Origin of the sequence: Streptomyces sp. SudanB25_2051 (genome assembly GCF_964272635.1) — a bacterium.
GTDB lineage: Bacteria > Actinomycetota > Actinomycetes > Streptomycetales > Streptomycetaceae > Streptomyces.
Genome location: NZ_OZ186787.1, coordinates 4,083,508 through 4,139,616, shown reverse-complemented (window position 1 = coordinate 4,139,616; position 56,109 = coordinate 4,083,508). Strand labels below are relative to the sequence as shown.

Annotated in this window: 49 protein-coding genes and 2 pseudogenes (1 of these 51 only partly in view); 18 read left to right on the top strand and 33 right to left on the bottom strand. The window is 74.3% G+C overall.

The window, feature by feature from the left end:
* The 6 genes and pseudogenes from sdhA to ACSUPT_RS18690 form a co-directional block, all read left to right on the top strand.
* A pseudogene (gene sdhA / locus ACSUPT_RS18715) lies at nt 1-219 on the top strand (succinate dehydrogenase flavoprotein subunit); it begins 1,463 nt to the left of the window's first position.
* Complete coding sequence (locus ACSUPT_RS18710; protein ID WP_351963433.1) at nt 219-977, top strand: succinate dehydrogenase iron-sulfur subunit; 759 nt, start codon at nt 219-221, stop codon at nt 975-977. The pseudogene sdhA and the gene ACSUPT_RS18710 overlap by 1 nt, the downstream one beginning before the upstream one ends.
* Before the next feature lie 263 nt (nt 978-1,240).
* On the top strand, nt 1,241-1,429 hold the full coding sequence (locus ACSUPT_RS18705; RefSeq protein WP_436945032.1) for a ferredoxin: 189 nt from the start codon (nt 1,241-1,243) through the stop codon (nt 1,427-1,429).
* A 97-nt stretch (nt 1,430-1,526) separates the two neighbouring features.
* Complete coding sequence (locus tag ACSUPT_RS18700) at nt 1,527-1,931, top strand: hypothetical protein (protein ID WP_351963431.1); 405 nt, start codon at nt 1,527-1,529, stop codon at nt 1,929-1,931.
* Between the two features lie 4 nt (nt 1,932-1,935).
* A complete protein-coding gene (locus tag ACSUPT_RS18695) occupies nt 1,936-2,358 on the top strand; it encodes a thiol-disulfide oxidoreductase DCC family protein (RefSeq protein ID WP_399216969.1) in 423 nt (140 codons plus the stop codon).
* 11 nt (nt 2,359-2,369) lie between these two features.
* Nucleotides 2,370-3,158: a TetR family transcriptional regulator gene (locus ACSUPT_RS18690; RefSeq protein ID WP_361654792.1), complete on the top strand. Its 789-nt coding sequence runs from the start codon at nt 2,370-2,372 to the stop codon at nt 3,156-3,158.
* On the opposite strand, the gene ACSUPT_RS18685 is transcribed toward ACSUPT_RS18690, so the two are convergent.
* The 3 genes from ACSUPT_RS18685 to ACSUPT_RS18675 form a co-directional block, all read right to left on the bottom strand.
* Nucleotides 3,145-4,704, bottom strand: a complete 1,560-nt coding sequence (locus ACSUPT_RS18685; protein WP_436945029.1) for an ABC transporter substrate-binding protein — start codon at nt 4,702-4,704, stop codon at nt 3,145-3,147. The genes ACSUPT_RS18690 and ACSUPT_RS18685 overlap by 14 nt on opposite strands.
* A gap of 168 nt (nt 4,705-4,872) precedes the next feature.
* Nucleotides 4,873-6,396 carry a metallophosphoesterase gene (locus tag ACSUPT_RS18680; RefSeq protein WP_436945027.1) on the bottom strand — a complete coding sequence of 508 codons (1,524 nt, stop codon included), beginning with the start codon at nt 6,394-6,396 and terminating at the stop codon, nt 4,873-4,875.
* A 15-nt stretch (nt 6,397-6,411) separates the two neighbouring features.
* Nucleotides 6,412-6,663: an SCO4848 family membrane protein gene (locus ACSUPT_RS18675; RefSeq protein ID WP_351963426.1), complete on the bottom strand. Its 252-nt coding sequence runs from the start codon at nt 6,661-6,663 to the stop codon at nt 6,412-6,414.
* Between the two features lie 61 nt (nt 6,664-6,724).
* Between ACSUPT_RS18675 and ACSUPT_RS18670 the strand changes: the two genes are divergently transcribed.
* Nucleotides 6,725-7,963, top strand: coding sequence for a D-alanyl-D-alanine carboxypeptidase family protein (locus tag ACSUPT_RS18670; RefSeq protein WP_351963425.1), 1,239 nt, complete (start codon nt 6,725-6,727; stop codon nt 7,961-7,963).
* Here ACSUPT_RS18670 and ACSUPT_RS18665 read toward each other — a convergent pair.
* The 4 genes from ACSUPT_RS18665 to glyA all read right to left on the bottom strand — a co-directional run bounded on the left by ACSUPT_RS18665 (nt 7,929) and on the right by glyA (nt 12,242).
* Entirely contained in the window at nt 7,929-8,822 is an 894-nt protein-coding gene (locus ACSUPT_RS18665) for a YihY/virulence factor BrkB family protein (protein ID WP_436945024.1), read from the bottom strand. The genes ACSUPT_RS18670 and ACSUPT_RS18665 overlap by 35 nt on opposite strands.
* A 162-nt stretch (nt 8,823-8,984) precedes the next feature.
* Nucleotides 8,985-9,572: a 2'-5' RNA ligase family protein gene (locus ACSUPT_RS18660; protein ID WP_351963423.1), complete on the bottom strand. Its 588-nt coding sequence runs from the start codon at nt 9,570-9,572 to the stop codon at nt 8,985-8,987.
* Between the two features lie 169 nt (nt 9,573-9,741).
* A complete protein-coding gene (trpS, locus tag ACSUPT_RS18655; RefSeq protein WP_351963422.1) occupies nt 9,742-10,755 on the bottom strand; it encodes a tryptophan--tRNA ligase in 1,014 nt (337 codons plus the stop codon).
* A gap of 173 nt (nt 10,756-10,928) precedes the next feature.
* Nucleotides 10,929-12,242, bottom strand: coding sequence for a serine hydroxymethyltransferase (gene glyA, locus ACSUPT_RS18650; protein ID WP_365726743.1), 1,314 nt, complete (start codon nt 12,240-12,242; stop codon nt 10,929-10,931).
* Nucleotides 12,243-12,490: 248 nt separating this feature from the next.
* Between glyA and rocD the strand changes: the two genes are divergently transcribed.
* Nucleotides 12,491-13,693, top strand: coding sequence for an ornithine--oxo-acid transaminase (gene rocD / locus ACSUPT_RS18645; protein ID WP_436945021.1), 1,203 nt, complete (start codon nt 12,491-12,493; stop codon nt 13,691-13,693).
* Between the two features lie 55 nt (nt 13,694-13,748).
* Here rocD and ACSUPT_RS18640 read toward each other — a convergent pair whose 3' ends face one another.
* The 4 genes from ACSUPT_RS18640 to ACSUPT_RS18625 form a co-directional block, all read right to left on the bottom strand.
* Nucleotides 13,749-14,930 carry a glutathionylspermidine synthase family protein gene (locus ACSUPT_RS18640; protein ID WP_436945019.1) on the bottom strand — a complete coding sequence of 394 codons (1,182 nt, stop codon included), beginning with the start codon at nt 14,928-14,930 and terminating at the stop codon, nt 13,749-13,751.
* A gap of 20 nt (nt 14,931-14,950) precedes the next feature.
* Nucleotides 14,951-15,250 (bottom strand): hypothetical protein, encoded by a 300-nt coding sequence (locus ACSUPT_RS18635; protein ID WP_351963418.1) that lies wholly within the window; start codon nt 15,248-15,250, stop codon nt 14,951-14,953.
* A 177-nt stretch (nt 15,251-15,427) separates the two neighbouring features.
* Nucleotides 15,428-15,922 (bottom strand): hypothetical protein, encoded by a 495-nt coding sequence (locus tag ACSUPT_RS18630; protein ID WP_351963417.1) that lies wholly within the window; start codon nt 15,920-15,922, stop codon nt 15,428-15,430.
* Between the two features lie 325 nt (nt 15,923-16,247).
* Nucleotides 16,248-17,684 (bottom strand): PLP-dependent aminotransferase family protein, encoded by a 1,437-nt coding sequence (locus ACSUPT_RS18625; protein ID WP_436945016.1) that lies wholly within the window; start codon nt 17,682-17,684, stop codon nt 16,248-16,250.
* 47 nt (nt 17,685-17,731) lie between these two features.
* On the opposite strand from ACSUPT_RS18625, the gene ACSUPT_RS18620 reads away from it, so the two are divergent.
* The 3 genes from ACSUPT_RS18620 to ACSUPT_RS18610 are packed head-to-tail and all read left to right on the top strand — an operon-like array spanning nt 17,732 to nt 19,598.
* Nucleotides 17,732-18,289: a carboxymuconolactone decarboxylase family protein gene (locus ACSUPT_RS18620; protein ID WP_361654758.1), complete on the top strand. Its 558-nt coding sequence runs from the start codon at nt 17,732-17,734 to the stop codon at nt 18,287-18,289.
* On the top strand, nt 18,286-19,035 hold the full coding sequence (locus ACSUPT_RS18615; protein WP_436945014.1) for an isocitrate lyase/PEP mutase family protein: 750 nt from the start codon (nt 18,286-18,288) through the stop codon (nt 19,033-19,035). The genes ACSUPT_RS18620 and ACSUPT_RS18615 overlap by 4 nt, the downstream gene beginning before the upstream one ends.
* A gap of 32 nt (nt 19,036-19,067) precedes the next feature.
* Nucleotides 19,068-19,598, top strand: a complete 531-nt coding sequence (locus tag ACSUPT_RS18610; protein WP_436945012.1) for a GNAT family N-acetyltransferase — start codon at nt 19,068-19,070, stop codon at nt 19,596-19,598.
* A gap of 44 nt (nt 19,599-19,642) precedes the next feature.
* Here ACSUPT_RS18610 and ACSUPT_RS18605 read toward each other — a convergent pair whose 3' ends face one another.
* From ACSUPT_RS18605 to ACSUPT_RS18555, 11 genes and pseudogenes are all read right to left on the bottom strand, one after another.
* Entirely contained in the window at nt 19,643-20,650 is a 1,008-nt protein-coding gene (locus tag ACSUPT_RS18605) for an ABC transporter substrate-binding protein (protein ID WP_436945010.1), read from the bottom strand.
* 64 nt (nt 20,651-20,714) lie between these two features.
* On the bottom strand, nt 20,715-23,012 hold the full coding sequence (locus ACSUPT_RS18600; RefSeq protein ID WP_436945008.1) for an ABC transporter permease: 2,298 nt from the start codon (nt 23,010-23,012) through the stop codon (nt 20,715-20,717).
* The gene (locus ACSUPT_RS18595; RefSeq protein WP_436945006.1) at nt 23,009-24,106 is read right to left on the bottom strand and encodes a quaternary amine ABC transporter ATP-binding protein; all 1,098 of its coding nucleotides are present in this window, start codon (nt 24,104-24,106) and stop codon (nt 23,009-23,011) included. Before ACSUPT_RS18595 ends, ACSUPT_RS18600 begins: the two co-directional genes overlap by 4 nt.
* Nucleotides 24,103-25,659 (bottom strand): GMC family oxidoreductase, encoded by a 1,557-nt coding sequence (locus tag ACSUPT_RS18590; RefSeq protein WP_436945004.1) that lies wholly within the window; start codon nt 25,657-25,659, stop codon nt 24,103-24,105. Before ACSUPT_RS18590 ends, ACSUPT_RS18595 begins: the two co-directional genes overlap by 4 nt.
* A gap of 47 nt (nt 25,660-25,706) precedes the next feature.
* Nucleotides 25,707-27,181, bottom strand: a pseudogene (locus tag ACSUPT_RS18585) (aldehyde dehydrogenase family protein).
* Nucleotides 27,182-27,318: 137 nt separating this feature from the next.
* Entirely contained in the window at nt 27,319-27,840 is a 522-nt protein-coding gene (locus ACSUPT_RS18580) for a hypothetical protein (protein WP_361654736.1), read from the bottom strand.
* Entirely contained in the window at nt 27,837-28,094 is a 258-nt protein-coding gene (locus tag ACSUPT_RS18575) for a helix-turn-helix transcriptional regulator (protein ID WP_351963406.1), read from the bottom strand. The genes ACSUPT_RS18580 and ACSUPT_RS18575 overlap by 4 nt, the downstream gene beginning before the upstream one ends.
* Before the next feature lie 102 nt (nt 28,095-28,196).
* Nucleotides 28,197-29,186, bottom strand: coding sequence for a malate dehydrogenase (locus tag ACSUPT_RS18570; protein WP_351963405.1), 990 nt, complete (start codon nt 29,184-29,186; stop codon nt 28,197-28,199).
* Between the two features lie 218 nt (nt 29,187-29,404).
* Nucleotides 29,405-30,511: an XRE family transcriptional regulator gene (locus ACSUPT_RS18565; protein WP_361654732.1), complete on the bottom strand. Its 1,107-nt coding sequence runs from the start codon at nt 30,509-30,511 to the stop codon at nt 29,405-29,407.
* A 394-nt stretch (nt 30,512-30,905) separates the two neighbouring features.
* Nucleotides 30,906-31,835: a DUF3017 domain-containing protein gene (locus ACSUPT_RS18560; protein WP_436945001.1), complete on the bottom strand. Its 930-nt coding sequence runs from the start codon at nt 31,833-31,835 to the stop codon at nt 30,906-30,908.
* 20 nt (nt 31,836-31,855) lie between these two features.
* Entirely contained in the window at nt 31,856-32,710 is an 855-nt protein-coding gene (locus ACSUPT_RS18555; protein ID WP_351963402.1) for a bifunctional methylenetetrahydrofolate dehydrogenase/methenyltetrahydrofolate cyclohydrolase, read from the bottom strand.
* A 242-nt stretch (nt 32,711-32,952) separates the two neighbouring features.
* Here ACSUPT_RS18555 and ACSUPT_RS18550 point away from each other — a divergent pair, with 242 nt between their 5' ends.
* Entirely contained in the window at nt 32,953-33,534 is a 582-nt protein-coding gene (locus ACSUPT_RS18550; protein ID WP_351963401.1) for a hypothetical protein, read from the top strand.
* A 402-nt stretch (nt 33,535-33,936) separates the two neighbouring features.
* On the opposite strand, the gene purH is transcribed toward ACSUPT_RS18550, so the two are convergent.
* Nucleotides 33,937-35,490, bottom strand: coding sequence for a bifunctional phosphoribosylaminoimidazolecarboxamide formyltransferase/IMP cyclohydrolase (gene purH, locus ACSUPT_RS18545; RefSeq protein ID WP_351963400.1), 1,554 nt, complete (start codon nt 35,488-35,490; stop codon nt 33,937-33,939).
* On the bottom strand, nt 35,477-36,115 hold the full coding sequence (gene purN / locus ACSUPT_RS18540) for a phosphoribosylglycinamide formyltransferase (protein WP_351963399.1): 639 nt from the start codon (nt 36,113-36,115) through the stop codon (nt 35,477-35,479). The genes purH and purN overlap by 14 nt, the downstream gene beginning before the upstream one ends.
* Nucleotides 36,116-36,457: 342 nt before the next feature.
* Here purN and ACSUPT_RS18535 point away from each other — a divergent pair, with 342 nt between their 5' ends.
* Nucleotides 36,458-37,129 (top strand): hypothetical protein, encoded by a 672-nt coding sequence (locus tag ACSUPT_RS18535; RefSeq protein ID WP_361654722.1) that lies wholly within the window; start codon nt 36,458-36,460, stop codon nt 37,127-37,129.
* A gap of 306 nt (nt 37,130-37,435) precedes the next feature.
* On the opposite strand, the gene ACSUPT_RS18530 is transcribed toward ACSUPT_RS18535, so the two are convergent.
* Entirely contained in the window at nt 37,436-38,038 is a 603-nt protein-coding gene (locus ACSUPT_RS18530; RefSeq protein WP_351963397.1) for an ABATE domain-containing protein, read from the bottom strand.
* A 149-nt stretch (nt 38,039-38,187) separates the two neighbouring features.
* Here ACSUPT_RS18530 and ACSUPT_RS18525 point away from each other — a divergent pair, with 149 nt between their 5' ends.
* Nucleotides 38,188-38,958, top strand: a complete 771-nt coding sequence (locus tag ACSUPT_RS18525; protein WP_403501709.1) for an MBL fold metallo-hydrolase — start codon at nt 38,188-38,190, stop codon at nt 38,956-38,958.
* A gap of 133 nt (nt 38,959-39,091) precedes the next feature.
* Here ACSUPT_RS18525 and ACSUPT_RS18520 read toward each other — a convergent pair whose 3' ends face one another.
* Complete coding sequence (locus tag ACSUPT_RS18520) at nt 39,092-40,771, bottom strand: cell division protein PerM (RefSeq protein WP_436945000.1); 1,680 nt, start codon at nt 40,769-40,771, stop codon at nt 39,092-39,094.
* A gap of 116 nt (nt 40,772-40,887) precedes the next feature.
* On the opposite strand from ACSUPT_RS18520, the gene ACSUPT_RS18515 reads away from it, so the two are divergent.
* A complete protein-coding gene (locus tag ACSUPT_RS18515; protein WP_436944999.1) occupies nt 40,888-41,784 on the top strand; it encodes an RNA polymerase sigma factor in 897 nt (298 codons plus the stop codon).
* Between the two features lie 109 nt (nt 41,785-41,893).
* Here the strand turns inward: ACSUPT_RS18515 and sucD are convergent, their stop codons facing one another.
* From sucD to ACSUPT_RS18485, 6 genes are all read right to left on the bottom strand, one after another.
* Nucleotides 41,894-42,784 (bottom strand): succinate--CoA ligase subunit alpha, encoded by an 891-nt coding sequence (gene sucD / locus ACSUPT_RS18510; RefSeq protein WP_023586943.1) that lies wholly within the window; start codon nt 42,782-42,784, stop codon nt 41,894-41,896.
* Nucleotides 42,785-42,808: 24 nt separating this feature from the next.
* Nucleotides 42,809-43,987: an ADP-forming succinate--CoA ligase subunit beta gene (sucC, locus tag ACSUPT_RS18505; RefSeq protein WP_436944997.1), complete on the bottom strand. Its 1,179-nt coding sequence runs from the start codon at nt 43,985-43,987 to the stop codon at nt 42,809-42,811.
* A 538-nt stretch (nt 43,988-44,525) separates the two neighbouring features.
* The gene (locus ACSUPT_RS18500) at nt 44,526-45,647 is read right to left on the bottom strand and encodes a VWA domain-containing protein (RefSeq protein ID WP_361655001.1); all 1,122 of its coding nucleotides are present in this window, start codon (nt 45,645-45,647) and stop codon (nt 44,526-44,528) included.
* A 32-nt stretch (nt 45,648-45,679) separates the two neighbouring features.
* Nucleotides 45,680-48,181, bottom strand: coding sequence for a DUF5682 family protein (locus tag ACSUPT_RS18495; RefSeq protein ID WP_436944995.1), 2,502 nt, complete (start codon nt 48,179-48,181; stop codon nt 45,680-45,682).
* Nucleotides 48,178-49,326, bottom strand: a complete 1,149-nt coding sequence (locus ACSUPT_RS18490) for an ATP-binding protein (RefSeq protein ID WP_436944994.1) — start codon at nt 49,324-49,326, stop codon at nt 48,178-48,180. Before ACSUPT_RS18490 ends, ACSUPT_RS18495 begins: the two co-directional genes overlap by 4 nt.
* 175 nt (nt 49,327-49,501) lie before the next feature.
* A complete protein-coding gene (locus ACSUPT_RS18485; RefSeq protein WP_351963390.1) occupies nt 49,502-49,924 on the bottom strand; it encodes an MmpS family transport accessory protein in 423 nt (140 codons plus the stop codon).
* A gap of 124 nt (nt 49,925-50,048) precedes the next feature.
* Between ACSUPT_RS18485 and ACSUPT_RS18480 the strand changes: the two genes are divergently transcribed.
* Together ACSUPT_RS18480 and ACSUPT_RS18475 are read left to right on the top strand one after the other, a co-directional pair.
* Nucleotides 50,049-51,389: an SWIM zinc finger family protein gene (locus ACSUPT_RS18480; protein WP_436944992.1), complete on the top strand. Its 1,341-nt coding sequence runs from the start codon at nt 50,049-50,051 to the stop codon at nt 51,387-51,389.
* A gap of 27 nt (nt 51,390-51,416) precedes the next feature.
* A complete protein-coding gene (locus ACSUPT_RS18475) occupies nt 51,417-53,012 on the top strand; it encodes a DUF5691 domain-containing protein (protein WP_436946234.1) in 1,596 nt (531 codons plus the stop codon).
* A gap of 284 nt (nt 53,013-53,296) precedes the next feature.
* Here ACSUPT_RS18475 and ACSUPT_RS18470 read toward each other — a convergent pair whose 3' ends face one another.
* Nucleotides 53,297-53,710, bottom strand: coding sequence for a cobalamin B12-binding domain-containing protein (locus ACSUPT_RS18470; RefSeq protein WP_351963388.1), 414 nt, complete (start codon nt 53,708-53,710; stop codon nt 53,297-53,299).
* A gap of 773 nt (nt 53,711-54,483) precedes the next feature.
* Here ACSUPT_RS18470 and ACSUPT_RS18465 point away from each other — a divergent pair.
* Nucleotides 54,484-56,076, top strand: a complete 1,593-nt coding sequence (locus ACSUPT_RS18465) for a M23 family metallopeptidase (protein ID WP_404144283.1) — start codon at nt 54,484-54,486, stop codon at nt 56,074-56,076.
* The last annotated feature ends 33 nt before the right edge of the window (nt 56,077-56,109 follow it).

Here is a 56,109-nt window from a genome sequence, read left to right as displayed (position 1 = left end):
CTGCTGGACCTGGCCGAGGTCATGGCCGTCTCGGCGCTGGCCCGCAAGGAGTCCCGCGGCGGTCACTACCGCGAGGACTACCCCAACCGCGACGACGTCAACTTCATGCGTCACACCATGGCGTACCGCGAGGTCGGCGACGACGGCACCGAGACCGTCCGCCTCGACTACAAGCCGGTCGTCCAGACCCGCTACCAGCCGATGGAGCGTAAGTACTGATGGCTACCCCGATCCTGGAGAAGACGGGCGCCACGTCCGACGTCTCCCCCTACATCACGGTCACGTTCCGGGTCCGCCGCTTCAACCCCGAGATCTCGGACGAGGCGCAGTGGCAGGACTTCCAGATCGAGATCGACCCGAAGGAGCGCGTGCTCGACGGTCTCCACAAGATCAAGTGGGACGTCGACGGCTCGCTCACCTTCCGGCGCTCCTGCGCGCACGGCATCTGCGGCTCCGACGCCATGCGGATCAACGGCAAGAACCGGCTGGCCTGCAAGACGCTGATCAAGGACATCAACCCGGAGAAGCCGATCACGGTCGAGCCCATCAAGGGCATGACGGTCCTCAAGGACCTCGTGGTCGACATGGAGCCGTTCTTCCAGGCGTACCGGGACGTGATGCCGTTCCTGATCACGTCCGGGAACGAGCCGACGCGGGAGCGCCTGCAGTCGGCGGAGGACCGGGAGCGCTTCGACGACACGACGAAGTGCATCCTGTGCGCCGCCTGCACCTCCTCCTGCCCGGTGTTCTGGAACGACGGCCAGTACTTCGGTCCGGCCGCGATCGTGAACGCGCACCGCTTCATCTTCGACTCGCGTGACGAGGCCGGGGAGCAGCGGCTGGAGATCCTCAACGACAAGGACGGTGTGTGGCGCTGCCGCACCACGTTCAACTGCACGGACGCCTGTCCGCGTGGTATCGAGGTCACGAAGGCGATCGCGGAGGTCAAGCGGGCGCTGATCACGCGCCGCTACTGATTCCCTGACCCGGGCGTCCCGCCCGGGCCCCGACGGCCCGTCCCCGTACGACGTACGAGGACGGGCCGTCCCCGTTTCCCCCACCCCACCCGACCCCACCGCTACGGGCGGCCCCCGCCCCGGTGCGGGGCGCGGGGCCACCCCACGGGGGTGCCGGCGCCAAGGGCGGGAGGCCCCGCTCGCTCGGCGTCCCTCAGGGGCAAATGGGGGACATCGGGTGCGGGGTGGCGGAGTTGCCGGTCGTCCGCGAGAAGGCTGGAGACATGAGCATCTCCATCGACCACACCCGCTGCGTCGGCGCGGCCCAGTGCACCCTCGCCGCCCCCCGCGTCTTCACCCAGGACGACGACGGCTACAGCACCCTGCTGCCCGGGCACGACCCGGCCGACCCCATGGTCCGTGAGGCCGCCCGCGCCTGCCCGGTCCGGGCCATCACCGTACGGGAGGCCTGACGCCCCCACCCGGCACCACCCCGGCCTTGAACATGTTCAAAAGCAGGTCTAGAGTCGTCCCGACACTGCGTTTGAACGCGTTCAAGGAGGGTGGGGCATGGACCTCACGGTGCTCGGCTACGTCATCTACCTGCTGATCAGTGTGGTGCTCACCGTGTGGGTCGCCCGCACGCTGAGCCGGAACGGGCGGATCTTCCTCGCCGACGTCCTCAAGGGCGACGAGAAGCTGGCGGAAGCCGTCAACCATCTGCTGGTCGTCGGCTTCTACCTCGTCAACTTCGGCTTCATCGCGCTCTACCTGCGCCAGGACTCCGCCATCGGCACCACCCGCCACCTCTTCGAGGGGCTGTCGATGAAGATCGGCATCGTGCTGCTCGTCCTGGGCGCGATGCACCTGGGCAATGTCTTCGTCCTCAACAAGATCCGCCGCCGCGGCTCCCTGGAGCGCGAGCAGCTGCCGCCCGTCCCGCCCCGGGCGTGGACCCCGCCCGCCGGGGCGTGACCGGGTGACCGCCCTCGACGGCCGCGGCGGGCCGGTGACACGGCTGACGGTCCTGTACGACGCGGGGTGCGCGCTCTGCACGCACCTGCGCGACTGGCTGGCCCGCCAGGCGCAGCTCGTCCCGCTCGACCTCGTACCGGCCGGGTCCGGGGAGGCGCGGCGGCGCTTCCCCGCCCTGGACCACGCGGCCACCCTGGAGGAGATCACCGTCGTCGGCGACGGCGGCCAGGTCTACCGCGCCGAGGACGCCTGGATCGTCTGCCTCTGGGCGCTGGCGGAGCACCGCCCCCGGGCGCACTGGCTGGCGAGCCCCGCCGGGCGGCCGCTGGCCCGGATGACCGTGCTGGCCGCCGCCCGGTGGCGGGCCGCCTCCACCGGCGCGGGCTGCCACGACGGGCGGTGCGGCACGGCGCCGCCGCCCGGTTAGGCTCGGGTGCTGTGAAGGACCGGAAGCCGGCCGCCAAGGCGCCCAAGAGCGAGCAGACGCGCACCCTCATCCTGGAGACCGCGCTCAGGCTCTTCGAGGAGCGCGGCTACGACAAGACGACCATGCGCGCCATCGCCCAGGAGGCGGGCGTCTCCGTGGGCAACGCCTACTACTACTTCGCCTCCAAGGAACACCTCGTCCAGGGCTTCTACGACCGGATCGCCGCCGAGCACGAGGCGGCGGTCCAGCCGGTCCTGGCCGGCGACGCCGACCTCGCGGCGCGCATCCGGGGCACCCTGCTGACCTGGCTGGACGTGGCGGAGCCGTACCACCGGTTCGCGGCGCAGTTCTTCAAGAACGCTGCCGACCCGGAGAGCCCGCTCAGCCCCTTCTCGCCCGAGTCGGCCGACGCGCGCCGGGCGGCGATCTCCATCCACGAGCGGGTGCTGCGCGGCTCCGACACGAAGACCGCGCCCGAACTGGCCGGCCAGCTCCCGGAGATGCTGTGGCTGATGCAGATGGGGCTGGTGCTGTTCTGGGTGTACGACCGGAGCGAGGGTGCCGAGCGCAGCCGCCGGCTCGTGGAGCGGACGGCCCCGCTCGTCGCGCGGGGCATCGCGCTCTCCCGCTTCCGGGTGCTGCGCCCGCTGGTGCGTCAGGCGCAGGACGTCATCACGGAGTTCCTGCCGGGCGCCGGGGAGGCGCTGGAGAAGGACGCGGTCGCGGATGGCGCGACCCGGGCGCCCGGCGGGGACGAACCGTCGAAGGGGCCTTCGCGGGGGGCGGCTACAGCCAGCTGAGCTGCCAGAGCCGCCAGATGCCCGTGCCGTCGGACAGGTACTGGGAGCCCGTGACGTCGGGGCTGCTCAGCACGTAGTCCTTCTTCTGCCACAGCGGTACGAGCGGGACGTCCCGCGCCACCTCGGCCTGGATCGCCTTGAAGTCGTCCACGGCCCCGGCCCGGTCGTCGTACTGCTGGGTGGCGGCGATCAGCCGGTCGATCGTCTTGCTGGCGTAGGCGTTCTGCAGGGCGTTGTCCCGGCCGACGAGGGGCTGGGTGAAGCTGTCGGAGTCGGGGAAGTCCGGCAGCCAGCCGAGCCCGTACGCGTCGTACCGGCCCTCCGCGTATCCCTTCTGGAAGTCCTTCCACTCCGCGGCGACGATCTTCACCCGGAACAGTCCGGTCGCCTCCAGCTGGCGGCGCAGCTCGACCGCCTCCGCCGCCGAGGTCTCGCCCGCGCGGTGCCCGTAGGTGAAGCTGACGGGCGTGTCGACGTCCGCGTCCCGCAGCAGTTTCCGCGCGTTGTCGACGGCCTCCTCGCCGTCGGGGTAGTTGTCGAAGAACGGCGTGCTGTGCCCGACGAAGCCGCGCGGGATCAGCGAGTACAGCGGCTCCACCGTCGAGTGGTGCGGGCCGCTCGCGATCCGGTTGCGGTCCACCAGGGACGCCACGGCCTGCCGCACCGCGCGCTCCGCCATGGGCGAGCCCTTGCGGACGTTGAAGACGATGCTGCGGATCTCCGCCGATGTGGCCTCCGTCATCTGCACGCCCTCCTTGCCGGGGTCGTACGTGGAGATCATCTGCGGCGGCAGCTGGCGGTGGGTCACGTGGACGTCGCCGTTGCGCCAGGCGTTCGCGAGCTGCTCGGCCTCGGCGTAGTAGCGCACCTCGACCGGTGTGGCGGGCCGTGACATGGCCCCCTTGTAGTGTGGGTTGGGCTTCAGCAGCGCGCGGACGCCCGGCTGGTACTCGTCGAGCACATAGGGCCCCGAGCCGTCGGCGGTGGTGCCGTCGCGGAGCTTGTCCTCCGGGTAGCGGGTGCTGTCCACGATGGCGCCCGCGCCCGTGGCGAGCTTCAGCGGGAACGTGGCGTCACGGGCGCTCAGCCGGAAGACGACCTTGCGGTCCTGCGCGGTGACGCTCTCCAGTGTGGGGAACAGCGCCGCCGGGCCGATGTCGGCCGCGATGCCGAGCATCCGGTCGAACGAGTACTTCACGTCGTGCGCGGTCATCTCGCGCCCGTTGGCGAAGACCAGGCCGTCGCGGAGGGTGCACTCGTACGTGGTGAGCGAGGTGCCGGTGAAGCCGCAGGCGTCGGCCGCGTCGGGCACCGGGGTCGTCGAGCCCGGCTTGAAGGTCAGCAGCGACTGGTAGACGTTGCTGTACACGGCCCAGGAACCCGCGTCGTACGCGCCGGCCGGGTCGAGTGTGGTGACTTCGTCGGTCGTGCCGACGGAGATGGGCCGATCGTTCCCCTTGTCTGTCGAGAGCAGCAGCCAGGCCCCTACCCCGGCCGCCACCAGGGCAGCACACATGATGATGATCCGTACACGGACCGATCGCATAGCCGTGATTCCTTTCACGCCCTCCCCTGTGCGATGGCGCAAACTCAATCACAGACTGTTCACGTCTGGAAGGGTAAACCTTCACTTCTCAAGCACATTGCCCCCACCGCCTGAGGAACAGGGGTGGGGGCAAGGGGTTTCCCTGAAAGGCCCCGGCTGGGGCCCTGGTCAGGCGTCGCGCGAGGCCAGGTGCACGACCGTGAAGTCGGAGGGGGCGCCGACCCGCACCGGCGGGCCCCAGGCGCCCGCGCCCCGGGACACGTACAGCTGCGTGTCCCCGTACCGCTCCAGGCCCTCGACGGTCGGGTTGGCCAGCTCCGCGAGGAAGTTTCCCGGCCACATCTGGCCACCGTGGGTGTGGCCGGACAGCTGGAGGTCCACCCCGTGCCGCACCGCGTCGTGGATCATCACCGGCTGGTGCGCGAGGAGCACGGCGGTGCGGGACCGGTCGCGGTCGCCGAGGGCGCGTACGAAGTCGGGGCCGTCGCCGTAGTTGGCGCCGGCCACGTCGTTGACGCCCGCCAGGTCGAACCCGGCGGCGATCTCGACGCGCTCGTTGCGCAGCGGGCGCATGCCCAGGTCGCGGACCTCGTCCACCCACTGCTCGGCGCCGGAGAAGTACTCGTGGTTGCCGGTCACGAAGAAGCTGCCGTGGCGGGCACTGAGGCGGGCCAGCGGCTCGGCGGCCGGGCCCAGGTTCTCCACCGAGCCGTCCACGAGGTCGCCGACGACGGCGATCAGGTCGGGCTGGGTGGCGTTGACGGCGTCCACGATGCGCTGGGCGTGGGCGCGGCCGAGGGTGGGGCCGAGGTGGATGTCGCTCACGACGGCGATGCGGTAGCCGTGGGCGGAGCGGGGCAGCTTGGCGAGGGGGACCGTGACGCGCTTGGTGGTGGGGCCGCGCAGGACGGTGTGGGCGCCGTTGGCCACCGTGCCGGTCGCCACGGCGACCGCGGTGCCCGCGAGCACCCGCGCCACGAATTGCCGCCGCCCCATTCCCGGGGCGTCCGCCTCCGGGGCGTCCTGCCGGTCGGACCCCTCGTCCCGCGGCTCGGCGGCCGGGACGTCCTGCGGGCCGGGCGGCTGATCCGGCGCCTCGGCCGCCGGGGCCTCCTCGGGCGCGGCCGTCGCCAGGGCCGTACCGGCAGGGGCGGCAGGGGCGGCAGGGGCGGCAGGGGCGGCAGGGGCGGCAGGGGGGCACCCTACGGGTCCGCCGTGCCCCACATCCCCCGGTCGGCCCGGGGCGGCGCCCTGGACGGAGTCCTCGGCGGAACGCACGCCCACAGCGGATGCGGCGCCGACGGCGTGCGCGGGCCCGGCCGCGACCTCCGCGGGGCGCGGGCCCTCCGCGGGCCGCGGGCCCGTGGTGACGCGTGGAGCGCGGGGGCGGGGCCAGCGGGTGAGGAGGGGGCGGAGCAGCTCCGTGGCCAGCAGGGTGAGGACCAGGTAGAGGAGCAGGGCCAGCCAGAGGAAGCCCGGCCACGACACCACCTGCTGCAGGCGGAAGGGGGCGTCCGCGCGCCCGGCCGTCATCGCGGCCACCGAGAACAGGGGCAGCACCACCAGCGCCACCGTGCCCGCGCGGCGGGGCAGGCCGCCGGGGCGGGTGACGTCGCGGACCAGGCGGCGCCACACGTACCAGTGCGCGGCCCCCAGCAGGGCCAGGATCAGGGGGATGACCAGCAGTACCACGAGCTCGGCGCCCTTCTACTTCTCGTCGTCGGCGCGCCGCAGCGCCCTCAGTCCGCGCAACCCGATCACGCCAATGGCCGTCCCCAGGAGAAAGGACGTGATGGCCAGCAGAAGATGAACCCAGAAGTATCCGGTGGGGTCACCCGCGTCATCGAAGGCGAGGCCGCTCGCGTCGTTCCACAGGTTCTTGACGAAGGTGATCCAGATGAACCAGCTCCAGACTCCGAACGCCAGCAGGAACCAGGAGATGGAACGGCTCAGTTTCATGGATCCAGTATCGGGTGCACCGGTGTCGGCCCCCGCGCCGGGTGCCGGTACTTTCTCGAACGTGCATGCTCTCAAGAAGGCCGCCGTCGCCGCGGCCACCGCCGTGCTGCTCCCCCTCGTCGCCGTCGGCCCCGCGCTCGCCGCGCCGTCGCCGAACCCCTCGCCGTCGCCGAAGCCGCCCGCGCGCATGTCGACGGTCGGCGGGGCGCGGCTCGGGCTGCCGGGCACACAGGTGGACCTCGCGGGCGGGGCTCCGGTGCTGCCGAAGGAGCTGAGCGGCCGGTCCTGGATCGTCGCGGACGCGGAGAGCGGCGATGTGCTGGCCGCGCACAACGCGCACTGGCGGCTCGCCCCGGCGTCGACGCTGAAGATGCTGTTCGCGGACACGCTGCTGCCGAAGTTCCCCAAGACGCAGAGGCACCTGGTCAGCACCGGTGAGCTGGGCCGTCTGGGCGAGGGCTCCAGCCTCGTGGGCATAAAGGAGAAGCAGTACTACACCGTCCACGACCTGTGGCTCGGGGTGTTCCTGCGCTCCGGCAACGACGCCGTCCACGCGCTGGCGGAGATGAACGGCGGCGTGGAGAAGACGGTGGGCGAGATGAACGCCCGGGCCGACGAGCTGCAGGCGCTGGACACGGAGGTCGTGTCCCCGGACGGGTACGACGCGCCGGGCCAGGTGTCGTCGGCGTACGACCTGACGCTGATCGCCCGCAGCGGTATGCAGAACGCGGACTTCCGGGAGTACTGCTCCACCGTGCGGACGCAGTTCCCCGGGGAGGAGAAGCCGGGCAAGAAGCGTCCGACCTTCGAGATCCAGAACACCAACCGGCTGCTGACCGGCGCCGACGGCGTCGCGCCGTACAAGGGCATCGCCGGCGTCAAGAACGGCACGACCACCCACGCCGGCTCCACCTTCACGGGCGTCGCCGAGCGGAACGGGCGGGTGCTGCTGGTGACCGTGATGAACCCGTCGTCGAAGGAGCCGTACGCCGTCTACAAGGAGGCCGCGCGGCTGCTGGACTGGGGGTTCGCGGCGGCGGGCAAGGTGCGGCCGGTGGGCGAGCTGGTGCCGCCGAAGTCCGCGAAGACCGGTACGGCGCCGAGCACCGCCCCGAGCCGGCCGGGCGAGCAGCGGCCGAACGTCACGGGCGAGGCGGCGGAGGCGGCCGTCACGGGGACCGCGAAGGCCGGTTCCGGCGGCGCGGGCACGGCCCTCGGCCTCGTGGGCGGTCTGGCGGTGGTGCTGGCGGCGGCCGCGTTCCTGATCAATCGGCGGTGGCCGGCGAAGAAGGGCCAGTAGCGCCTTCGCGGCGGCCGCCCGTCGCGGTCCAGGCGGCGCAGAACAGCAGCAGTCTGGCGGTGAAGCTGATCCACAGCAGCAGGGCGACGGGCACGCCGAACGCCCCGTACATCGATTTGCCGGCCACGCCCCGCATATAGCCGCCGAGCAGCAGCTTCAGCAGTTCGAAGCCGACCGCGCCGATCAGGGCGGCGGTGATCAGGTCGCGGCGCGGCGGCTCCACGCCGGGCAGCAGCGTCAGCAGGTACAGCAGGAGCAGGAAGTCGGCGAGCACGGCGACGGCGAGCGCGGCGGTCTGGAGCAGCACGCCGCCGGCGCCGCCCTCGGGGACACCGATCCGTTCCGCGGTCCAGCCGACGGCGACGGCACCGAGCGCGGACCCGGCGAGCGAGACGAGCGCGGTGCCGCCGAGGCCCAGCAGGAGCAGGGCGTCCTTGCCCTTCCTGACGACCGGGTTGCCGTCGTCGGTGTCGTCCAGCCGCCACACGGCGCGCAGGCAGTCGCGCAGCGAGCCGACCCAGCCGATGCCGGTGAAGAGCAGGACGGCGCCCGCGACGAGGCCGACCGTGCCCGCGTTGGCGACCAGCGAGCCCAGGTCGAGCTGGTCGGAGATGCCCGGCACCTGCTCGCTGATCTTGTCCTGGGCGGCGCGCAGCTGCGCGTCGTCCAGGAGGGAGGCGCCGACGGCGGCGGCCAGGGTGATCAGCGGGAAGAGGGACAGGAAGCTGATGAAGGTGATCGCGGCGGCGAGCCGCGTCCAGTGGGCGCGGTCCAGCGTCTCGTAGGCGTGCCAGGCGTGGGTGCGCATCAGCCGGGCGGCCCACGGGCCGATGACGGGGATCTTGGTCAGCCAGTCCATGCCGGTACGCCTACCACCGGAAGCCCCGCGCACCGCCCCCGGCTCGCCCGGCGGACGCGCCGGGCACGGTGCGGACCGGGCACGGCGGATGCGGTGCGGGCCGACACGGACCCGGCACGGCGGTGGCGGGCCCGGATAGGCGACGGGGCGGGGCGGGCTGTCCTACGAGGCGGGGGTGGGGCTGTCGAGCGGTGAGCCCTGCGCGGGCACCGTCCGGGACGAGCCGCAGCCGCCGAACTCGTACGTGTGGAGCTTGCGCCACACGAGGTCGGCGCCCTGCTCGTACAGGGCGAAGGAGCACACCGTCCACGCCGCCTCGAAGGAGGCCAGCTCCTCGAAGGCCCGGTCCATGGCCTCGTCGGCGATGCCGTGGGCGACCGTGACGTGCGGGTGGTACGGGAACTGCAGCTCGCGCACCAGCGGCCCGGACGCGTCGCGGATGTGCTGCTGGAGGCGGGCGCACTCCTCGCCGCCCTCCACGACCCGCACGTAGACGACCGGGGAGAGCGGCCGGAAGGTGCCCGTGCCGCTCAGCCGCATCGGGAAGGCGCGCCCGGCCGCGGCGACCGACGCCAGGTGGGCCCGGATCTCCGGCAGCCGCCCGGCGTCGACCTCCGTCGGCGGGAGGAGCGTGACGTGCGTGGGGATGCCGTGGGCCGCGGCGTCGCCGAAGCCCGCGCGCCGCTGCTGGAGCAGGCTGCCGTAGGGCTCCGGGACCGCGATCGAAACGCCGAGCGTTACGGTCCCCACGTCGTTCTCCTCATCCTTCGATCGTGCCGTGCGGGCGCGCCGGGGGGCGCGGTCCGCGAGTCGCTCGCCAGTGTGGCGCTTCGACCGGTCCCGTGGCCAGAGCCGCTCGGCTTCGGTGCCTCCGCGCTCCGGCCCCGGTGCCTCCGTGCGCCGTCCGTGCGGGTGGGGCTCAGTGCTTGGCGGGCAGGAAGCCCACCCTGTCGTAGGTCTGGGCGAGGGTCTCGGCGGCGACGGCGCGGGCCTTCTCGGCGCCCTTGGCCAGGATCGAGTCCAGCGTCTCCGGGTCGTCCAGATATTCCTGGGTGCGCGCGCGGAACGGCGTGACGAAGTCCACCACGACCTCGGCGAGGTCGGTCTTCAGGGCGCCGTACATCTTGCCCTCGTAGCCCGTGACCAGCTCGTCGACCGGGGTGCCGGTGAGCGTCGACATGATCGTGAGGAGGTTGCTGACGCCGGGCTTGTGCTCCGGGTCGAAGCGGATCACCGTGTCGGTGTCGGTGACGGCGCTCTTGACCTTCTTCGCGGTGACCTTGGGGTCGTCCAGGAGGTTGATCAGGCCCTTGGGCGTGGCGGCGGACTTCGACATCTTCGCCGTCGGGTCCTGGAGGTCGTAGATCTTCGCCGTCTCCTTGAGGATGTACGGCGCGGGCATGGTGAAGGTGTCGCCGAAGCGGGTGTTGAACCGGTCCGCGATGTCGCGGGTCAGCTCGATGTGCTGGCGCTGGTCCTCGCCGACCGGGACCTGGTCGGCCTGGTAGAGCAGGATGTCCGCGACCTGGAGGATCGGGTACGTGAAGAGGCCGACCGTGGCGCGGTCGGCGCCCTGCTTGGCGGACTTGTCCTTGAACTGCGTCATCCGGGACGCCTCGCCGAAGCCGGTCAGGCAGTTCATCACCCAGGCGAGCTGGGCGTGCTCCGGGACGTGGCTCTGGACGAAGAGGGTGCACCGCTCCGGGTCGAGTCCGGCCGCGAGCAGCTGGGCGACCGCCAGGCGGGTGTTGGCGCGAAGCTCGGCCGGGTCCTGCGGCACGGTGATCGCGTGCAGGTCGACGACCATGTAGAAGGCGTCGTGCGACTCCTGCAGCGCGACCCACTGGCGGACCGCGCCGAGGTAGTTGCCGAGGTGGAAGGAGCCTGCGGTGGGCTGGATTCCGGAGAGCACACGAGGGTCAGCAGAGGCCATGTCCCTCATTCTCTCAGGTCCGGCGGGCAGCTCGGCACTGCTGTGGACAACCGGCCGGATGCGGCCGGGGCCTGACGCCGGGCGGGTCCCGGCGCCAGGCGGTGCGGCTGCCCGACGGGCCCGGCGCCAGGCGGTGCCGGTGTCCGCCGGGCCCCGCGCGGGCGGGTCCGGCGTCAGACGGGGATGCCGGGGGCGGGGTGGAGGGCCATGAGGTCGGCGACCTCGGCGCGGATCGCCGCGAGGGCGTCCTCGTCGCCCCGGTGCGCGGCGGTGACGCCCCGGTCGATCCAGTCCGCGACGGCGGCCATGTGCTCCGTACCCAGGCCGCGGGAGGTGAGGGACGGGGTGCCGATGCGGATGCCGGACGGGTCGAACGGCTTCCTCGGGTCGTACGGCACGGTGTTGTAGTTCACGACGACGCCCGCCCGGTCGAGGGCCTTCGCGGCGGTCTTGCCGGGGACGTCCTTGGTGGTGAGGTCGATGAGGACCAGGTGGTTGTCGGTGCCGCCGGAGACCAGGTCGAAGCCGCGGTCGAGGAGGGCGGCGGCCAGCGCGCGGGCGTTGGCGACGACCTGGTGGGCGTAGTCGCGGAAGGCCGGCTGGGCCGCCTCGTGGAGGGCGACGGCGATGGCGGCGGTGGTCTGGTTGTGCGGGCCCCCCTGGAGGCCGGGGAAGACGGCCTTGTCGAGCGCCCTGGCGTGCTCCTCGCGGCACATCAGCATCGCGCCGCGCGGGCCGCGCAGCGTCTTGTGGGTGGTGGTGGACACCACGTCGACGTGCGGCACCGGCGAGGGGTGGGCGCCGCCCGCGACCAGGCCCGCGATGTGGGCGATGTCCGCGACGAGGACCGCGCCAGCCTCGCGGGCGATCTCCGCGAACGCCGCGAAGTCGATCGTGCGGGGCAGCGCCGTGCCGCCGCAGAAGATGACCTTCGGGCGCTCCTTGAGGGCGAGGTCGCGGACCTCGTCGAAGTCGATGAGCCCGGTGTCGCGGCGTACGCCGTACTGGACGCCCCGGAACCAGCTGCCGGTCGCGGAGACGCCCCAGCCGTGGGTGAGGTGGCCGCCCATCGGCAGCGCCATGCCCATGACGGTGTCGCCGGGCTCGGCGAACGCCAGGTACACGGCGAGGTTGGCGGGCGAGCCGGAGTACGGCTGGACGTTGGCGTGGTCGACGCCGAACACGGCCTTGGCGCGGTCCGTGGCGAGCCGCTCGACCTGGTCGATGACCTGCTGGCCCTCGTAGTAGCGGCGGCCGGCGTAGCCCTCGCTGTACTTGTTCTGCAGGACGGTGCCGGAGGCTTCCAGGACGGCGGCGGAGACGTAGTTCTCGCTCGGGATGAGGCGGAGGGTCTCGGCCTGGAGGCGCTCCTCGGCGGTGACCAGGCGGGCCAGCTCCGGGTCGGCGGCGGCGAGCGCGGGGTGCGTGGCGTGCGTGGGGGCCTGGGGCGCGGGGCCGGTGGCGGCGGGCGTGAGGGGTGTCGTCATGGCGTTCCTCCGGGGTGGACAGCTCGTCTTGTCTCCCCGGGGGCCCAGGCGGGCGGCGCCCCGTGCGGTCTGCCGCGCACGGCTCCCCCGGGGTCGCTTCCCCGTACGCCAGTCGCCGCGCGTACCGTCCACCCTAACCGCCGCCGCGGGCCGGACGTTTCCCCGTCCGTATCGCGAGCGACGTTTCCCCGTGAGCATCACGAGCGACGATAGAGACGACCGGCCGTACGAAGACGAACGGAGACCCCGTGTCGACAACGCAGGACGCGATCGCTGCCGCCGAGGCGCACAGCGCGCACAACTACCACCCGCTGCCCGTCGTCGTGGCGACGGCGGAGGGCGCCTGGATGACCGATGTCGAGGGGCGCCGCTACCTCGACATGCTCGCCGGATACTCGGCGCTCAACTTCGGGCACGGCAACCGCCGTCTGATCGACGCGGCCAAGGCGCAGCTGGAGCGGGTGACGCTGACGTCGCGCGCCTTCCACCACGACCGGTTCGCGGACTTCTGCGCGCAGCTCGCGGAGTTCTGCGGCATGGAGATGGTGCTGCCGATGAACACCGGCGCGGAGGCGGTCGAGACGGCCGTGAAGACGGCCCGCAAGTGGGGCTACCGGATCAAGGGCGTCCCGGACGGCACGGCGAAGATCGTGGTGGCGGCGGACAACTTCCACGGCCGTACGACGACGATCGTCAGCTTCTCCACGGACCCGGAGGCCCGCGACGGGTACGGCCCGTACACGCCGGGCTTCGAGATCGTCCCGTACGGCGACCTGGCGGCGCTCGACGCGGCGGTCACCGACGACACGGTGGCCGTGCTGCTGGAGCCGATCCAGGGCGAGGCGGGCGTGCTGGTGCCGCCGCCGGGCTATCTGGAGGGCGTGCGGCGGCTGACGCGCGAGCGGGACGTGCTGTTCATCGCGGACGAGATCCAGTCGGGCCTGGGCCGTACCGGGAAGACCTTCGCCTGCGAGCACGAGGGCGTCGTGCCGGACATGTACGTGCTCGGCAAGGCGCTGGGCGGCGGGGTCGTGCCGGTGTCGGCGGTCGTGTCGAGCGCGGCCGTGCTGGGGGTGCACCGGCCGGGCGAGCACGGTTCGACGTTCGGGGGCAACCCGCTGGCGTGCGCGGTGGCGCTGGAGGTGCTGGCGATGCTGCGGACCGGCGAGTACCAGGAGCGGGCGGCGGAGCTGGGCGACCATCTGCACCGGGAGCTGGGGCTGCTGGTGGGGGGCGCGGTGCGCGAGGTGCGCGGGCGCGGGCTGTGGGCCGGGGTGGACGTCGACCCGTCGAAGGGCTCGGGCCGCCAGGTGTCGGAGCGGCTGATGGAGCGGGGCGTGCTGGTGAAGGACACCCACGGCTCGACGATCCGGCTCGCCCCGCCGCTGATGATCTCCAAGGAGGACCTGGACTGGGGCCTGGAGCGGCTGCGGGAGGTCCTGGCGGACTGAGCCGGGCCGTGCGCGCCGTGCCGTACCGGGGCCTGCCGGTACGGCACGGCGCGGCTCACCGGATGACGTGCGGCAGGAAGCGGGCGTATCCGTCGGTCACCAGGCCGGACGACTCGCGGATCCCGAGCCCGGCCGCCTCGTCCTCCACGACCCACGCGCCGAGCACGACGCGGTTGCCGTCGAAGTCGGGCAGCGGGGCGAGGGCCTGGTAGCAGCTGGGCTCGTCCCGTACGACGGGTGCGGCGCCCCGCTCGTGGACGGTGACCCCGGCGCCCTCGCGGCCCAGCAGCGGCTTGACGACGTACCCGCCGTCGGCGGCCAGTTCGCGCGGGCCGTCGAGGTAGGCGGGCAGCAGGTTGGGGTGGCCGGGGTACAGCTCCCACAGGACGGCGAGGAGCGCCTTGTTGGACAGGAGCATCTTCCACGCCGGTTCGATCCAGCAGGTGGTGCCGGTGCCGCCGCCGTTGTCGAGGGTGTCGAGGACGTACGGGCCGAACGGGTCGGTGACCAGCCACTCCCACGGGTACAGCTTGAAGCAGCTGCGGATGAAGCGGAGCCGGTCGTCGACGAAGCGGCCCGAGAGGCGGTCCCAGCCGATCTGCTCCACCGACAGCGCCTCGGTCTCGATCCCGGCCTGCTCGGCGGTCTCGCGCAGATACGCGACCGTCATCAGGTCCTCGCCGATCTCGTCGCCGTCGGAGTGGACGAAGTGCAGCGGGCCGGGCGGCAGGAGGCGCGCCTGGCGCCGCCAGGCGTCGACCAGGCGCTCGTGGAGCGAGTTCCACTGGTCGGCGCCGGGGAACCGCTCCTCCATCCAGAACCACTGCGGGCTCGCGGCCTCGACCAGCGAGGTCGGCGTGTCCGCGTTGTACTCCAGCAGTTTGGCGGGGCCCCGGCCGTCGTAGCGCAGGTCGAACCGGCCGTACACGGACGGCAGTTCGGCGCGGCGCCGCCAGGACTCGGCGACCAGCGCGGCGAGCCGCCGGTCGGTGATGCCGAGATCGGCGAAACGTTCCCGCTCCACGATGTGCGCGGCGGCCTCCAGGCACATGCCGTGCAGTTCCTCGACGACCTCCTCCAGGGTCTCGACCTCGGGGAGGGTGAAGGAGTAGTAGGCGCTCTCGTCCCAGTAGGGGCGCAGGGTGCCGTCGGGGTGGCGGGTCAGCGGATAGACGCAGCCCTGCTCCTCGACGATGCGCTGCCAGTCGGGGCGGGGTTCGATGGTGTGGCGTTCCATGGCTGCGTACGGCTTCCGGCTCAGCCGCCGCCGCTGCCGGAGCAGCCGAAGCCGCCGCGCTGCACGGCGGACTTGTCGAAGCTGCCGCCCTCGACGCGGCCGTTGCTGGACGAGCCGCCGTAGTAGTACGACCCGCCGCCTCCGCTGCCGCTGCTTCCGCTGCCGCGGTTGTCGTCGCGGCACTTGTAGTCGGGCAGGACCTCGCGGGTGATCGGGTCGACGCACCGCCGGTCGGGCTCGGAGCTGCCGCAGGAGGTGAGGGTCAGCGCGAGGGCGCCCATCCCTCCCAGGACGACGTGGCTCGATCGCAGTCTGCGCATGTGGTTCTCCCCCGTTGACGCGTGGAACGCGCACACCTTAGCCCTGCCGTCGGGCGCCCGGAACGCGGGGGCGCGGGGGCGCTTGCCGACCGGCGCCCGCCGATCCGCGCGCCGCCGCCGGCGCGCGGGGCGCCGGCGGCGGCACCGGGCGGCGTGCGCGGCCCGGTGCCGGGCGGGTCAGAGCGCGTACTTCACCACCCACGTGATGGCGTTCCGGTCCGTCGTGAGCTTGCCGCACTTGGCCACCTTGTCGCCGACCGACTGGAGGTAGCCGCAGGCCGGGTTCTGGATGGTCGTCCGCGCGCCGTCCCGCAGGGCGGGGATGCGCCATCCCGCGGTGCCCTTCCCGTCCTTGCAGGACCGGAGGGAGACGAGGCCGCCCTTGGGGTTGGCGGCCATGCACACCGCGCCGGGCAGCGTGCCGATGCTGCGGCTGGCGTACTTGCCGGGCGCGTGGGTCTTCCACTGGAACGCCATCGAGGCACGGCAGTCGCCGAGGGTGAGGTTCCTGTTGAAGCCGTTGCCCTTGAGGCAGGTGCCGGTCGCCTTGTTGACGAGGTAGAAGGACCCCGTCCCCTTCGCCTGTGCGGTCGACACGGGTCCGGCGACGGTCATTCCGAGCGCGAGCACGGAGGTCACGGCGGTGGCGGCGGCCTTGGTCCTGAGATTCATGGAGCGAACATCCCCCTGGGAGAAAAAGCCGGAGGGGAGCGGGCTGGTCAGACGCGCTCCCGGAACGACCTCATGTATAGCGGCCAAGTGGCGTGTTTCTCACGGGAGTTGAGCTAAAACTGAGACTTCGGTCAATCGCTCATACGCCGGGGCCGGCACGACGTTGCAGGCTTCGTCGAAGACGACGTCCTGATCTCCGGTCGCCGCCGCTTCACGCACAGCGGGATGCGCGGCCAGGGAGTCCGGGCAGGCGGCCGCCCGCTCGTACCCCTTCGCCCGGCGGGGCCGGCCTGCCCGCCGGGGCCCCCGCGGTCGTCCCGGCTGGTCACGGCAGTACGCGGCACAGTGCTTCCAGCGCGCCCGGCCAGGCGCTGTCGGTGGGGGTGGCGTAGCCGACGACGAGGGCGTCGCGGCCGGGCGGGGTGTCCGGGTGGCGGAAGGCGTCCAGGCCCTGCAGCGCGAGGCCCTGGAGGGCGGCGGCGCGCAGGACGGCCCGCTCGCTGCCGGGCGGCAGTTCCAGCACGGCGTGCAGTCCGGCGGCGATGCCGGTGACGCGGATGTGGGGCGAGCGTTCGGCGAGCGCGGCCACGAGCTGGTCGCGGCGGCGCCGGTAGCGGAGCCGTACACCGCGCACGTGCCGGTCGTACGCGCCCGAGGTGAGGAACTCGGCCAGGGTGAGCTGCTCCAGGCTGCTCGACGCCCATTCGATGTCGCCCTTCGCGGCCAGCACCTCCTCCATCAGGTGCCGGGGCGGGACCATCCAGCCGAGGCGCAGCCCGGGCGCGAGGGACTTGCTGGCGGTCCCGAGGTAGACCACCCGTTCGGGGTCGAGGCTCTGCAGGGCGCCGACGGGCTGCCGGTCGTACCGGAACTCGCCGTCGTAGTCGTCCTCCAGGACCAGCCCGCCGGTGCTCCGCGCCCAGTCGATCAGGGCGGTGCGCCGCCCGGGGGCGAGGGCGCCGCCGAGCGGGAACTGGTGGGCCGGCGTGATGAGCACGGCGCCTGGGCGGGGCCCGCCGTCCCCGGTCAGGGCGTCGACGCGGGTGCCGTCCGCGTCGAGCGGCAGCGCGGGGGTGCGCAGCCCGGCGGCGTGGAGGGCGGCCCAGTGCACGTCGAGGCCGTACGACTCGACGGCGACGTCCCGGACGCGGCGGCCCCGCAGGACGGCGGCGAGCAGCAGCAGCCCCTGGGCGAAGCCGGAGCAGACGACGATCCGGTCCGGCTCCGCGCGCACGCCCCGCGAGCGGGCCAGGTACTCGGCGAGGGCGGCGCGCAGCTCGGGCCTGCCGCGCGGGTCGGCGTACCCGAACGCCTCGTGCGGGGCGTTCGTCAGGGCGCGGCGGGCCGCCTTCAGCCATTCGGCGCGCGGGAAGGACGCGAGGTCCGGTGTGCCGGGGTGCAGGGTGTGCAGGGGCTTGCCGGTGCGGGAGCGGGTGCGCTGCCACGGCAGCTGGGGCGGGGACGCCGGGCGTCGGGCGGGCGCGGCGGCGGCGCGCGGGGCGACGCGGGTGCCGGAGCCCTGCCGGGCGGTGAGCCAGCCCTCGGCGACGAGCTCGGCGTAGGCGTCGGCGACGGTGTTGCGGGCGACGCCCAGGTCGGCGGCGAGCGTACGGGACGACGGCAGGCGGGTGCCGGGGGCGAGACGGCCGGTCCTGACCGCGTCGCGCAGGGCGTCCATCAGCCCGGCGCGCAGGGCGGGGCCCCGGATCTCCAGGTGCAGGTCGGCGCCGAACGCGGCGGAAATGGCCCGTGATTCCGTCATGGAAGTGGACCATACCGGGGCGCCAACGCGGGCGTACGGTCGAGGACATGACGACGAACACGCAGCAGACGCAGACCACTGAGGACAGCCACGCGGACGCCGCCCCCGCGACCGGCTCGTACGCCCCCGAGCACCCGGCCCGCCTCAACCCGGCGGCGCTCGTCCCGGATGTGTACAAAGCGATGGTCCGGCTGGACGCCGCCGCGAACCAGGGCCTCGACCCGGTGCTGGTCGAGCTGGTGAAGATCCGCTGCTCGCAGGTCAACCACTGCGCCTTCTGCCTCGACATGCACACCAAGGACGCGCTGGCGGCCGGGGAGAGCGTCGAGCGGATCGTGCAGCTCAGCGCCTGGCGGGAGTCGCGGCACTTCTACACGGAGAAGGAGGCCGCGGCGCTCGAACTGGCCGAGGCCGTCACGGTCCTGACCGACGGCTTCGTCCCGGACGAGGTGTACGAGCGGGCGGCGAAGCACTTCGACGAGGCTGAGCTGGCCCGGCTCATCTCCTCGATCATCGTGATCAACGCGTGGAACCGGTTCGCCGTGACGTGCCGCTCGGTGCCGGGCCACTACACGCCGGGGCAGTTCAAGGGCCACACCGCGTGACGGCAGAGCGCGCGGCGGACCCCGCCGAGGCGTTCCGGGCGCTGCACCACGGCCGGGCTCCGCAGGACCCGCTGGTCCTGCCCGGCCCGTGGGACGCGGCGAGCGCCCGGGTCTTCGCCGAGGCGGGGTTCCCCGCGCTGGCGACGCCGTCCGCGGGGGTGGCGGCGTCGCTCGGGTACGAGGACGGGCACACCCCGGCGGACGAGATGTTCGCCGCGGTGGCCCGGATCGTCCGGGCCGTGGACGTGCCCGTCTCGGCCGACCTGGAGGGCGGCTACGGGCTGGCGCCGAAGGAGCTGGCCGCGCGGGTGCTGGACACGGGCGTGGCCGGGGTGAACCTGGAGGACAGCCACGGGCACGAACTGAAGGACCCGGAGGCGCACGCCGAGTGGCTGGCGGAGTTCCGGTCGGCGGTGGGCGGCGCGGTGTTCCTGAACGCGCGCGTGGACACCTACGCACGGGGTGTCCCGGACCCCGAGGAGACGGTGCGGCGGGCCCGGCTGTACGTGGCGGCCGGGGCGGACGGGCTGTACCCGCTGCTGGCGCCGCCGGAGCTGCTGCCGGTCCTGCGCGCCGAGACGGGCGTGCCGCTCAACGTGCTCGCCTCGCCGGACGGCCCCCCGCCGGCCGAGCTGGGCCGGCGGGGCGCCTCCCGGATCACGTACGGGCCCCACCTCCAGCGCCGGGCGGTCCAGTCCCTGCGGGACCTCGCGCGGGAGCTGCGGGACGGGCCGCAAATCGGTTGAGGCGGCGCGCGCCGGTGGGATAGCAAGGCCGGGTGATGCGCGGAGAGAAGGTCGGGCTGCGGGCCCGGCACAGCGAGGACATCCCGGTCTTCCAGGCGGAGTTGTACAACGACGTGGTGACCCGGACCCGTGTCGACTCGCGGCCCTGGGTGCCCGTGCCGCAGGGCACGGAGAAGACGCCGAACGCGGCCGGCGCGCAGGTGGAGAGCGCGACGCCGTTCTCCGTGGTCGAGCTGGAGACGGGCGAACTGGCGGGCGAGGCCGGGCTGTGGGGCATCGACACCCACAACCGCCTCGCCCACCTGGGCATCTCACTGCGCCCGGCGTTCCGGGGCCGGGGCCTGGCCACGGACGTGGTGCGGGTGCTGTGCGCGTACGGGTTCGCCGTGCGCGGGCTGCGGCGGCTCCAGATCGAGACGCTCGCCGACAACGCCCCGATGATCGCCACCGCCCGGCGCGCCGGCTTCACCCTGGAGGGCACCCTGCGTAGCTCGGCGTGGGTGTACGGCGGTTTCGCCGACGAGGTGGTCCTCGGGCTGCTGGCGGAGGAGTGGCGGGAGTAGCCCCCGCGCGCGGCGGCCCGGCGGTGTGCCGGGCCGCCGGGCGGTCACTTGGGGAGCCAGGTCTTCCAGGTGGCCTCGTTGGCCTTGACCCACTTCTCGGCCGCGGCCTTCGGGGACATCTTCCGGTCGGCGATCATCAGGGCGACCTCGTTCTGCTGCTCGGTCGTCCACGTGAAGTTCTTCAGGAACTCGGCCGCCTCACCGCCGTTCTTCGCGAAGTCCGCGTTGAGGTACTTCTGCAGCGGTGTGTTCGGGTAGCCGCAGGCGACCTTCTCCGGGTCGGCGTCGCAGCCCTCCTTGTGCGGGGGCAGCTTCACCTCGACCAGGTCGACCTGCGCGTTCAGCCACTGCGGGGTCCACCAGTAGGTGAGGAACGGCTTCTTCTCCTCGGCGTACTTCTTGATCGCGGTGATCTGCGCCGCCTCGGAACCCGCGTACTTGGTCTTCAGGTTCAGCTTCAGGTTCTTGATGATCGCGTCGTCGTGGGTGACGTAGTCGGGCGAGCCCTCCAGGATCTGGCCCTTGCCGCCGCTCTCGGCGGTCGCGAAGTGCTTGGCGTACTTGTCGAGGTTCTTCCAGTCCGTCACGTCCGGGTGGGCGTCGGCGAAGTACTTGGGCACGTACCAGCCGATGTGCCCGGTCACGCCGAGGTCCCCGCCCCTGACGACGGTCTTCTTCTCCTCGACGTAGTTCTTCTCCTCCTTGGGGTGGCCCCAGTCCTCCAGGATCGCGTCCACGTCGCCCTTGGACAGCGCGTCCCAGGCGAGGACCTCGCCCAGCTGCTGCGTCCTGACCTTGTAGCCGAGCTCGTTCTCCAGGAGGTACGCGGCGACGGCCGTGTTGGCCTGGGCGCCGACCCAGGAGGGGACGGTCAGCGTGACGGTCTTGCCGTCGGAGCCCGCCTGCTGGGACTTGCCGGTCTCGGCGGCCCCGCACGCGCTGAGCGTGAGCACCCCGAGCGCGGCGGCGACCGCGGTGGCGGTACGGACCGCGTGGGCGGTGCGGGTGGTGCGGGCGGGGCTGGTGGGGCGGGTGGTACTGGCACTGGGCATGGAGGTGTTCCTTCGGAGGGTGTTCCTTGGGCGGGACGGACGGGAGGGGCGGGAAGGCGGGAGGTCAGCGCGTGGGCTGCTTGCGGGCCGTGGGCTGGGTGACGCGGTCGAGGACCAGGCCGAGGCAGACGATCGCCAGTCCGGCGGTCATCCCGAGGCCCATCTCGCCGCGCGACAGTCCCTTCACCACGTCGTAGCCGAGCGCGCCGCCGCCGACGAGGCCGCCCACGACGACCACGGCGAGGACCAGGACGACGCCCTGGTTGACGGCGAGCTTCAGCGCCGGGCGGGCCAGCGGCAGCTGCACCTGGAAGAGCTGCTGCCGGGTGGAGGCGCCCATGGAGCGGGCCGCCTCGAGCGCCGCCGGGTCGACCTCCCGTACGCCCTGGGTGGTGATGCGGATGACGGCCGGCAGCGCGTACACGACCGCCGCGATGATCGCCGCGGCGCGGCTGACGCCGAACAGGGCGACCACCGGGATCAGGTACACGAACTGCGGCATCGTCTGGAGCGTGTCCAGGACCGGCCGCAGCCAGCGCTCCACGAGGCGGACGCGGGCGCACGCCACACCGGTGAGGACGCCCACGACGAGCGTGACGGCGAGCGCGGCGACGACCTGCGACAGGGTGTCGAGGGACTTCGTCCACACGCCGAGCACCCCGGTCGCGGCGAGCGCGGCCGTCGCCGTCAGCGCGGTCAGCCACGTGCCGACCAGCCGCGCCAGCACGGCGACGAGCAGCAGCATCGCCCACCAGGGCAGCCACTGGAGGCCGTCGCGCAGCGGGTTGAGCAGCCCCAGCGTGAACGCGTCCGACCAGACCTGGGTGCCGCCGACGAGCGGCACGCCCGTGGACAGGTGGTCGACGACCCAGTCCTGCGCCCGGTTGACGGGGGTGGAGATGTCGTACGTCCAGCCGCGCGGCCAGGCGGTGCCCAGCGCGAGCCCCGCGAGCGTGGCCGCCAGGGTGCCGCCGAGGGCGAGCCCCCAGGCGGACCGGCCGTGCAGCACGCCGCGGCGCGGCGCGGCGGCCTCGCCCAGCCGGTCGCCGGCGGCGGCGGTCGTGCGGTCCAGCCACACGGCGATCAGCACGATCGGGATGCCCGCGGCGAGGGCCTTGCCCACGTCGACGGTGGAGAGCGCCGAGTAGACCTCCTCGCCCAGGCCGCCCGCGCCGACGAGCGCGGCGATGACCACCATGGACAGCGCCATCATGATCGTCTGGTTGAGGCCGAGGAGCATCTGGCGGCGGGCCAGCGGGAGGCGCGCGGTCCACAGCCGCTGGCGGCCGTTGGCGCCGAGCGACACGGCGGCCTCCAGCACGCCGGGGTCGGCGGAGCGCAGGCCGAGCGCGGTGAGCCGGGCCATGGGCGGGGCCGCGTAGATGACCGTGCAGAACAGCGCGGCGGGCGTGCCGGTGCCGAAGACCAGCACGAACGGCAGCAGGTACGCGAAAGCGGGCAGCACCTGCATGGTGTCCAGGACCGGCCGGAGCACGCGGTCCACCCGGTCCGAGAGGCCCGCGGCCAGGCCGATGAGCACGCCGAGCAGCGCGGCGACGGCCACGGCGACGACCATCAGGGCGAGGGTGAGCAGCGTGGCGTCCCACATGCCGAGCAGCCCGCACGCGGCGAACGCGCCGAACGCCACGGCCGCGACCCGCGCCCCGCGCCGGTCGAACCCGGCCGCGCGCCAGGCCAGCAGCACCCCGGCGGCGAGTACGCCCGCCCAGCCCATGGCGGCGAGCCCCTGGTAGACGGCGTCCACGGCGTCGGTGGCGGTGTTGGACAGGTGGAGCAGGAAGTACAGGAAGAGGGGGTGGGTGTCCCGGTTGTCGAGCACCCAGCGGTTGGCGTCGTCCAGCGGCCCGGAGATGTCCACGGTCAACCCGGCGGGCCACCCGCCGCCCCCGAGGAGCAGGGCGCCCGCGACCGCGAGCACGGCGACCAGCAGGACCGCGCCGGCTCCCCGGAGCTTCCGCGCCGTTCGCCGGGCGCGACCGGGGCCGGGCGTACCGGTACCGTCGCCCGTTCCTCCCGCGCCGGAGGCCGTGGCGGCCGCGGTGCCGGTGCCGGCCGCGGTCGCCGCGTCGGGGCGGGTCGCCGTGCCGGTGGCGGGCGTCGCGCCGGTGGCGGGCGTCGCTCCGGAGGCCGTGGCGCCCTGCGCGGGGTCGCCGCCCGTGGCCGCAGCACCGGAGGCCGGGGACGGCGGGGTCGGGGACGGCGTGTGGTCGACGGTCGTGGGGGGCCCGTCGTTCACCGCCGTCCCGTGCTGGGCGGGGGCGCCGGGCTGCCGGGGTATGGCGCGGGTCGCGGGGGGCCGCTTCTCACCCGGGTCCTGTTTGCGGGCGGTCGTGGGACTCATGCCGCCGCCTTTCCGGCCGGGGCCGCGACCCCCGCGACGACCCCCAGCAGGGTCTGCGGGTCCACGACGCCCAGGCAGCGGCCGTTCTCGACGACGCGCACCGGGGCGCCGCCGCCGTGCGCGGCCGCCGTGATGGCCTCGGAGACGGTCGCGCCGGGCGGCACCGCGGGCCCGTGCTGGGCGTCGTCGGCGCGGGCCGGGCGCATCGCGGTCCGGACGGTCACGACCTGCTCGCGCGGCACGTCCCGGACGAAGTCCCGTACGTAGTCGTCGGCGGGCGCGCCGACGATCTCCTCGGGCGTGCCCAGCTGGACGATCCGCCCGTCGCGCATCAGGGCGATCCGGTCGCCGACGCGCAGCGCCTCGCCGAGGTCGTGGGTGATGAACACCATCGTGCGGCCCTCCTCGCGGTGGAGCCGTACGACCTCCTCCTGCATGTCGCGGCGGATCAGCGGGTCGAGCGCGCTGAACGGCTCGTCGAACAGCAGCACCTCGGGGTCGACGGCGAGCGCGCGGGCGAGCCCCACACGCTGCTGCTGGCCGCCGGAGAGCTGGCCCGGCTTGCGGTGCTCCAGCCCGGCGAGGCCGACCTTGGCGACGAACCGCGCCGCGCGCTCCCGCCGTTCGGCGCGGCCGACGCCCTGGATCTCCAGGCCGTAGGCGACGTTGTCGAGGACGGAGCGGTGCGGGAGCAGCCCGAAGTGCTGGAAGACCATGGCGGCGCGGCGGCGGCGCAGTTCGCGCAGGCTGCGGCCGTCCATGGCGAGCACGTCGTCGCCGTCGATCTCCAGGGTGCCGGAGGTCGGTTCGATGAGCCGGGTCAGGCAGCGCACGAGGGTGGACTTGCCGGAGCCGGACAGGCCCATGACGACGAAGGACTCGCCCTTGCGGACGTCGAAGGACACGTCCCGTACGGCGGCGGTGCAGCCGGTGCGGGCGCGCAGCTCGGCCTGGCTCAGACCGGCCAGGGCGGGGTCGCCGGGGACGCGGTCGGCCTTGGGTCCGAAGACCTTCCACAGGTCGCGGACGGCGAACACGGGCGTACCGGTGCCGGCGGCCGTCTCCACGGCGGTGGCGGTGGCGGTGGCGTTCATCGGGTCTCACCTCGCAGCAGGTCGGCGGCCTTCTCCCCGACCATGAGCACCGCCACCATCGGGTTGACGGCGGTCATGGTCGGGAAGACCGACGCGTCGGCGACGCGCAGCCCTTCGACGCCGCGCACCCGCAGTCGCGGGTCCACCACGGCCATGTCGTCGTCGGCGGCGCCCATCCGGCAGGTGCCGGCGGGGTGGTAGACGGTGTGGGCGGCCTTGCGGGCGTACTCGGACAGCTCCTCGTCACCGGTGATCTCCGGTCCGGGGCACACCTCGCGCTTCAGCCAGCCGGCGAGCGGCTCGGTGCGGGCGATCTCGCGGGCCAGGCGGATGCCGTCCACGAGGGTGCGCGCGTCGTAGTCGTCCTCGTCGGTGAAGTACCGGAAGTCCAGGGCGGGTTTCACCCGGGGGTCGGCGCTGGTCAGGTAGAGGCGGCCGCGGCTGCGCGGCTTGGGGATGTTCGGGGTCATCGACACGCCGTGCGCGGGCTTCTCGTAGCCGAGGCGCTCGGGGTTGTCGGTGAAGGGGATCTGGTAGAAGTGGAACATCAGGTCCGGGCCGGGCGCTTCGGGGTCGCGGCGGACGAACAGCCCGGCGTCGCTGTCCATCGCGGAGTTGTCGGGGATGGGCCCGTGGGTCTCCCAGACGATCACGGACTCGGGGTGGTCGAGCAGGTTCTCGCCGACGCCCGGCAGGTCGTGGGTGACGGGGATGCCGAGCGCCTCCAGGTCCCGCTTCGGGCCGATGCCGGAGTGCATGAGCAGCCGGGGCGTGTCGACGGCGCCCGCGCACAGGACCACCTCGCGGCGGGCGGTCAGCAGCGTCTCGGTGCCGTCCTTGGCGCGGACGTGGACGCCGCGCGCCCGGCCGCCTTCGAGCTCCAGGCGGTACGCCCAGGTCTCCAGCAGGATGCGGAGGTTCGGACGCTCGTCCATCACGGGGTGGAGGTAGGCGACGGAGGCGGAGGAGCGCTTGTTGTCCTCCGGGTGGTAGGCGAGGTCGAAGAAGCCGACGCCCTCGTGGAACGGCTTGCGGTTGAAGCCCTCCACGCGCGGGACGCCGAGCGCCTGCTGCGCGGCGTCCACGAAGTCGCGGGCGATCGGGTTCCGGTCCTTCTCGTCGACCGGGACGATGTTGTTCAGGAGCCGGTCGTAGTACGGGTCCATGGCGGCGGCGTGCCAGCCGTCGGCGCCCGCGTCGGACCACTCGTCCCAGTCGGACGGGAGCGGCTTGAACGAGATGAGCGTGTTGTGCGAGGAGCAGCCGCCCAGTACGCGGGCGCGGCTGTGCCGGATGTGGCTGTTGCCGCGTGGCTGCTCGACGGTGGGGTAGTCGTAGTCCAGGTCGCCGCCGAGGAGGCCCAGCCAGCGGCGCAGGGTGAGGACGTCGGGCCGGTCGCGGTCGTCGGGGCCGCCCTCGACGACGGCGACGGTGACGGCCGGGTCGGCGCTCAGGCGGTGGGCGATGACGGACCCCGCGGTGCCGCCGCCGACGATGACGTAGTCGTACTCGGCCGTGGTCTGTTCGATGGTGTGTTCAGGGGTGCTGTTCATGTGTGGGTGTGCTTCCTGCGTCCCGTGCGGTCGTGGGTGTCTGCTGCTCAGCCCTTGAACCAGCGCACGGGGCGCGGGCGAGGTTCTGGTAGACGTGCTTGCTCTCGCGGTACTCGGCGAGTCCCGCGGGGCCGAGTTCGCGGCCGATGCCGCTCTTGCCGAAGCCGCCCCACTCGGCCTGGGGGAGGTAGGGGTGGAAGTCGTTGATCCAGACGGTGCCGTGGCGCAGCCGTGCGGCGACCCGGCGGGCGCGGCCCGCGTCGGCGGACCAGACGCCTCCGGCGAGGCCGTACTCGGTGTCGTTGGCGAGGGCGACGGCCTCGTCCTCCGTGCGGAACGTCTCGACGGTGAGGACCGGCCCGAAGACCTCCTCGCGGACGATCCGCATGCCGCGGTGGCAGCGGTCGAGGACGGTCGGCCGGTAGAACCAGCCGTCCTGGAGGTGGGGTTCGGCGGGGCGTCCGCCGCCGGCGCGCAGCACGGCGCCCTCGGCGAGCGCGGAGGCGACGAAGTCCTCGGTACGGGCGAGCTGGGCGGCCGAGACGAGGGGGCCGCACTCGACGCCGGGGTCGGTGCCGCGGCCGATGCGGATGCGGTCGGCGCGGCGCGCCAACTCCGCGACGAAACGTTCCCTCAGGGACTCCTCGACGATGAGCCGGGAGCCGGCCGAGCAGACCTGGCCGCTGTGGATGAACGCGGCGTTCAGGGCCTGGTCGACGGCGGTGTCGAAGCCCTCGGCGGTGGTGCAGGCGTCGGCGAAGACGACGTTCGGGTTCTTGCCGCCGAGTTCGAGGGCGACCTTCTTGACCGAGTCGGCGGCGGCGCGCATCACCTTCGTGCCGCTGGCGAGGCCGCCGGTGAAGGACACCAGGTCCACGTCGGGGTGTTCGGCCATCCGGGCGCCGACCGGGTCGCCGGGGCCGGTGACGAGGTTGGCGGCGCCGGCGGGCAGGCCCGCCTCGTCCAGCAGCCGCATCAGGGCGATGGTCGTCAGCGGGGTGATCTCGCTCGGCTTGACGACGACGGTGTTGCCCGCGGCGAGCGCGGGCGCGATCTTCCAGCTGGCCTGGAGCAGCGGGTAGTTCCACGGCGTGATGAGCGCGCACACGCCGACCGGCTCGTGGACGACGACGCTGTGCACGTCGGGTGACCCGGCGTCGACCACGCGGCCGGTCTCGTTGACGACGAGGTCCGCGAAGTAGCGGAAGGCGTCGGTGACGCAGTCCACGTCGACGCGGCCCTCTTCGAGGGTCTTGCCCGCGTCGAGGCTCTCCAGCAGGCCCAGTTCCTCGCGGTCGCGCTGGAGGAGGTCCGCCACGCGCCGCAGCAGCGCGGCCCGTTCCGCGACCGGGGTGGACGGCCACGGCCCGCGGCCTTCGCCGAATGCCCGGTGTGCTGCGGCGATCGCGGCGTCGGCGTCCCGCGCCCCGCCTTCCGCGACGACCGCGAGGATCGTCGCGTCGGCGGGGTCGAGGACCTCCCGGGTGGCTCCGGAAGCGGCCGTCCGCCACTCCCCCGCCACATAGATGCTGTTCTCCTGGTGCTCCGACACTTCGCGTTTTGCCTTCCGTACCCGGTGCGGTCAGGACCGTCCGTGACCGGCGACCGGGGCCCCTGCCCGAGAGACCGGAAAGCATGCGCCAAAGTGGCGGGCGTCACTCACGCGAGGTCGTCGGCGTCCCCCCGCACGTCGTCGTCGGCGCGCAGTCCGGCGACCCACAGCGGGGTCAGCCAGTGCGTGACGAGCGCGGCGAACAGCGCGGCGAAGAGGGTGCGGCCGTCCGCCCGCACCTCCGTCGCCCACAGCAGCGCGCCGAACCCGGCCGTGCCGGCCAGGAGCAGCGCCGTGGTGATCCGGTGGGCGATGGCGCGGACCCGGTCGCGCTCGGCGCGCTGCCGCTCGTCGAGCATCCGGGCGCGCAGTTCGAGCAGGCCGCGCGTGGCACCGTTGATGGCGCCCGTCGCGACCACCCACGGCAGCAGCAGGCCGAGCATCGCGAACAGCGCCCACCGCGCGTCCCCGACGACCAGGGCCAGCCACGCGGCGGCCGCGCCGGCGGTCAGCACGACGTGCGCGGCGACCAGCGCCCGCCTGCGGCCCGCCGTGGCGAACAGCGGCGCGGCCTCGCGCCGGTTCATGATCGCGTACATCCGCCGGTCGAAGCGTGTCGCGGTCCTCATGCGGTGGTCCTCCCGTTTTCCCCGTAGATCTCCTGTGTGAGCGGCTGGAACGGCTCCAGGGAGAACAGCGCCTCCACGGGGAGCCGGAAGTGGGCGGCCAGCTTCAGGGCCAGGTCGAGGCTGGGGTTGTACTGCCCGCGCTCGATGTAGCCGATGGTCTGGTAGTGGACGCCCACCGCCTCTGCCAGTGCCTGCCGGGACACCTTCCGTTCGGCCCTCACGACGGCCAGCCTGTTGTGCACCTGCTCGCTCATGTATAAGAAGTACTACATCTGATCTTAGGTGTGCAACAGAAAGCCCCCGGCGGCGCGAGGCCGTCCGGGGGCAGTCCGGTACTACGGGGTGGAGCGGGTGGTTCAGATGAGGCCGAGGCCGCGCACCGCGTCGCGCTCCTCCGCCAGCTCCTGCACCGAGGCGTCGATGCGGGTGCGGGAGAACTCGTTGATGTCCAGGCCCTGGACGATCTCGTACGTGCCGTCCTTGCAGGTGACCGGGAAGGAGGAGATGAGGCCCTCCGGGACGCCGTACGAGCCGTCGGACGGGATGCCCATGGAGGTCCAGTCGCCCTCGGCGGTGCCGTTGACCCAGGTGTGGACGTGGTCGATGGCGGCGTTGGCGGCGGACGCGGCGGAGGACGCGCCGCGGGCCTCGATGATGGCCGCGCCGCGCTTGGCGACGGTCGGGATGAACTCCTCGGCCAGCCACTGCTCGTCGTTGACGACCTCGGCGGCGTTCTTCCCGCCGATGGTGGCGTGGAAGATGTCCGGGTACTGCGTGGCGGAGTGGTTGCCCCAGATCGTCAGCCGCTTGATGTCGGAGACGGCGGCGCCGGTCTTCGCGGCGAGCTGCGAGATCGCGCGGTTGTGGTCGAGGCGGGTCATCGCGGTGAAGCGCTCGGCCGGCACGTCCGGCGCGGCGGCCTGGGCGATGAGGGCGTTGGTGTTGGCCGGGTTGCCGACGACGAGGACCTTGATGTCGTCCGCGGCGTTGTCGTTGATGGCCTTGCCCTGCGGCTTGAAGATGCCGCCGTTGGCCTCCAGCAGGTCACCGCGCTCCATGCCCTTGGTGCGGGGGCGGGCGCCGACGAGGAGGGCGATGTTCGCGCCGTCGAAGGCGACGTTCGGGTCGTCGGTGATGTCGATGCCGCGCAGCAGCGGGAAGGCGCAGTCGTCGAGCTCCATGGCGGTGCCCTCGGCGGCCTTCAGGCCCTGCGGGATCTCCAGGAGGCGCAGCTTGACCGGCACGTCGGCGCCGAGCAGGTGACCGGAGGCGATGCGGAAGAGCAGCGCGTAGCCGATCTGGCCGGCCGCGCCGGTGACGGTGACATTCACGGGAGTGCGGGTCATGTGCGATCTCCGTAAGACAGCTGGCGGTGGGGGTCCCTGCCCCGGGTGGCGGACGTCTTCCGCGCCGAGGATGCCCGGTGTCGCCGCGCACTCTCTCGACGTGGAGATATCCAGCGGTCAGGCTATCCGACCCGGTACCCCTTGAACCCCCGCCCCCTTGTGGTCCAGCTCACCCGGTCGGGGGACGCCCGGGCGGTCCGCGCCGGGCCTCCGCACGGTCAGGGGGCCTCCGTACAGCCCGTGGCGCCGCTGCGCAGCGTGGCGCAGGCGCTCGCGTCGGTACCCGCCGGGACGACGACCATCGGGGTGTACGCGTCGCCGTCCGCGTCGGCCGTGGCGCTGCGGGTGGCGCCGCCGGCCGCGGTGACCTGGACGGTGTCACCGGGCGCCGCGCGGCTGACGCGGGCCCAGGAGGCCCGGCAGGCGCGGCTGTAGCGCACCTCCACGAGGGCGGTGTCGACGATGGTGGACGCGACCGTGGAGGCGTGGGCGCCGCCGCAGCCCATGGTGTGCGGGTCCTGCCCGTCGCAGGCGCCCCGGTAGCAGCCCACACCGACGGGCAGGCTGGGCGTGGCGCCGTCGGCCGGGGCCGCGGGTTTCGCGTCGGCGGGGCGGGCGGCGGGCCGCGGTCCGCGCGGGTCGCCGAGCCCGGACAGGAGCATGACCGCCCCGAACACGAGGAGGGTGCCCAGCGCCCCGGCGAAGAACATCAGCACGGTCCGGCCATGGCGCTCGCCGTCGCCGCGGGTGGCCGCGCCTCGCGGGACCGCGGGGCGGGGGGCCGCGGGCCGGGCGGCTGCGGGCCGGTCAGGACGCGGGCGATGCCGGTGGGCTGACGGGGCGTACGGGGCGCCGCCGGCGGGCTCACCGGGGCGCGCGTACGGCGTGCCGGCGCCGGGCCCGCCCCCGGACCCGCCTCGGGTGGCGCCCCCGGAGGCGCTCGCGGCAGCACCCGGGGAGGCGCCGGCGGACGGCGCGGGCCGCGCGGGCGCGTCGAGGGCGGCACGGGCCTGGGCGAGGCGGATGTCCTCCAGGGTCTGGTCGCGGCGCTGCTCGGCGCGGCTCCAGGCGCGTTCGGCCAGCTCCCACAGGGTGACCAGGTGCACCGGGTCCGTACCGGTCGCCTCGGCCAGGGCCAGGACGGCGTCCTTGGGCGCGAGCAGCCGCCCGTTCAGATACCGCTCCCAGGACGTCCTGCCGTACCCGGTGCGGTCCGCGAGCGCGCCGAGTCCCAGCCCGCCGCGGTCCACCAGCCTGCGCAGCGTGCCGGCGAACTCCCGTACCTCCGGGTCCAGTTCCTCCGGCAGCGCCTTCCAGCGAGGCATCGCTCAGCGCCCCCCTCTTGTCATCGGGCCTCCGGACCCCCCGGCCGCCCGGCACGCCCGTGCGAACGCGCGCGCCCAGGATGGCAGTTCCGGCAGCCGGTTTCCCAGTTGTGCCCCAGCGCTCACACAGTTCCGGAATGGTCACTTCCGTGCCACAGGCCCCGGACATACCTTGATCGGAGTTTGGCGGGTGCATGACGCTGTTCCTGCGTGCGGCGCCCGTCCTGTACTCGGGGGAGGGGATGGGCGCCGCCGTCCAGCGCGCCCGCTCGTCGCGGGGGCGGCCCCGCGACGCGCGGTCGCGCGCCGGGCCGTTCCGTAGCGGGCGCTCCGCACCGGGCCGTCCGGCACCGGACGGTTCCGCGCCGGGCCCTGCCCCGCCGGGCGGCTCCGGCTACCGGACGGTGAAACGGACCAGGTCCTTCAGGAACGGGATCTCCAGCCACGGGTTCGGCTGGGTCATCAGGGCGAACAGCACGATGCCGCCGCCCAGCACCCCGTACGTGATCATGTCGGTGAACCGGGACCGTACGGCGAGCATCCCGACGGACGGCAGCACACGCCGTATCCCGGCGCCTGTCAGCAGCGCGGCGCCGATCAGCAGCGCCCCGATCCTCGGCGCGTGCGGGAACGGGTCGATCCCGATGATCACCAGTCCGAGCGCGGTGAGCCCCAGGACGGTGAGCAGCGGCCACTGGCGGGCGGGCGCGGGCGCGTCGCCGGGCGCGGCCCTGCCGCCTCCCTCGGGCCGTACGGTGCCCTCGGTCACGGCGGGCGGGCGCCGGGAGCCCCCCGGTGCCTGGCCGTCGCCCTGCGCGGCACCGGCGTCCTGTACGGCGTCCGCGTCACCGGCGGTACGCGAGGCGGCGCGGGCCCGCACCGGCGGGGCCTCCGCGCCGTCCGGGCCCTCGTCCTCGTCGTCCTCGTCCCCGTGCGCGGCCGCCCTGCCGCCCGGGTGCCCGGACACGGCGACCGCCCCGGCCACGGCGGCGCCGGCCGCCGCGAGCGCCCCGGCGCCGGCGCCCGGCCCCACGACCGTCTCCGCCCCGACAGCGGCGTCCTCGTCACCGGCGGCGCCGGCGTCCGTACGGCTGCCCTCACCGTCCTCCCGCGAGGCGCCGCCCGTCCCCGCGCCGGCACCGCCGTCGGCGCCCGTGTCGGAACCGCCGTCGGCGCCCGCGTCGGGGCCGTCGGCCGGGTCGGCGCCGGAACCGGCTCCGCCGGCGGGCGCCGGACCGGCCGCGGGGGCCGCCTGCCCGCCGGGCGCGGCCGGGGTCGTACCCGGCTGGGCGGAGTCCGCCGTCGCGGGTCCGTCGTTCGGCATGGAGTGGGCCTCTTTCGGGGTCAGAGCGCCGCGCGCTCGGCGGCCTCGACGACGTTGACCAGCAGCTGCGCGCGCGTCATCGGGCCGACGCCGCCCGGGTTGGGGGCGACCCAGCCGGCCACCTCGCGCACGCCCGGGTGCACATCGCCCATGATCTTGCCGCTCTCGTCGCGGCTCACGCCCACGTCCAGCACCGCCGCGCCCGGCTTGATGTCCTCGGGCTTGATCAGGTGCGGCACGCCGGCGGCGGCGACCACGATGTCGGCCTGGCGCAGGTGCGCGGACAGGTCCCGCGTACCGGTGTGGCACTGGGTCACCGTCGCGTTCTCGGAGCGCCGCGTCAGCAGCAGCGGCATCGGGCGCCCGATCGTCACGCCGCGCCCCACGACCACCACGTGCGCCCCGGCGATCTCCACGCCGTGGCGGCGCAGCAGCGTCACGATGCCCGCGGGCGTGCAGGGCAGCGGCGCGGGCTCGCCGAGCACCAGCCGGCCCAGGTTCATCGGGTGCAGGCCGTCCGCGTCCTTGGCCGGGTCCATCAGCTCCAGCACCCGGTTGGTGTCCACGCCCTTCGGCAGCGGGAGCTGGACGATGTACCCGGTGCACGCCGGGTCCTCGTTCAGCTCGCGGACGACCGCCTCGATCTCCTCCTGCGTCGCCGTCGCGGGCAGCTCCCGCTGGATCGACGCGATGCCCACCTGGGCGCAGTCGCGGTGCTTGCCGGCCACGTACTTCTGGCTGCCGACGTCATCGCCGACCAGCAGTGTCCCGAGCCCCGGCGTGATGCCCCTGGCCTTCAGGTCCGCCACGCGGGCGGTCAGATCGGACTTGATCGCTGCGGCCGTGGCCTTGCCGTCGAGAATCTGGGCGCTCATGTGCCCATACTCGCGGATGACCCCCGCCCTCTTCCAATTCCGGGCGCCGGGGGCACGCGGGAGAGGTTGCGTCTGCACAACGTTCCCACATACCGACTGGACAAAAAGCGCATGGTAATACGACCATGACGGCGCAATGCCGCGGGCAGTGCCGGGGGGACGTATGCGGCGCGTACTTAGGGTGCAGGCAGTTCCTCCGCGCGGGCCGCGCGTCCCCGCACATCCCACGGAGGAACACCGCCATGAGTTTCGGCGACCCGAACAACCCTTACGGCCAGCAGCCGGCGCAGCCCGGCTACGGCCAGCCCGCCCAGCCCGGTTACGGCCAGCCCGCGCAGCCCGGTTACGGCTACCCGCAGGCCCCGGCGTACGACGGCGGTTACCCGGCCGCGCCGATGAAGATGCCCGGTCTGATCACGACCGCGCGCGTCCTGCTCTTCATCGTCTCGGGTCTGCAGATCCTCGCCGGTGTCGTCCTGGCGATCGCCATCGCCGCCGCCAAGGACGTCGCGGACTCCTACGGCGCCAGCGGCGACAGCACGAACGCCCTCGCGGGCCTGGGCTTCATCGTCGTGTTCATCGTGCTGGCGTTCGCCGCGTGGGCCCTCGTGCTCGGCGTGAAGTTCGGCAAGGGCGGCAACGGCGTGCGCATCACGACGATCGTCTACGCTGCGCTGTTCATCCTGCTCAGCCTGACCAACTTCGCGTCCGGCGAGGCCACTTCGGCCGTCGGCGGTGTCATCGGTCTCGCCATCGGCGGCATCATCCTCGCGTCGATGGTGAACAGCAGCGCCACGGCGTGGTTCAACCGTCCGCGCCACTGACAGCGCGCTTCACCCGAAGGCCGTGACCCCCGCCCGGGGTCACGGCCTTCGCCGTACCCCGGCACCAGCGCCGCCGCGGTCGCCCTTCGCGGGCACCGGACGCACGAGAGCCCCCGAAGGCCCCTGACGGCCCGGACGGCCCCGGACCGCACGCGCAGCACCGGGCCCGCCGGAGCGCCGCCCCTGGACGCCCGGGAGCGGTCCCTGGACGCCCGGAGCGCGGCCCCCGGACGCCCCGAGCGCGGCCCCTGGACGGCTCCACGAGCCTCCGTACAAGCAGCCCCCGGCCCGTGGCCCGGACACGCGCCCCGGCCGGGAGACCCCCGCCCCGCTGCCCGGACGCCACGAGGGCCGCCCGGCAGGTCGCCGGACGGCCCTCGTGCGCGTATCCGCGCCGCGCGCTCAGTGGAAGAAGTGGCGCGTGCCCGTGAAGTACATGGTCACGCCCGCCTTCTTCGCGGCCTCGACCACCAGCTCGTCGCGGACGGAACCGCCGGGCTGGACGACCGCCTTGACACCGGCGGCCGTCAGGATCTCCAGGCCGTCGGGGAACGGGAAGAACGCGTCGGACGCGGCGTAGGAGCCGCGCGCCCGCTCCTCGCCGGCGCGCTCGACGGCGAGCTTCGCGGAGTCGACGCGGTTGACCTGGCCCATGCCGACGCCCACGCTGGCGCCGTCCTTGGCGAGGAGGATCGCGTTGGACTTGACGGCGCGGCAGGCGCGCCAGGCGAAGGCCAGCTCGGCCAGTTCGGCCTCCGGCAGGGCGTCACCCGTGGCGAGCGTCCACGTCGACGGGTCGTCGCCCTCGGCCTGGAGGCGGTCGGTGACCTGGAGCAGCGCACCGCCGTCGATGGGCTTGACCTCGACCGGCGCGGCCGGCGCACCGGGGCAGCGCAGGACGCGGATGTTCTTCTTGCGGGCGAGGATCTCGACCGCGCCGTCCTCGTAGTCGGGGGCGACGATGACCTCGGTGAAGATCTCCGCGACCTGCTCGGCCATGGCGACGGACACCGGGCGGTTCACGGCGATGACGCCGCCGAACGCGGAGAGCGGGTCGCAGGCGTGGGCCTTGCGGTGCGCCTCGGCCACGTCGGCGCCGACGGCGATGCCGCACGGGTTGGCGTGCTTGATGATCGCGACGCACGGGTCGGCGTGGTCGTACGCGGCGCGGCGGGCGGCGTCGGTGTCCGTGTAGTTGTTGAAGGACATCTCCTTGCCGTGCAGCTGCTCCGCCTCGGCGAGGCCGCCCTTGCCGTCGACGTAGAGCGCGGCGCCCTGGTGCGGGTTCTCGCCGTAGCGCAGGACGTCGCGGCGGGCGTAGGTGGCGCCGGTGAAGTCGGGGAACGCCGAGTCGTCGGCCGGGGCGTACGAGGACGCGAACCAGGAGGCGACGGCCACGTCGTACGCGGCGGTGTGCTGGAACGCCTCGGCGGCGAGCCGCTTGCGGGCCGCCAGGTCGAAGCCGCCCGCGGCGACGGCGGCGAGGACGTCGCCGTACCGGGCCGGGGAGGTGACGACCGCCACGGACGGGTGGTTCTTGGCGGCGGCGCGGACCATGGACGGGCCGCCGATGTCGATCTGCTCGACGCACTCGTCGGGGGCCGCGCCGGACGCGACGGTCGCCTCGAACGGGTACAGGTTCACGACGACCAGGTCGAACGGCTCCACGCCCAGCTCGGCGAGCTGCTCGCGGTGGGCGTCCAGGCGCAGGTCGGCGAGGATGCCGGCGTGGACGCGCGGGTGCAGGGTCTTGACGCGGCCGTCCAGGCACTCGGGGAAGCCGGTCAGCTCCTCGACCTTGGTGACCGGGACGCCCGCGGCGGCGATCTTCGCGGCCGTGGACCCCGTGGAGACCAGCTCGACGCCCGCCTCGTGCAGGCCGCGGGCCAGGTCCTCCAGCCCCGTCTTGTCGTAGACACTGATCAACGCGCGACGGATGGGCTTATTCACCGACATGAACCTTTCGTCCCTCAATGCGGTAGCCGTGCCGGGCGAGACGCCCCACGACCTCGACGAGCAGCGTGCGCTCGACTTCCTTGATGCGCTCGTGGAGAGCGTCTTCGTCGTCCGTGTCCCGCACCTCGACCACGCCCTGGGCGATGATCGGGCCGGTGTCGACGCCGTCGTCGACGAAGTGGACGGTGCATCCGGTGACCTTCGCGCCGTACGCGAGCGCGTCCCGCACTCCGTGGGCACCGGGAAAACTGGGCAGCAGGGCGGGGTGGGTGTTGACCGTGCGCCCGCCGAAGCGCGCCAGGAACTCCTTCCCGACGATCTTCATGAAGCCGGCCGAGACGACGAGGTCCGGCTCGTACGCGGCGGTGGCCTCGGCGAGCGCGCGGTCCCACTCGTCACGCGTCGCGTAGTCCTTCACCCGGCGCACGAACGTCGGCACCCCGGCCCGCTCGGCCCGCTCCAGACCCGCGATGCCGGTGCGGTCGGCGCCGACGGCGACGATCCGGACGAGGGAGCCGTACCCCTCGGGGTCGGCGGCGATGGCGTCGAGCAGCGCCTGGAGGTTCGTTCCGGAGCCGGAGACCAGGACGACGACGCGGGTGGCGGCGGGGGCGGCGGGGGCCACGGGGGGACTCTTTTCGCGTGAGCGGTACGACGTGCGGGGTTGCTGTGCGGGCTTCGATGTGCGGCTTTGTAGGGTCGTACGAACGCGTCGTGTGCTCCGATACGGGGAACTCTACGAACGCGCCGACCGTCAGCAACGATACCGGCACACCGCACCTCCCCCACGGGACGGGGGCCGGGGCGGGCGGTAGCGTCTGGTGCAGAACCGTTCCCCGTGACGCGCGGCGGCGCGGACGACCGGCAGGGCGCGCAGCCTTCGACGGCCGGCCGGAAGGCGCCGACGCCTGGCAGCAGACAGGCGGGGGACGGACGGATCACGACAACAGGGGAAGACGTTCACCACATGCCGGACCGAGGCCGCCAGCCCACCGACGACAGCAACCCCTTCGCGCCCCCGCCGGAGGGGAGCCCCGACCAGCCCTGGCAGCCGCGCCGCCCCGCGGAGAGTGCCGACGGCCCGGGGAGCTCCGGCACGTCCGACGACGACGGCGACGAGGGCGGCCGCGAGGGGCGGGACGGGCGCTGGGGCGGCCGCTGGAGCCCGCGGCAGCCGGGCCGCTCCTCGGACGGCTTCGGCGGCGAACCGTCCCGGCAGGGGCGCCCGCAGCAGGAGGGCCCGCAGCTGCGCTGGGACCCGACGGACCCCTCGCAGCGGCGTGCGCGGTACGCCCTGCTGTCGGGCATGTGGGGCTTCTTCTTCGCGGTGTTCGACTTCCCGGAGCTGGCGCTGCTGCTGGGCGCGCTCGCGCTGTACTGGGGCATCAGCTCCCTGCGGGCGCGCGGCCGGGGCGAGGCCGCGGCGGCGGCCGCGGTGAAGTCCCAGACGACGGCGGCGGTCAGCGGCCTGATCACGGGCACGCTGGCGCTGGCCATCGTGGCGACGATGTTCACCTTCCAGCTGGTGTACCGCGACTTCTACACCTGCGCGCAGGACGCGCTGACGAAGGACGGCCAGGTGGCGTGCAATCAGCAGCTGCCCGAGCCGCTGCGGGAGCTGATCGGCGTCAAGCCGTAGCCCCTCGCCCGTCCCGGCGCGCCCCCGAGCCGCCCGTCCCGACCCGCCCGCGCGGCGTCGGGCCGGGCGGTTCGTCGTTGTGCGCGGGTACGCCGGGGCGCTGACGCGCGCTCGCAGGTCCAGCGCTCACAGGTCCGGGGCCCGGTGCTCGTGGGTCCGGGGCCCGGCGCTCGTAGGTCCAGGTTCCGGCGCTCGCGCGGCACGCCCCGGTGCTCGCAGCCGGGTCCGGTGCTCGTGGGTCCGGGGCCCGGCGCTCGCGCGGCACGCCCCGGCCCGAGCCGTACGCCCGCGCGGCCGGCCGGCGGCTCAGCCGGTCGCGCGCGTGCGGCGGGCGTAGGCGCGGGCGGCGCGGGCGCGGTCGCCGCAGCGGGTGGTGCACCAGGTGCGGCGTCCGTTGCGCAGCAGGTACCGGTCGCACGGCGGCGACCCGCACGCCATGAGCCGCCCCGCGTCCTCGCCGGTCAGCAGGTCGGCGGCGTCGGCGGCCAGCACGGCGAGGGCGTGCTCCACGATCCGGGTGACGGGGTGCGCGGTCTCGCGGTGGAGCCCGCGCTCGGGGTCCCAGCGCAGCAGCGAGGGGGCGGGCACCCGCATGAGGGCCTCGTTGACCGCGGCGAGCGCCGGCGCGGGTGCGGGGGCCTCGGCCACGCGCGCCGCGAACAGGGCGCGCACGTGCTCCCGCAGCGCCCGGAGCTGAGCGGCGCACTCCTCCCGGAGCCCGGCGCCCGCGGGGGCCAGGCCGCGCTCGAACAGCCACTGGTCGGCGCCGGCCGGCTCCCCGACGAGGTCGACGCGCCGCCCTCCGGGGAGGTTGAAGGCGCTGTTGGCCAGGTCGAGGGCGGGGTACCGCTCCGCGCCCGGAGCGGGCGGCGGGGGCCCGGCCGACAGGATCTCTTTCACGCCTCTCATGGTACGGGCCGTTTCTTTCCGTGAGAGCAGGTACTACGATCTCACGGACAAGACGCTTCTCATCCGTGAGGTTTCCCATGGCGACCGACAGCACGCCCAGCCCCGCACCGCACACGTCCAGCACCGGGCACATATCCACCGCGGGGCGGATACCGTCCCAGCCGACCCCGCCGGAGCGGGTGCCGATCAGGGTCCTGGGCGGCCCGACGGCGCTCATCGAGTACGGCGGACTGCGCCTCCTGACCGACCCGACGTTCGACGAGCCGGGCGAGTACCCGGTCATGGGGGTCGCGGTCCTCCAGAAGACCGCGCCGCCCCGCGCGACCGCCGCCGAGCTGGGGCGGATCGACGCCGTGCTGCTGTCCCACGACGAGCACCCGGACAACCTGGACCGCTCCGGACGCGAGTTCACCGAGGCCGCGCCGCTCGTCCTGACCACCACCGGCGGCGCCACCCGCCTGGGCGGCGGCGCGCGCGGGCTGGCCCCGTGGCAGTCGGTGGAGCTGCCCCGCCCGGACGGCGGCACGGTCACGGTCACGGCCACGCCCGCGCTCCACGGCCCCGAGGGGGCCGAGGAGATCATGGGCCAGGTGATCGGCTTCGTCCTGACCGGCGCCGGCCTGCCGACGGTGTACGTGAGCGGCGACAACGCGTCCCTGGACGTGGTCCGCGAGGTGGCCGACCGGTTCGGCCCCCTGGACACGGCGGTGCTGTTCCTCGGGGCGGCCCGCTCGGTCTTCTGGGACGGGGCCCTGATCACCCTCGACAGCGCGATGGCCGTGGAGGCCGCCCGGATTCTCGGCGCCCGCAGGGTGGTCCCGGCCCACATGGACAGCTGGACCCACTTCACCGAGGGCCACGAGGAGGTGGCGACGGCCTTCCGCGCGGCGGGCCTCGGCCACCGGCTGCACATGGCCTGAGGCGCTGACGACCGATCGCGCTGGCGGCGCGGGCGGTCCGTCCGCGCCGAGCCGTGGACGGCAGGGGCGCCGCGCCCCGTGCGGGTGGCGCGGACGACAGGGCCCCCGCGCCCCGTACGGGCGTCGCCGCTCCTCAGTCCGGCTCGCCCGCTTCGGGGGCGGTGAGCGGGTCCTGCTCCACGTCGTACGGCGCCTCCGGCTCCGGGGGCTCCGTCGGCGGGGGCTGGGGCGCCGGGTCCTCCGGTGCCTGAGGGTCCTCCGGCGCGGAGCCGTCGGGGTCGGGCCACGAGAGGCCGAGCCAGACGGCGGGGCTCCAGGCGGGAACGCGCGGGCGGCCGGGCGGCGCCGGGGTCCCGCCGTCGGACGCCGCCGCGCGCACCCGCCCCGCGGCCCTCGCGTCCTTCGACGGCTTGCGGTGGCGGGCCCCGCGCGCGGGCTTCGGGGTCTCCGGGCCCACCGGGGCCTCCCGAGCGGCCCGCGCCGCGTCGTCCACCCGCGCGGCCCGCTCCCGGCTGCGCCAGAGCCGCAGCGTCAGCGCCACCGGCACCGCCACCACCGCGGTCCACGCCAGCGCCGCCGCGCCCGCCTGCCACCACACCGGCCCGAACTCCGCCAGCCGCCCCGCCCCCAGCGGCCCCGACGCCGCCGCCGCGAGCGCCGCCGTCACCGCGCCGCACACCACCGCCGCCAGGGCCGCCGCCCCGGCCGTACGCCCCGCGCTCCACGTCTCGTCCCGGCGGGCCAGCGGCGGCGCGGCCTCCTCCGCCGTACGCCACCCCGCCACCGCGCCAGCCGCCACCGGCACCACCGCCGCCGCCCACGTCACCCAGCCGCCCCGTACGCCCTCCGGCACCGCGGCCAGCAGCGGGAAGTCCGGCACCGCGGGCGCCCCCACCACGCCCAGCGGCGTCACCACCACGCCCACTCCGAGCGCGAACCCGGGCCCCAGGCCGTACGCCGCGCCCCACACCGCCGCGTTCGGCAGCAGCGCCAGGGCCAGCACCAGCACCGCCACCCGCCCGGCCCAGTCCACCGAGAGCCCGGTCAGCGACGTGTAGGCCGCGTCCCAGTGCCACACCAGCGACCCGGCCACCAGCAGCGCCCCGCCCCCGAGCAGCATCAGCACCGCCCCGCCCGCGGCGCGCGCCGCCGCCAGGGACCGGGACCGCGCGGGGGCCCGCCGCACCCAGGCGGGCAGCCACTCCGGGAGCGGCCCGAGCGGACGCCCGTACGCGCTCCACGCCCCGCCCGCCGCCGCCAGCACCACGACCAGCGGCACATGCCCGGCCGCGCTCGGCGGATGCGCCTCAAGCGGCCCGCCCAGCGCGTACAGGGCGGCGGCCCCGGCGACCGCCAGGTACCCGGCCGACACCGCGCACACCGCCCCGACGGGTGCCGGCCTCGGCCGTGTACCGCCCGGCTCCAGCACATCGCGGGCCGCCCGGTACGCCAGCCACACCGGCAGCGCCGCCGTCAGCAGCGGCACCACACCGACCGGCGCCGGCGGCCCGCCACCCAGCGTCTCGGGGCGTACGAGCTCCACCCCGTGCGCCAGCAGCCACAGGCCCGCCGCGACGTGCAGCGCGCCGGCGGGGCCGCTGTCGGGGTAGGGCGAGGCGATCCACGCGGCGATCACGAGGACGGTGAACGCGCACAGGCCCAGCCCCGCCGCGGTCGCGCCGCGCACGAACGCGACCGCCGCCGCGGCGGCGGGACGGCCGCCGTACACGACGGGCGGCGACTCGGCGAGGGGCTGTGCCGTCTCGGATGCGGGCGTGGCGAGGGGTGCGGAATCGGACACGGAAGCGGTCACGGAATCATGCTGCCAACGACACGCGCTGTAGTCGCGCAACAGGCAGATGCCCGCTGTGTCGCTCAATATACGTTTATGTACTTTTCCGCTACGGACGGTGTTCGCGGAGGCTCGCGATGACGCAGGGCACGATCGACGGCGGGACGCCCGGGACGGCCACACTGGACCCGCCGCCCGGTGACCCGGCGCCCGGACCGGGAACGGTGGCCGTGCCGACGACGCCCGTCGAGGCGTTCGACGCGCTGTACACCTACGCCGCGCCCGCGCTCGTACGGCAGGCGTACGCCCTGTGCGGGCGGCGGCACCTGGCGCGGGAGGCCGTCGAGTACGCCTTCCACCAGGCGTGGGACCGATGGCCGGAAGTCGCCGTCGACCGGGACCCGGCCGGCTGGGTGCGGGCCGTCGCGCACGACTACGCCCTCTCGCCCTGGCACCGGCTGCGCCGCGCTCACCGGTACCCCGACCCGCCGTCCGGCCCCGGCCCCGTACGGGCGGTGCGCGACGCGATGCTGGAGCTGCCGCCCTCGTACCGCCGCACGCTGCTGCTGTACGACGGGCTGGGCGTCGGCCTGCCGGAGGTGGCCGCCGAGACGGAGGCCAGCAGCCCGGCCGCCGCGCACCGGCTGGTCCACGCGCGGGACGCGGTCGCCGAGCGGGTCCCGGCCCTCGCCGACCCGGACGTGCTACGGCTGCGGCTGGGCGAGCTGCTGGAGCAGGGCGCGGCCACGGTCCTGGCCACCCCGAAGGCGGTACGGGCCGGTGGCGAGCGGCGCGTCTGGCTGTGGACGCGCGGTACGGCGGCGCTGTCGGCGCTCATCGTCGCGGCGACGGCCTTCACGCTCGCGACGGCGCCCACCCGGTACGAGCCGCCGCTGGCGCCCGGCGAGGCGGTGGCGGGCGTCCCGGTCCTCAGCGGCCCGGAGCACCGCACCCCGGAGGACGGATGGCTCCGCGCCCATCTGGACCGCCAGCCGGTGACCGGTCCGCACCGCCTGCTCCCGTCCCCGCACTGACCGCGCGCGCCTGGCCGCCCGCGCCCGAGCAGCCTGCGGATCGCGCCTCGCCGGGCATGAAGAAGCCCGCCTCCCGGCTCGGGCCGGGGGCGGGCTGCTTCAGGGACCGTTACGCCTGGGCGTTCAGGATCTCGCGGGCGAGCTTCGCCGTCTCAGTCGGCGTCTTGCCGACCTTGACGCCGGCGGCCTCGAGGGCCTCCTTCTTCGCCTGCGCCGTACCGGACGAGCCGGACACGATGGCGCCGGCGTGGCCCATGGTCTTGCCCTCCGGCGCGGTGAAGCCGGCGACGTAGCCGACGACCGGCTTCGTCACGTTCGCCTTGATGAAGTCGGCCGCGCGCTCCTCCGCGTCGCCGCCGATCTCACCGATCATGACGATCAGCTCGGTCTCCGGGTCGGCCTCGAAGGCCGCCAGGGCGTCGATGTGGGTGGTGCCGATGACCGGGTCGCCACCGATGCCGACGCAGGACGAGAAGCCGATGTCGCGCAGCTCGTACATCATCTGGTAGGTCAGCGTGCCGGACTTCGACACGAGACCGATCTTGCCCGGCTTGGTGATGTCGCCGGGGATGATGCCCGCGTTGGACTGGCCCGGCGTGATCAGGCCGGGGCAGTTGGGGCCGATGATGCGGGTCTTGTTGCCCTTCGACTTCGCGTACGCCCAGAAGGCGGCGGAGTCGTGGACGGCGATGCCCTCGGTGATGACGACCGCGAGGGGGATCTCCGCGTCGATGGCCTCGACGACGGCGGCCTTGGCGAAGGCCGGCGGGACGAAGAGGACGGAGACGTCGGCGCCCGTCTTCTCCATCGCCTCGGCGACCGAGCCGAAGACCGGGACCTCGGTGCCGTCGAAGTCGACGGTCGTGCCGGCCTTGCGGGGGTTCACGCCACCGACGATGTTGGTGCCGTCACCGAGCATGAGCTTGGTGTGCTTCATGCCCGTGGCGCCGGTCATGCCCTGGACGATGACCTTGCTGTCCTTGGTGAGGAAGATAGCCATGGTGTGTCTGTGACCTCGTCCCTTTTACTTCGCAGCCGCGAGCTCGGCGGCCTTGTCGGCCGCGCCGTCCATGGTGTCCACGCGCTGCACCAGCGGGTGGTTGGCGTCCGACAGGATCTTGCGACCCAGCTCCGCGTTGTTGCCGTCGAGGCGCACGACCAGCGGCTTGGTGACTTCCTCGCCCTTGGACTTGAGGAGCTCCAGGGCCTGGACGATGCCGTTGGCGACCTCGTCGCAGGCGGTGATGCCGCCGAAGACGTTGACGAACACGGACTTGACGTCCGGGTCGCCGAGGATGATCTCCAGGCCGTTCGCCATGACCTCGGCGGAGGCGCCGCCGCCGATGTCCAGGAAGTTGGCCGGCTTGACGCCGCCGTGCGCCTCACCGGCGTACGCGACGACGTCCAGGGTGGACATGACCAGGCCCGCGCCGTTGCCGATGATGCCGACCTCGCCGTCGAGCTTGACGTAGTTGAGGCCCTTCGCCTTGGCGGCGGCCTCGAGCGGGTTGGCGGCGGCCTTGTCCTCCAGCGCCTCGTGCCCGGGCTGGCGGAAGTCGGCGTTGGCGTCCAGGGAGACCTTGCCGTCGAGGGCGAGGATGTCACCGGAGGCGACCTTGGCGAGCGGGTTGACCTCGACGAGGAGGGCGTCCTCGGCGACGAAGGTCTTCCACAGGGTCACGAGGACCTCGGCGACCTTCTCGGCGACCTCGGCCGGGAACTTCGCCTGGGCGACGATCTCGCGGGCCTTCTCGATCGTCACGCCCTCGTTGGCGTCGACCGGGACCTTCGCGAGGGCCTCGGGCTTGGTGGCCGCGACCTCCTCGATGTCCATGCCGCCCTCGACGGACGCCATGGCCAGGAAGGTGCGGTTCGCACGGTCGAGGAGGTACGAGACGTAGTACTCCTCGACGATCTCCGGCGCCGTCTCGGCGATCATGACCTTGTGGACCGTGTGGCCCTTGATGTCCATGCCGAGGATCTGCTGGGCCTTCTCGACCGCGTCCTGCGGGTCCGAGGCCAGCTTGACGCCACCGGCCTTGCCGCGGCCGCCGACCTTGACCTGCGCCTTGACGACCGACTTGCCGCCCAGCCGCTCCGTCGCCTCGCGCGCCGCCTCAGGCGTGTCGATGACTTCACCGGCCAGCACCGGTACACCGTGCTTGGCGAAGAGGTCCCTCGCCTGGTACTCGAACAGGTCCACGCGCGTCCGTCCCTTTTCTGGTGATCGCGGTTCGTTGTCATGCGTGGGCGTGCCGCGCGCCCGTCATGCGGGCGGAGGGCAACGTGACTGCTCTGTCACAAGGGAGGCGTACACGGTGTCCGTGGACGCGGCATGTCCGTCTCGCAGGTTATCCCCGGAGCGGGTGCCACCCTAAATCGCAGATCACACCCGAACGGTGATACCTGTCACAGACGGCGACCTCCCGGGGGCCGCCCCCACCGCCTGTGAGACCGCCCGTGCCTGCGGATTTCGTCGCAGACCAGGCGCAGTTCGCCCGGCGGGCGGTACGGCGCGCCGCCCCGGCGGGGCCCGCACGGGCGCCCGCCGCGGCCGGCCTCGCGCGACGGGGGTCACACGCGGCTGCCCGTTCCCCGGCGCGGGGTCCGGTGCTGCCGGGCGCGCCGGACGTGCCGGGGCCGCCCGGCTGGACCGGGGCCGGGACCGCCCGGCTGGACCGGGGCCGGGACCGCCCGGCTGGACCGGTGCCGGGACCCGTGGAGTCCGCCGGGCGTGCCCGTCAGACCAGGTCCGGCACCGGTATCGGGCGCTTCTCCAGGGCCGCCGCCATCACCTCGGGGAACAGGTCCGGGGTGCAGGCGAACGCCGGGGCGCCGAGCGCGGCCAGCGCGGCCGCGTGCTCCCGGTCGTAGGCGGGCGCGCCCTCGTCGGACAGCGCGAGCAGCGCCACGAACTGCACCCCGGCCGCCTTCATCGCCGCCACCCGCTTCAGCATCCCGTCGCGGATGCCGCCCTCGTACAGGTCGCTGATCAGCACCACCACCGTGTCGGCGGGCCGGGTGATCTGCGACTGGCAGTAGGCGAGCGCCCGGTTGATGTCCGTGCCGCCGCCGAGCTGGGTGCCGAACAGCACGTCGACCGGGTCGTCGAGCTGGTCGGTCAGGTCCACGACGGCGGTGTCGAAGACGACGAGCCGCGTCGCGATGGACCGCATCGACGCCAGCACCGCCCCGAACACCGACGCGTACACGACGGACGCCGCCATCGAACCGGACTGGTCGATGCAGAGCACGACCTCCTTCTTCACCGCCTGCGAGGCGCGCCCGTAGCCGATCAGCCGCTCGGGGACGACGGTGCCGTACTCGGGGAGGTAGTTCTTCAGGTTGGCGCGGATCGTGCGGTCCCAGTCGATGTCCCGGTGGCGGGGCCGGCTGACGCGGGCGCTGCGGTCCAGCGCGCCGGTGAGGGTGGCGCGGGTGCGGGTGGCGAGGCGCTTCTCCAGGTCCTCCACGACCTTGCGGACGACGGCCCGCGCGGTCTCCTTGGTGGTCTCGGGCATGGCCTTGTTGAGGGAGAGCAGCGTGCCGACCAGGTGGACGTCCGCCTCGACGGCCTCCAGCATCTCCGGCTCCATCAGCAGCGCGGACAGGCCGAGCCGGTCGATGGCGTCGCGCTGCATCACCTGCACGACGGAGCTGGGGAAGTACGTGCGGATGTCGCCGAGCCAGCGCGCCACGGACGGCGCCGAACCGCCGAGCCCCGCCGAGCGGTCGCGCCGCCCCCGCCGGTCGGCGTCGCCGCCGGCCGCCCCGTACAGCGCGCCGAGCGCGTCGTCCATGGCGGCGTCGGTGCCGGTGAGCGCGCAGCCCGTACCGTCCGCCGCTCCCCCGCCGAGCACCATGCGCCAGCGCCGCAGCCGCTCCTCGTCCCCGGTCACCGCCCCACCCCCACCAGTGTGTCGTCGTCGGTCTGCCGGTGGCCCAGCAGCAGTTCCAGCACGGGCAGCACCCCGTCGGCGCGGGCCTCGTCGAGGCCGGGGCCGAAGCCGGGCGCGCCCGCCTCGGTGAGCACGGCGCCGCCGCCCTGTGCGGGGCCGCGCCGGACGAGTTCGCCGAGCGTGCGCCGCACCCCCGGCTCGTACGCGGAGAAGGTGCGGCGCAGCAGCGGCAGCACGTCCGTGAACGCCTCGTCGGGCACGGCGGTGAGCCACGCGTCGACCAGGGCGAGGAGCCGCTCGTCGTGGACGAGGAGCATGCCGCCGGAGCCGTCCCCGCCGGGGCCGCCCGCCCCGACGAACCCCTCGATCCAGGCGGCGGCGTCGGCGGGCGGTGTGCCGGGTGACAGGGCGAGGCCCATCAGCCGGGCCGCCTCGTCCTCGGGCAGCCGCCCGTCGTCCAGGAGGAGGCGGGCGGCGCGGCCGCGCAGCACGCCGGGGATCGTGTCCCGGCGGGCGAGCCGCTCCAGGACGGCCGTCCAGCGGGCGGTGATCTCGTCGGTGCCGACGCCCGCCGCGCCGGTGGCCGTGGTGGCCGGGGCGGCGTCCGTGTCCGTTGTCGCGTGCCCGGCCGCCGTCGCGTGGTCGGCCGCCGTCGCGTGCCCGGCTGCCGTCGCGTGGTCGGCGGCAGCCGTCTGCCCGGTCGTGGTCGCGGTCCGGGGCGGGAGGAGCCGTATCGCCGTGTGCACGGTGTCGACGTGGCCGCGCATCTCGGCGGCGCCGTCCGCGTCGAGACCGGCGCAGGCGGCCGGGAGGCCGACGCAGATGCGCAGGGCCAGCCCGGCGGCGACCTCCGCGAGGGCGGCCGTGTCCGTGCCGCGCACGTCCCCGTAGCGCAGGGCGCGGGCGAGGGCGGGCAGGGCGCGGGCCAGGCGGCTCACGTCGGTGTCGAGCGCGGCCCGGTCGGCGAGGGCCTTCATGACGAGCGGCAGCGCGTCGGGCAGGTCGGCGAGGAGGCACCGCTCGGCGAGGGCGGTGATCTCGGTGAGGGCCGTGGCGGCGACGGCCTCCGACTCGGCCCTGGCGGTGGCCGCGGACAGGACCGTGGTGCCCCAGACGCCGGCCTCCGCGACCCGCACGTGCAGCTCGGGCTCCCACCGCAGCCGCCAGCTCTCCCGGAACGTGCCCGTGCCGCGGGCCCGCTCGGGCGTGCCCCACTCGACGCCGAGGAGGCGCAGCCGGTGCAGGAGGCGGCTGCGGGCGGCGTCGGTGTCCTTGCGCAGGTCCAGGTCGAGCTCCCGCTCGGCGGCCTCGGGCTTGAGGCGCAGGGTGCGCTGGAGGCGGTTCAGGTCGCGCTGGAGCGGTACGGCGGGCGCCCCGTCGGGGACCTCGCCCAGGACGTCGCCGACGACGAGCCGGTCCCGGATGAGGGCGAGCGGCACGTCGGAGCCGTCGCACATCACGGCCCGTACGGCGTCGGTCGTCTCCGTGAGGCCGGCCAGCGGGCGGCCGCGCATGGCGGCGAGCGTCCCGGCGAGCCGTACGGCCTCGATGACATGGGCGGACGACACGGGGTGGTCCTCGTCGCGGAGGAGCCCCGCGACCTTCGTCAGCCACCTCTCGACCGGCCGGTCCGGGGCGGCGAACAGGTGCCCGTACCACCCGGGCGACGCGATCCCGGCGCCGTATCCGGAGCGGTGGGCGAGCCTGCGGTGGGTCCAGGGCACCCAGGTCGTCTCCGTCCTGACCTTGGGCAGGCCCTTGAGGAGGGCCCGGTCGGCGGTGGCGGTGTGCTTCCCGGCGAGGGCCGGGACGTGCCAGGCGCCGCAGACGACGGCGACGGCGTCGCCGTGCTCCTTGCGGGCGGCGCGCAGCTGGAGCCGCATGTACGCCTCGCGGACGGGGTCGCGGGCGTGGCCGCCGTGCCCGTACGCCTCCCGGAGCGCCGCCATGGCCTCCGCGACGGCGGCGAACGGGGCGAGCGGGTCGCCCGTGCCGGCCGCGCGGTGCTCGACGACGTCCTCCCACCAGCGCTCGGGGTCGTCGTACCCGGCGGTCTCGGCCAGTACCGCCAGGGGGTCCAGGCGCAGGCCCCGGCTGTGGGCTGCGGCCGACGGCTCGCCGGAGTCGTCGCCGTCGGTGTCGTCCTCCTCCTCGTCGCTCCACGTGGGGTCGCCCATCATGGCGAAGGAGTGCGCGGCGGGCAGGTCGCAGAAGCGGACGGCGGCCCCGTGGTCGAGCGCCCAGCGGAGGGCGACCCACTCGGGCGAGAAGACGGCGAACGGCCAGAACGCGGCCCGGGCGGGGTCGTCCACGGCGTGCGCCAGCAGGGCGACCGGCGGGCTCATCCGCTCGTCGGCGGCGAGCGGCAGCAGCGCGTCCGCCTCGGGCGGGCCCTCGATCAGCACGGCCCGGGGGCGGGCCGCGTCGAGGGCGGCGCGCACGGCACGGGCGGAGCCGGGCCCGTGGTGGCGCACCCCGAGCAGCAGCGGACCGGTCACGCCGACACCTCCCGGCAGGCGCGGTAGAAGTCCTTCCAGCCGTCCCGCTCGCGGACGACGGTCTCCAGGTACTCCTGCCAGACGACCCGGTCGGCGCCCGGGTCGCGGACGACGGCGCCGAGGATGCCGGCGGCCACGTCGGCCGGGCGGAGCACGCCGTCACCGAAGTGGGCGGCGAGAGCGAGCCCGTTGGTGACGACGGAGATGGCCTCGGCGGTGGAGAGGGTCCCGGACGGGGTCTTGAGCTTGGTGCGGCCGTCGGTGGTGACGCCGTCGCGCAGCTCGCGGAAGACGGTGACCACGCGGCGGATCTCGTCGATGCCGTCGGGCGCGCCCGGCAGGTCGAGGGAGCGGCCGATCTGCTCGACGCGGCGGGAGACGATGTCGACCTCCGCCTCCGGCGTCTCGGGCAGGGGCAGCACGACCGTGTTGAAGCGGCGGCGCAGGGCGCTGGACAGGTCGTTGACGCCGCGGTCGCGGTCGTTGGCGGTGGCGATCAGGTTGAACCCGCGGACGGCCTGGACCTCCTGGCCCAGCTCCGGGATGGGCAGGGTCTTCTCGGACAGGATGGTGATGAGCGTGTCCTGCACGTCGGCGGGGATGCGGGTGAGCTCCTCGACGCGGGCGGTCATGCCCTCGGCCATGGCGCGCATGACGGGGCTCGGCACCAGCGCGTCGCGGCTGGGCCCGTGGGCGAGGAGGCGCGCGTAGTTCCACCCGTACCGGATGGCCTCCTCGGGGGTGCCGGCCGTGCCCTGGACGAGGAGGGTGGAGTCGCCGCTGACGGCCGCCGCGAGGTGCTCGGACACCCAGGTCTTGGCCGTGCCGGGGACGCCGAGGAGGAGCAGGGCGCGGTCGGTGGCGAGGGTGGTGACGGCGACCTCGACGATGCGGCGCGGGCCGACGTACTTCGGTGTGATCACCGTGCCGTCGGGGAGCGTGCCGCCGAGCAGATAGGTGGCCACGGCCCACGGCGAGAGCCGCCAGCGCTCGGGCCGCGGCCGGTCGTCGGCCGCGGCCAGCGCCTTCAGCTCGTGGGCGAAGGCGTCCTCGGCGTGTGGCCGCAGGGCCTGGGCGGCCGGCCCTGCGCCGGTGCCCGCACCGGCTTCGGCGCGGTCCTTCTCGGTGGTTGCGGGCGCGGTCATGGGGTCCCCCTCCAGATCGTTCGAATCGTTCGACCGGGTCTGGGAACAACCGTGCACCACGCCACTGACAATCGACCGTTTCCGCAGGCCGGACGGCCAACGGGCCCGGTCCGACGGCGCCGTGACGCGCCGTCGGCCCACGGGCGCCCGGTGGTTCACCGGGCGCCGCGCCGGGTCACTTCGTGGCGACCGGGGAGATCGCGACGCAGCTCAGGGTCGCGCTCGCGCCCTTGCCGGACGCCTCCTTCAGGACCTTGCCCTCGTGGGTGATCTTGCAGGTGGCCTGGGCCCCGGCCTGGAGGGCCACCGGCGTGACGAGCGGCGCCTCGACGCCCTTCAGCGTCACCGTCTTGCTCCACGGCAGGGTGGGCTTCTCGACGGTCTCCAGCTTCGGGTTCATCGCGTCGCCGCCGCCGCCGTTGTAGGTGATCGAGTCGACCTGGGCGCCGGTGACCTCGTACGTCACCTCGTACGTCTCGTTGACGGCGCTGTCGACCTGCTTGGCGGCCTCGTCGGCGGCCTGCGAGCACGCGCCCAGGCCGAAGGCGAGGCCCGCGGCGGTCAGGACGGCGACGACGGACCGGCTCGTGCGGTTCATGTGCTCCCCCGGTGATTCGAGTGATGGTGGGACAACCGTACGAGTGCCGGCCGACGCGTCCCAGGGCGGGGCCCTCCACCGCGGGCCCGGCCGATTGTCAGTGGCGGGTCCTACGGTCGGAGGCATGACTGAGCAGGGGGTGCGCTGGACGGCGGAACAGGTGCTGGCTCTGGCTCCTGACGCCGCCTCGCGCAAGGCGGGAAGCAGGCTGGGCACGGCCGGGCCGTGGTCCGCGACGGGCTGCAGCGGCACGGGCGCGGTGTGGGGACTGTGCAAGGGCAGCGGCAGCAAGCCGTATCAGACGGTCGTGGACATCGCGGGCCCGGCGTACCAGTGCAGTTGCCCGAGCCGGAAGTTCCCGTGCAAGCACGCGCTGGGGCTGCTGCTGCTCTGGGCGGCGGACGCGGCCGCCGTGCCGGCGGGGGCGGATGTCCCGGACTGGGCGGAGAAGTGGCTGGAGGGCCGGGGCGCCCGCGCCGATGCGGCGCGGAAGCGGAAGGACGCGGGCGGGCCGGCCGACGAGGAGGCCGCGCGGCGCCGGGCGGAGGCCAGGGCGGCGCGGGTCACGGCGGGCGCGGAGGAGCTGGAGCAGCGCCTCGCGGACCTGGTGCGGGGCGGGATGGCCGCCGCGGAGCACGCCGGCTACGGCCTGTGGGAGGAGACCGCGCGCCGCATGGTCGACGCGCAGGCGCCGGGCCTCGCGGGACGGGTGCGGGAGCTGGGGGCGATACCCGGCTCGGGGCCCGGCTGGCCGGTGCGGCTGCTGGAGGAGAGCGCGCTGACGCATCTGCTGGACCGGGCGTGGCTGGGCGTGGACCGGCTGCCCGGTCCGCTGGCCGCGACGGTGCGCGGCCGGGTCGGGCTGCCCGTGCCCGAGCGGGGCCCGGCGGTGCGGGACCGCTGGCTCGTCCTCGCCCAGTACGACACGTCCGACGGCAAGCTGACGACCCGCCGCGTCTGGCTGCACGGGCGGGAGTCGGGGCGTACGGCGCTGCTGCTGTCGTTCGGGGCCGCCGGACGGGCACCGGAACTGGCCTTGGCCGTGGGCGTGGTCATCGACGCCGAGCTCGTACGGCACCCGGGGGCGAGGCAGTTGCGGGCCGAGCTGGTCGAGCGGTTCGCCGCGCCCGTGCCGGGGGACGGGCCGCCGCCGGGCGGCAGCGTCGGCGAGGCCCTGGAGGCGTACGGGCTGGCGCTGCGCGACGACCCGTGGCTGGACTCCTGGCCGGTGACGCTGCGGGACGTGGTGCCCGTACCGGCGGCGGAGGGCTGGCAGCTGGCGGACGCGGACGGCGGCGCGGCGCTGCCGGTGACCGGCTCGGCGACGCCCAGGCCGGGGCTGTGGCGGCTGGCGGCGGTGTCGGGCGGGGCACCGGTGACGGTCTTCGGCGAGTGCGGGCACCGGGGCTTCAGTCCGCTGGCCGCCTGGTCCCCGGACGCGCCGGGCACGGTCCCGCTCACCTGACGGCTTGGAGGAGACGACATGACCACGATGACCTGGGCCTGGGAAGACCTCGTCACCTCGGCCCTCCTGGGCACGGACCGCCGCCCCCTGCCCGCCCGGACGCCCGAGGGCGGGGGCGCTGTGGACGCGCCGGCCGCGCTGCTGGACGCGGCGGCCGTGGAGACCGTGCGGCGGCGGGCCGGGCTCGTACCGGCCGCCGCGGCGCCCCTGCCGCGGCCCGCGCCGGACGACGGCCGGGCGCCGCTGCCCGACGCGGCGGCGCGGCGCCTCACGCAGCTGCTCGCCGACCGCCCGTCGGCGGGCTCCGGCGGCCGCCGGGGCTCGGCTCCGGACCTGACGGAGCTGCTGCCGCAGTGGCTGGCCGCCGCCAACGCGTACGGCTACCGGGCGCCCGCCGCGGCGCTTCCCGCCCTGCTCGACGCGGCGCGGGCCCGTACGGATCTGCGGCCGCAGGCCCTGGCGTTCGGCGGGCCGCGCGCCCTGTGGCTGGCGGCGTTCAACCCGGAGTGGAGGTTCGCCCTGCGCGGCGCGTCCGGCGGGACGGCGCTGCCGGCGCCCGACGACGCCGAAGGGGTGAGGCGGCTGTGGGAGGAGGGCCTGTTCGCGGAGCGGGTCGCGCTGCTGGAGGCCGTGCGGGCGCACGACCCGGCGGCGGCGCTCGGCCTGCTGGCGTCGACCTGGGCGTCGGAGCGGGCCGAGGACCGGCTGATGTTCCTGGACTCGCTGCGTACGGGACTGTCCGCCGCGGACGAGGAGTTCCTGGAGCGGGCCCTGTCGGACCGCAGCCGCAATGTGCGGTCCACGGCGGCGGAGCTGCTGTCGGCGCTGCCCGGCTCGGCGTTCGCCGCGCGGATGGCGGCGCGGGCGGCGTCGTGCGTGGGCCTGGACCACACCGGGCGGGGGGCGACGATCACGGTGGAGGCGCCGCACGAGTGCGACGCGGAGATGCAGCGCGACGGCGTCCTGCCGCAGCCGCCGTCCGGCCGCGGCAAGCGGTCCTGGTGGCTGGGCCAGCTGGTGGAGGCGGCGCCGCTCGGCCTGTGGCGTGAGCGGTTCGGCGGGCGGACGCCCGAGGAGGTCGTCGCCCTGCCGGTGGCCGACGACTGGCAGGGCGAACTGCACGCCGCGTGGTGCAGGGCGGCGGTGCGGCAGCGGGACGCGGCGTGGTCGCGGGCGCTGCTCGGCCCCGCGTCGGCGCCGCCCGCGGACGGCCCCGGCTCGTCGTCGGCGGCGGCGCTGCTGGCCACGCTGCCGGACGGGGAGCGGGCGGAGTGGGTCGCGGCGTTCATCGCGGCGCACGGGCTGTCGGAGGCGTTCCAGCTGCTCGGGGTGTGCACGGTGCCGTGGTCGGGCGCGTTGGGGCGGGCCGTGGTCGACGCCCTGGACATCGCGCGGGAGGCCGGCAGCTATCCGTGGAGCTTCAGCGGCGTGATGGGGCTGGCGGAGCGGTGTCTCGACCCGGCCGAGGCTGACCGTCTGGAGGTGCTGACGGCGGCGTACGAGGAGGGGGAGGACGCGGCGCCGGGGGCGGGCGGGTACTGGGCTGAGGCGTTCCAGCGCCTGGTCGCCACGCTGCGCCTGCGCGCCGCCATGCACGCGGAACTGGCCCCGCCGTCCACCTGACCGCCGCCTCGGGGCGGCCCCACGTGGAAGGGCGACCCTCGGGGGCGGGGGCGACGAGGGGCGGGCCTTGACCGGTGGGTGCGGGGGCAGGCCTCCGGGGGGGGGACCCGCGGGGGGGGGGGAAGCCCGCAGGGGGCAGGGGGGCCTCGGGGGTAGGGGGCCTCGGGGGCGCGGGGCACAAGACAGGGGGCGCCCACATCCGGGCGCCCCCTGTCGGGCTCAGTCCTCGCCTCGGCCCAGCCCCACTCGGGCTCAGGGCTCAGGGCTCAGGCGTCGCTCGTGGCTCAGGCGTCGCTCGGCTGGCGGACGTTGGCGTTCACCCAGTCCACGATGGACGCCGTCGTGGCGCCGGGCGTGAAGATCGCCGCCACGCCCTTCTCCTTGAGCGGCGGGATGTCGTCCTCCGGGATGATGCCGCCGCCGAAGACCTTGATGTCCTCCGCGTCGCGCTCCTTCAGCAGCTCCAGGACACGCGCGAACAGCGTGTTGTGCGCGCCGGACAGGATCGACAGACCGATCGCGTCGGCGTCCTCCTGGATCGCGGTGTCCACGATCTGCTCCGGCGTCTGGTGCAGGCCGGTGTAGATGACCTCCATACCGGCGTCACGCAGCGCCCGCGCGATCACCTTCGCGCCGCGATCGTGGCCGTCGAGACCCGGCTTGGCCACCACCACGCGGATCGGACCGGTCACACCCATCACTGCCTCCACATGCGTCCCCCGTACCTGTATGCCGGGGAGGTGAACGAACGTTATCGCCAGCATCCCGCAACCAGCCGTTTCACGGTCAAGACCGAGGGGGAAATCACACGTGGGACATGTTCTCCAGGTGTCACCCCCGCGCCGCACGGGCCGTCGGCCGGCCGGGGCGGACACGTTCCGAAGCCGCGACGAGGTCGCCGCACCCCCGCGCCGTCAGCCGCGCGGCACGGAGGTGCGGCGCATCCCCACCCTCGTTCGCGGCGCCGCCTGAGGGCATACGGGGAGGAGCCGCCGCTCCGTATGCCGCTCACCCCCGGCCCGGCAGCACCCCCCGGCAGCACACCCCCGCCGCACCCGCACCCGCACCGGCCCTCCGCCGGCCGCCCCACCCTCGACCGGCCCCCGCGTCCAAGTCCCCCGGGGTCAACGGGTCCGGCCACGGCCAAGACGCGCGGGCCCAACGGATCCGGCCCACGGCCCGGCCACGTCGCGCCGGTCAACGGGAAGGGGCCCGCGAGGCCGGGTTGCCCACCGCGTGTCCCCGGCGTGAAGTCGCCACCACAGGTCGAACGAATTTCGAACGTACGGCCAAGGCTCGGTGTGCGCTCCGCCGAAAGGCGACCGAATGCCCCGTTCCGCCGCCCGTAAACCCCGCCGAAGATTGTCGGTTGCGCATACCGCCGGGTACAGTCGCGCCCACTGCTTCCCCTCCGGGTCCCCCTCGCGGCCGGCCCGGAACTGGTCCTGCTGCCGAGGCGAGAGAGAAGTTGGTGAACGACCAGCACCCCCACGCCGGCTATGTCGGAGACGACGTGTACGCCACGGGCAGCTTCACGACCAGTGAGAACGGCTACGGCAACGGCGGCTACCAGGCCGCGTACGACACCGGGTCCTACGACACGGGCGCCTACCAGTCGGCCGACCCCCTCTACGCCTCCTACGACAGCGGGCTCGGCGGCCAGTACGACGCCGCGCAGTGGCCCGATACGTCGGCCACCGCCCCGTACACCGCGTACACCGACCAGACCGGCCAGTGGGACGCGTCCGCCTGGACCCAGCCGCAGGACGAGCAGCAGTACGCCGCGACGGCTCCCACGTACGAGACGACCGGCCAGTGGTACGGGCTCGACCCCGACGCCCAGGGCGGCGACGCCTACGGCACCGGGACGTACGACACGGCGGCCTTCGACGCGGGCTACGACACCGCCTCCTACGAGACCGGCGCCTACGACGCCACCGCGTGGAACTACGCGTCCGAGGACGGCGAGCAGGGCGGGACCGCGGCGTTCGTCCCCGAGCAGTACGACTACTCCGCCGCCGACGACGGCCCCCGGTCGGAGGCGGACACGCACGACGCCGGCCACCACGCCGCCCCGGCCGACGAGCCCGGCGACGGCGAGCCGAGTGCCGACGGCCAGGCGGACTTCGACGCGTTCACGGACGCCGAGGGCTACGACGACTTCCAGGACTTCGAGGCCTTCGCCCGCTACGACGGCTCCGACGCCGACGACCTCGCGGACGAGGACGGCCCGTCCACCGAGACGCTGGAGGCGCTGGACGAGACCGTCGCCGTCGGTGCCGCCGCTGCCGCCGCCCGTCCGGGGCGCCGCGCCGGCGGCCGGGGCAGGCGGCGCACCCCCGCCAGGCGCTCCGCGCTGCTGACCGTCGCCGTGCCGTCGGCGTGCGTCATGGGCGTCGCCGGGATCGCCGCCGCGTCCGTCAGCGGGCTCACCGGCACCGAGCAGAAGGACGACGGCACGGCGGTCACCGCCGCCGACGCGGCCTCCGTGAAACCGGCCGTCGCCAACAGCGCCCTCGACACGCAGCTCGCCGCGCTCGACGCCGAGGCCCTCGACTTCAGCGACCGCGCCAGCCGCACGCAGGAGCGCATCGACCTCAAGGCCCGCCAGGAGGCCGAGCGCAAGAAGCGCGAGGAGGAGGCGAAGCGCCGCGAGGCCATGCGCCCCAAGTTCGCGCTCCCCGTGGCGCTGCGCCAGCTGAGCGCCGGCTACGGACAGGCCGGCGTCAACTGGATGTCCCTGCACACGGGCATCGACTTCCCCGTCCAGTACGGCACGCCCGTGATGGCGGCGACGGACGGCACCGTGCGGACGCAGTGGAACAGCGCGTACGGCAACATGGTGATCGTCACCGCCAAGGACGGCACCGAGACCTGGTACTGCCATCTGAGCACGGCCAAGATCCGCTCCGGTTCCGTCAAGGCCGGCGAGGTCATCGCGTACTCGGGCAACTCCGGCAACTCCACCGGCCCGCACCTGCACTTCGAGGTCCGGCCGGGCGGCGGCGCCGCGATCGACCCCGAGGCCTGGCTCCGCAGCCACGGACTCGACCCGACGGGCTGACCCGCCTCACCGCGCCGGTCCCCTCACCGCGCG

Bases quoted from the DNA above. Each gene is read 5' to 3' on its own strand.
- ACSUPT_RS18710 (WP_351963433.1), top strand. From the start codon at position 219: ATGGCTACCCCGATCCTGGAGAAGACGGGCGCCACGTCCGACGTCTCC.
- ACSUPT_RS18705 (WP_436945032.1), top strand. From the start codon at position 1,241: ATGAGCATCTCCATCGACCACACCCGCTGCGTCGGCGCGGCCCAGTGC.
- ACSUPT_RS18700 (WP_351963431.1), top strand. From the start codon at position 1,527: ATGGACCTCACGGTGCTCGGCTACGTCATCTACCTGCTGATCAGTGTG.
- ACSUPT_RS18685 (WP_436945029.1), bottom strand. From the start codon at position 4,704: ATGCGATCGGTCCGTGTACGGATCATCATCATGTGTGCTGCCCTGGTG.
- ACSUPT_RS18675 (WP_351963426.1), bottom strand. From the start codon at position 6,663: ATGAAACTGAGCCGTTCCATCTCCTGGTTCCTGCTGGCGTTCGGAGTC.
- ACSUPT_RS18665 (WP_436945024.1), bottom strand. From the start codon at position 8,822: ATGGACTGGCTGACCAAGATCCCCGTCATCGGCCCGTGGGCCGCCCGG.
- trpS (WP_351963422.1), bottom strand. From the start codon at position 10,755: ATGGCCTCTGCTGACCCTCGTGTGCTCTCCGGAATCCAGCCCACCGCA.
- glyA (WP_365726743.1), bottom strand. From the start codon at position 12,242: ATGACGACACCCCTCACGCCCGCCGCCACCGGCCCCGCGCCCCAGGCC.
- ACSUPT_RS18640 (WP_436945019.1), bottom strand. From the start codon at position 14,930: ATGGAACGCCACACCATCGAACCCCGCCCCGACTGGCAGCGCATCGTC.
- ACSUPT_RS18635 (WP_351963418.1), bottom strand. From the start codon at position 15,250: ATGCGCAGACTGCGATCGAGCCACGTCGTCCTGGGAGGGATGGGCGCC.
- ACSUPT_RS18630 (WP_351963417.1), bottom strand. From the start codon at position 15,922: ATGAATCTCAGGACCAAGGCCGCCGCCACCGCCGTGACCTCCGTGCTC.
- ACSUPT_RS18625 (WP_436945016.1), bottom strand. From the start codon at position 17,684: ATGACGGAATCACGGGCCATTTCCGCCGCGTTCGGCGCCGACCTGCAC.
- ACSUPT_RS18620 (WP_361654758.1), top strand. From the start codon at position 17,732: ATGACGACGAACACGCAGCAGACGCAGACCACTGAGGACAGCCACGCG.
- ACSUPT_RS18605 (WP_436945010.1), bottom strand. From the start codon at position 20,650: ATGCCCAGTGCCAGTACCACCCGCCCCACCAGCCCCGCCCGCACCACC.
- ACSUPT_RS18600 (WP_436945008.1), bottom strand. From the start codon at position 23,012: ATGAGTCCCACGACCGCCCGCAAACAGGACCCGGGTGAGAAGCGGCCC.
- ACSUPT_RS18595 (WP_436945006.1), bottom strand. From the start codon at position 24,106: ATGAACGCCACCGCCACCGCCACCGCCGTGGAGACGGCCGCCGGCACC.
- ACSUPT_RS18590 (WP_436945004.1), bottom strand. From the start codon at position 25,659: ATGAACAGCACCCCTGAACACACCATCGAACAGACCACGGCCGAGTAC.
- ACSUPT_RS18580 (WP_361654736.1), bottom strand. From the start codon at position 27,840: ATGAGGACCGCGACACGCTTCGACCGGCGGATGTACGCGATCATGAAC.
- ACSUPT_RS18575 (WP_351963406.1), bottom strand. From the start codon at position 28,094: ATGAGCGAGCAGGTGCACAACAGGCTGGCCGTCGTGAGGGCCGAACGG.
- ACSUPT_RS18570 (WP_351963405.1), bottom strand. From the start codon at position 29,186: ATGACCCGCACTCCCGTGAATGTCACCGTCACCGGCGCGGCCGGCCAG.
- ACSUPT_RS18565 (WP_361654732.1), bottom strand. From the start codon at position 30,511: ATGCCTCGCTGGAAGGCGCTGCCGGAGGAACTGGACCCGGAGGTACGG.
- ACSUPT_RS18560 (WP_436945001.1), bottom strand. From the start codon at position 31,835: ATGCCGAACGACGGACCCGCGACGGCGGACTCCGCCCAGCCGGGTACG.
- ACSUPT_RS18555 (WP_351963402.1), bottom strand. From the start codon at position 32,710: ATGAGCGCCCAGATTCTCGACGGCAAGGCCACGGCCGCAGCGATCAAG.
- ACSUPT_RS18550 (WP_351963401.1), top strand. From the start codon at position 32,953: ATGAGTTTCGGCGACCCGAACAACCCTTACGGCCAGCAGCCGGCGCAG.
- purH (WP_351963400.1), bottom strand. From the start codon at position 35,490: ATGTCGGTGAATAAGCCCATCCGTCGCGCGTTGATCAGTGTCTACGAC.
- ACSUPT_RS18535 (WP_361654722.1), top strand. From the start codon at position 36,458: ATGCCGGACCGAGGCCGCCAGCCCACCGACGACAGCAACCCCTTCGCG.
- ACSUPT_RS18530 (WP_351963397.1), bottom strand. From the start codon at position 38,038: ATGAGAGGCGTGAAAGAGATCCTGTCGGCCGGGCCCCCGCCGCCCGCT.
- ACSUPT_RS18515 (WP_436944999.1), top strand. From the start codon at position 40,888: ATGACGCAGGGCACGATCGACGGCGGGACGCCCGGGACGGCCACACTG.
- sucD (WP_023586943.1), bottom strand. From the start codon at position 42,784: ATGGCTATCTTCCTCACCAAGGACAGCAAGGTCATCGTCCAGGGCATG.
- ACSUPT_RS18500 (WP_361655001.1), bottom strand. From the start codon at position 45,647: ATGGTGCTCGGCGGGGGAGCGGCGGACGGTACGGGCTGCGCGCTCACC.
- ACSUPT_RS18490 (WP_436944994.1), bottom strand. From the start codon at position 49,326: ATGACCGCGCCCGCAACCACCGAGAAGGACCGCGCCGAAGCCGGTGCG.
- ACSUPT_RS18485 (WP_351963390.1), bottom strand. From the start codon at position 49,924: ATGAACCGCACGAGCCGGTCCGTCGTCGCCGTCCTGACCGCCGCGGGC.
- ACSUPT_RS18480 (WP_436944992.1), top strand. From the start codon at position 50,049: ATGACTGAGCAGGGGGTGCGCTGGACGGCGGAACAGGTGCTGGCTCTG.
- ACSUPT_RS18475 (WP_436946234.1), top strand. From the start codon at position 51,417: ATGACCTGGGCCTGGGAAGACCTCGTCACCTCGGCCCTCCTGGGCACG.
- ACSUPT_RS18470 (WP_351963388.1), bottom strand. From the start codon at position 53,710: ATGGGTGTGACCGGTCCGATCCGCGTGGTGGTGGCCAAGCCGGGTCTC.